Origin of the sequence: Actinoplanes sp. NPDC023936 (genome assembly GCF_040639325.1) — a bacterium.
GTDB lineage: Bacteria > Actinomycetota > Actinomycetes > Mycobacteriales > Micromonosporaceae > Actinoplanes.
The window spans coordinates 13,049-70,556 of record NZ_JBEZZR010000029.1; the positions used below are offsets into that span (position 1 = coordinate 13,049).

A 57,508-nucleotide genomic window follows, 5' to 3' on the forward strand; every position below is an offset into this window, starting at 1 on the left:
GGTTCTCCGGGCTCGTCGCCTTCCGCGAGCCGTAGCCGACGCAGGTTCTCCGGGCTCGTCGCCTTCCGCGAGCCGTAGCCGACGCAGGTTCTCCGGGCTCGTCGCCTTCCGCGAGCCGTAGCCGACGCAGGTTCTCCGCGCTCGTCGCCTTCCCGAGCCGTAGCCGACGCCGGTCATCGGGCCGGATAACCTGCTTGCGCTACGGCTGGGTCGCGCGAGCCGTAGCTGGCGCATGCTATCCGGGCGTGATCGCATGTCTGAGCTACGGCCGGCGGGCGCGAGCCGTAGCGGACGCATGTCATCCGGCCGAATAGCCTGCCTGCGCTACGGCTCGGCCCGCCCGAACCGCACGCTTCGCGACAACCCTGCCTGTGTGTGGGTTTCAGGTGCGGAGCGCGCCCGAATCCCACACGCACCGGCGACCGCCCCGCGGTGCTCGAACGGGAGGGCTCGAACGGGAGGGCTCGAACGGGAGGGCTCGAACGGGCCGCTCGACCGGCGGCGGGTGGTCAGGCGACGACCAGGACCGGGGTGCCGGGGTCGATCTGCTGGAGCAGGGCTTTCTGAGCCGCCGCCGGCATGCGGACGCAGCCGTTCGAGACGCTGCGGCCGAAGGCGCTCTTCCTCGACCAGGCGTGGATCGCGGTGTGCGCGCCGCGCAGTGACGCCGCGAGGTTCTCCTTCTTCTCCGGGACGGTTCCCAGCACCAGCGCGTCGAGCCCCTCGTAGATGGCGCCGTCCGTCGTGGTCGTACCCATCACGAAGGTCCGCCCGAGCGGGGTCGGCGTGGCATCGGAGCCGACCGAGACCGTCCACGACCGCTGCTCGGCGCCCTCGCGCAGCCAGGTGAGCCGGTGCTCGCTGAGGTCGACGACGATGTGGTCGCGCAGCGGCTCCGGTTCCCAGCCCTCCGCGGGCACCCAGCCGATGCGCCGGTTGGACGAGGGGGCGAGCACCGCGACCCAGCCGTTGTCGCGGGCGACGATCGGCGCGACGGTTGGCAGGCCACTGATCTTTTTCGGCAGGTAGGCGCGGGGTTCGCCGCCGGGCGCGTCGTAGAGCGCCATCTTCTTCGCCGGGCGCAACGCCTCGGACGGCACCTCGAGGGTGCTGGCGCCGGGGTCCTCGGGCAGCCCGTCCGGACCGTCCGCATAGCTGATCACGGGCAGATCAGCGGGCGGGTCGGCGGCCGTCGGCGGTGTGGCCGCGACACTGGGCGACGAGGCGGGGGAGGGGGCGCCGGACGGGCTCACCCAGGTGCTGGCGACCGGGTCGGCGTCTCGGCCGCGGGCCAGCGCGACAGCCGCGCCGAGGCCGACGAGCAGCGCGGCCACCAGCAGAACCAGCAGGTACCGGCGGTTCCGGCTCGGCGGCTGCGCAGCATACGGGTCGCTCGGCATCCGACCAGGGTAGCGGTACCGCAGATCACCCGTCCGGGTGCGGCAGTAATCCTGGTAACTCCTACCTGCGCGACGGGGAATGCCGGGGATAGGGTGCAGGCATGCTGCGCAAGCTGGGATTCCTCACGATCGGGCTGTTCGACGAGGCCGATCCGCGCCGGGGCCACGAGTCGACCCTTGAGATCATCGAGCTCGGGGAGCGCCTCGGTTTCGACAGCGCCTGGCTGCGCCACCGGCACCTGCAGTTCGGCATCTCCTCGCCGGTCGCCGTCCTGGCCGCCGCGACCCAGCGGACCAGCCGGATCGAGCTGGGCACCGCTGTCACCCCGCTCGGCTGGGAGAACCCGCTGCGCCTCGCCGAGGACCTGGCCACTGTCGACCTGCTCTCCGGCGGCCGGCTCAATCCGGGGATCAGCGTGGGGCCGCCGATGAACTACGAGACCGTGAAGGACGCGCTCTACCCGGGGATCGACGAGGACTTCAGCTATGCACGGGCGGAGAGGTTCCTCGCGTGTGTCAGCGGTGAGCCGGTCACCGACTTCGCGGGGACGGTCGGCTTCGAGCAGTTCTCGAACCGGGTGCAGCCGCACTCGCCGGGTCTCGCGTCCCGCCTCTGGTACGGCGGTGGCAGCCTGCGGTCCGCGCAGTGGGCCGGTGAGCACGGCATGAACTTCCTGACCAGCAGCGTGGTGAAGGCCGAAGGCGACGAGACGAACTTCGCGGAAATCCAGCTGTCGCACGTCCGCGCGTTCCGGGCGGCGCATCCGGACGGTGACAAGGCGCGGGTGTCACAGGGGCTCGTGGTGATCCCGACCGACAGCGCGACGCCGGAGCAGCGGGCCCGGTACGCCGCCTATGCCGCGAAGCGCTTCCCCCGTACCCGAGCGCCGCAGGGACCGGCCCGGATGATGTTCGCGCCCGACCTGGTCGGGCCCTCCGCCCAGATCGCGGAATCGCTCGAAGCGCACGTCGCGTTCCGGGAGATCGACGAGGTGGCGTTCGCGTTGCCGTTCACCTTCGAGCACGAGGACTACGTGCAGATCTTGACCGATATGGCCCAGAGCCTGGGCCCGGCGCTCGGCTGGAAGCCCGCGAGTTAACGCATCCGGGAGAGGCGCGCCGCCAGGCCGTCCACGAACACGGTGAGGGCGAACTCGAAACTGTCCCGGTCGACCGTGTCGGCGTGCTCGCGCAGCCGGTGCGCGTCCACGAGCGCCGGGTAGCGATCGAGGTAGACCTGCACGTCGTCGACGAAGCCGCGCGAGAACGAGCCCATCGCCGCGCCCACCACCAGGTATTTCGTCGAGGCGCCGATCATCGTGGCCTCGCGGGCCGGCCAGCCGGCGGCGACCAGCCCGCCGTGCACCGCGTCGGCCCGGCGCAGCGAGGCGTCGCGCTGGCCGGGGCCTTGTGCCAGGAACGGCACGATGTTCGGGTGCTCGGCGAGCGCCGCGCGGTAGGAGCGCGCCCATCCGAGCAGGCCTTCCCGCCAGCCGTCCGCGAACGCGCTGGTCTCCACCTTTTCCATGATCTCGCCGGCGACGTCGTCGAGCAGTTGCTCCTTCGTCGGATAGTGGAAGTAGAGCGCCGGCGCGCTCACTCCGAGCGCGGTGGCCAGCTTGCGCATGCTCAGCCCGTCCAGGCCGTCCCGGTCGATGATCTCGAGCGCGGCCGCCCGGATGCCGGCCTGGCTCAGCAGGGGAGTGGTCGGCCGGGGCATATGAGGTCCTTTCGCGAAGCTGCCTAACGGTGTTAAGTTAGCACCCGTCCAGAAACCTGACAGCGTTAGTTTTACTGTATTTCCGGGAGGCGTCGTGGACCTCGGTCTGACCCAGGAGCAGGAACAGTTCCGCGACCTCGCCCGCGACTGGGTGGATCGCGAGATCGTCCCGCACGTCACCGAGTGGGATCGTGCCGAGCAGGTCGATCTGAAGATCGTCGGAAAGCTCGCCGATCTGGGCTTTCTCGGTCTCGGGATCGCCGAGGAGTTCGGCGGCTCGGGCGGCGACTTCCTCTCCTACATCCTGATGATGGAGGAGCTCGGTCGCGGCGACACCTCGGTTCGCGGCATCGTCTCGGTCTCGCTCGGCCTGGTCGCGAAGAGCATCCAGGCCCACGGAACGGACTCGCAGAAACGGCACTGGCTGCCCGGCATGTGCGCCGGGGAGACGCTGGGCTGTTTCGGTCTCACCGAGCCCGGCACCGGCTCCGACGCCGGGTCGCTGACCACCCGGGCGGTGCGCGACGGCGACGACTGGCTGATCACCGGCGAGAAGATCTTCATTACGAACGGCACGTGGGCCGGCGTGGTGCTGGTCTTCGCCCGTACCGGAGGCCCTGGACCGAAAGGGATCACCGCCTTCCTGGTTCCCGCCGACGCGCCGGGCCTGACCCGGCGCGAGATCAAGGGGAAGCTCGGCCTGCGCGGCCAGGCGACGGCCGAGATCAATTTCGATGGGGTACGGGTGAGCGACGCGAACCGCCTCGGCCGGGAGGGCGGCGGCTTCAAGATCGCGATGTCGGCCCTGGACAAGGGGCGGATCGCCGTCGCGTCCGGATCGGTCGGCCTGGCCCGGGGCTGCCTGGAGGCGGCCGTCGCCTACGCGCAGGAGCGCACCCAGTTCGGCAAGCCGATCGCCTCGTACCAGCTGGTCCAGGAGATGCTCGCGGACATGGCCGTGGAGACCGACGCGGCCCGGCTGCTGGTGTGGCGGGCCGCCGACCTGGTCGACCGGGGCCGCACGTTCGGCACCGAGGCGTCGATGGCCAAGCTGTTCGCCACCGAGTCCGCCGTGAAAGCCGCCAACCAGGCCATCCAGGTGTTCGGCGGGTACGGCTACGTCGACGAGTTCCCGGTCGGCAAGGCCATGCGCGACGCCCGCGTCACCACGCTCTACGAAGGCACCAGCCAGATCCAGAAACTGCTCATCGGCCGTGCGCTGACCGGTATCAGCGCGTTCTGAGGGAGATCGTTGTGAGTCGGGTAGCCATCGTCACCGGCGCCGCGCGGGGTATCGGCGCGGCCACCGCGCGGCAGTTCGCATCCGAGGGGGCGGCGGTCGCCGTCCTCGACCTCGACGCCGGTGCCTGCGAGGAGGTGGTCGCCGCCATTCGCGACGGCGGCGGCACGGCCGTGGCGTACGGCTGCGATGTGTCCGACGAGGCCCAGGTCGACTCGGTCGTCGACAAGGTCGCCGCCGAACTGGGCAGCGTCGACGTTCTGGTCAACAACGCCGGGGTCCTGCGCGACAACCTGCTGCACAAGATGTCCTCGTCGGACTGGGACATCGTGATGAGCGTGCACCTGCGCGGCGCGTTCCTGTGCAGCCGGGCGGCGCAGCGCCACATGGTGCCCCAGCGCTCCGGCAAGATCGTCAACACGTCGAGCGTGTCCGCACTGGGCAACCGCGGACAGGCGAACTACGCTGCGGCCAAGGCCGGGATCCAGGGACTGACCCGGACCCTGGCGATGGAGCTCGGCCCGTTCGGGATCAACGTGAACGCGGTGGCGCCCGGTTTCATCGTCACCGAGATGACCGACGCGACAGCGGCCCGGGTCGGTGTCTCCGCCTCCGACATGCAGGCCAAGGCCGCCGAGATCACGCCGCTGCGCCGGGTCGGCCAGCCCTCCGACATCGCCTCCGTCGTTGCCTTCCTGGCCAGCGACGCCGCGTCCTTCATCACCGGTCAGACCATTTACGTCGACGGCGGACGCCGTCTCTAGTAGGGGATCCTTATGCGTCGCACAGTTTTCAACGAGGACCACGAGGCGTTCCGGCAGACGCTGCGGACGTTCATCGAGGCCGAGGTGGCTCCGTACTACGACCAGTGGTTCGTGGCCGGCGAGGTTCCCCGCGAGCTCTACAAGAAGCTCGCCGAGCTGGGCCTCTTCGGCATCGAGGTGCCGGAGGAGTACGGCGGCGCCGGCATCGACTCGTTCAAGTTCGCCGCCATCCAGACCGAGGAGACGACCCGTGCCGGTGTCTCGTTCGGGGCGTCCGGGGCGCACGTCGCGCTCTGCCTGCCGTACCTGATGGATCTCGGCACCGAGGAGCAGAAGCGGCGCTGGCTGCCGGACTTCGTCAGCGGCGACAGCATGTACGCGATCGCCATGACCGAGCCCGGCACCGGCAGCGACCTGGCCGGCATGAGCACGACCGCCAAGCTGTCCGAGGACGGCACGCACTACGTGCTGAACGGCGCGAAGACCTTCATCACCGGTGGCGTGAACGCCGACAAGGTGATCGTCTGCGCCCGGACCTCGCCGGCCAGACCGGACGACCGCCGTTTCGGCATCTCGCTGCTGGTCGTGGACACCAAGGCGCCCGGGTACTCGGTCGGCCGCAAGCTGGACAAGCTGGGCCTGCGCACGTCGGACACCGCCGAGCTCGCCTTCGTCGACGTCAAGGTGCCGGTCGAGGACCTGCTCGGCGAGGAGAACAAGGGCTTCTCGTACCTCGGCAAGAACCTGCCGAAGGAGCGACTCTCGATCGCCTACGGCGCGTACGCCCAGGCCGCGGCGGCCGTCCGGTTCGCCAAGCAGTACGTGCAGGAGCGCAAGGTCTTCGGCCAGCCGGTCGCCACGTTCCAGAACACCAAGTTCGAGCTGGCCGCCTGCCAGGCCGAGGTGGACGCCGCGCAGGCGGTGGCCGACCGGGCCCTGGAGGCGCTCGACGCGGGTGAGCTGACCGCCGCCGAGGCCGCGTCGGCGAAGCTGTTCTGCACCGAGGTGGCGCACCGGGTGATCGACCGCTGCCTGCAGCTGCACGGCGGGTACGGCTTCATCAACGAGTACCCGATCGCCCGCCTCTACGCCGACAACCGGGTCAACCGGATCTACGGCGGCACCTCCGAGGTGATGAAGATGATCATCGCGAAGGACATGGGCCTCTAGCTCATCCCCCCGGCGATAGGCCCCGCTTGGGATGTATCGACGGTCATCACTTTCTGTCTAGGGTCGGGTCGTCCCTCCTCCAGGCAGAAAGGACCTTCGATGCGCCTCGTTCCCCGGGTGCTCCTCGCTGTCGCCGTCGCCGTGGTCGGTCTGTTCGGACCCGCCACGGCGGCGAGCGCCGACGATCCGACCGTCGGCCCGCTGGTCGTCGGCGGCCAGCCCGCCAGCGAGAACTACTCCTTCATGGTCTACGTCTCCGGTTGCACCGGTTCCCTGATCAAGGCCAACTGGGCGGTCACCGCCAAACACTGCCCGACACCCTCTTCGGTACGGGTGGGAAGCGTCAACCGGAGCAGCGGCGGCACTGTCGTCTCCGTCGTCCGGGCCGTCAACCACCCCCGGATCGACGTCAAGCTGCTCCAGCTCGGATCCTCGGTGACCTACGCGCCGGCGCCGATCCCGACGGCGTCCGGCGCGGTCGGCACCGCCACCCGGATCATCGGCTGGGGGCAGACCTGCCCGCAGCGCGGCTGCGGCTCCACCCCGCTCGTCGCCAACGAGCTGAACACGTCGATCGTGGCGGACAGCCGGTGCTCCGGCATCAACGCCGCGTACGAGATCTGCACCAACAACACCAACGGCAACGCCGGCGCCTGCTACGGCGACTCCGGTGGGCCGCAGGTGCGTCAGGTCAGCGGCCGCTGGGCACTGATCGGCGTGACCAGCCGGGCCGGCAACAACAGCTCGGTCTGCGCCACCGCGCCGTCCATCTACGGTGACCTGCCGTCCATCCGTACCTGGGTGAACACGCAGGTCGGCGGGCTTCCCGCCTGAGCCTGCGGCGAACCGGGCCGGTGCGGCAGACCGCGCCGGCCCGGTGCCGATACGCTGCCGTTCATGGCACTCCTGCACAAGGCAACGATCACCCCGTCGAAACTCGAGTTGCTCACCGCCTGGCTGCCCGGCCGGCCCTGGCAGGACGGGCCGATCGGTGCGGACCTGACCCGGGTGGCCGGCGCCCGCTTCGACGACCCGGACGGTGCGGTCGGCATCGAGACCCTGCTGGTCCGCTCCGGCGACGGGCCCGTCCTGCACGTGCCGCTGACCTACCGCGGCGCCCCCCTGGACGGCGCCGAGAAGCACCTGATCGGCACCTGCGAGCACTCGGTCCTCGGCACCCGCTGGGTCTACGACGCCACCGGCGACCCGGTCTACGTCGCCGCGCTGGTCGAGGTGATCCGCTCGGGCGGCGGCGCGGCCGTCGAGGAGATCGAGGTCGACGGCGGTCGGGTCACCCGGGAGACCGACCTCACGCTGACCGGCAGCGGCGCCCAGGTCCCGCCGGCCGGCCCGATCACCGGGCACACCGACGGCGACCCCACTGTGATCACCACGGGCCCGCTCACCCTGCACGTGAACCGGCTCCCGCTGATCGTCGTGGACCCGACCGACGACGGCGTGCTGACCGCGTGCTGGAGCGGTCAGGAGACCCCGGTGGTTCTGGCCCACCTCACCACTCACCCGGCGTGACCAGCCCGTACCCGTAGCCCCGGGGTCTCGCCGATCTTGGCGAATTGCCAGCCGTATGTGTGCAGCTCGCCAAGATCGCTAGCGGGAAGCCCCTGGGCGCGGCGCGGGAGCGGGCGGGGAACGGGCAGGGCGGCTAAAGGGCCTCGTCGGCTTTGCGGGCGGCGATCAGGACCGGGTCCCAGACGGGGGCGTAGGGCGGCGCGTAACCCAGGTCGAGCGCCGTCATCTCGGTCACCGTCATCCGGTTCCACACGGCCACCGCGAACGCGTCGATCCGCTTGGCCGCCTCGGCCTTGCCGACGATCTGGGCGCCGAGCAGCAGGCCGCTGTCCTTCTCCGCGATCACTTTCACGGTCATCGGGACGGCGCCGGGCATGTAGCCGGCCCGGTTCGTCGATTCCACCGTGGCGGTCACGTATCGGAAACCGGCGGCTTCCGCCTCCTTCGAGGACAGCCCGGTGCGGGCCACCTCCAGGTCGCAGATCTTGGTGATGCCGGTGCCGACGATGCCGGGGAACGTGGCGTACCCGCCACCGAGGTTGATCCCGGCGACCCGGCCCTGCTTGTTCGCGTGCGTGCCGAGCGGGACGTGCACCTGGCGGCCGCTCACCCGGTTGAGCACCTGCGTGCAGTCACCGGCCGCCCAGACGCCCTCGACGGTCCCCCTCGGGCCGATCACCCGCTGGCGCAGGTCGGTGGCGAGGCCGCCGGTGACGCCGAGCGGGATGCCGGCCGCCTCGGCGAGCTTGGTGTTCGGGCGGACGCCGAGACCGAGGATCACCACGTCGGCGGGGATCGTCCCGGCGTCGGTGAGCACCGCTCGGATCTGATCCTTCTCGGTCTCGAGGGCCTTGACCGTCACGCCGGTACGCAGCTCGACGCCGAGGTTCTCGACGGACTTCGCGACGAGCGCGCCCATGTCCGGGTCGATGGTGGACATGGGCTGCGGTGACTGTTCGACCAATGTCACCTTGAGGTCGCGCCGGACCAGGGCCTCGGCCATCTCCACGCCGATGTACCCGGCGCCGATCACCACCGCCGTCCGCGGCCGCGTCCGCTCCAGCCACTCCTGCACGGCCGCGCCGTCGCCGAGCGTCTGCACGCCGAAGACGCCCGCGATGTCACCGGCGGCCCAGGACGGACGGGTCGGCACCGCGCCGGCCGCGTAGACCAGTTCGTCGAACCCCTCGGTGAACTCCCGGTCCGCGGTCCGCACCGTCACCCGCCGCGCGGCCAGATCAATTCCGGTCACCTCATGGCCGGTGCGCACGTCGATGCCGCTGTCCTGGAAAGCCGCCGGGTCGCGGGCGATCAGCGCGTCCGGCCCGTCGACCATGCCGCCGACCCAGTACGGGATACCGCACGCCGAGTACGACGTGAAGTCCCCCCGCTCGAACGCGAGGATCTCCAGCTCGCCGGGTCCACGCCGTTTCCGGGCCTGCGACGCCGCCGACATCCCCGCCGCATCACCACCGATGACGATCAGTCGCACCGGTCCATTCTGCCCCGCGCCCGCGAGGCGGTACGCCGCCGGCGCTGTGTTACCGATGGATTTCCGGAAAGCTGCCGGTACCGGTTGCCTCTCGCATCAGCCGGGATCTATGGTGACCCCACCGCAACCAAACCCATCGTCCCCTCGCGCAGCGCCATCGTCGAAGCGCTTCGATGCCGGACGCCGGAAGCCTCAAGCCGACGCCGGAACCCGACACCCCGGCGAACCCCTCGAAGCGCCCTCTCGCCATGCCTTCCCACGACGGAGACCCTCATGCGAAAACGCGGCCTCGCCCTGCTCGCCGCAGCCCTGCTGGCAGTGCCCCTGGCACCCGGCCCCGCCCTGGCAGCCGATCCCCACTACCCCTTCCGCGATCCCGCCCTGCCGCTGGAGACCCGCGTCGACGACCTGGTCGGCCGGCTCACCCTCGACGAGAAGATCTCCCTGCTGCACCAGTACCAGCCCGCCATCCCACGGCTCGGTCTCGGCGTGTTCAAGTCCGGCACCGAGGCGCTGCACGGGGTGGCCTGGTCGAACAGTTACACCCAGAACGGCGCGAAGATCGACGCCACGGCCACCGTCTTCCCGCAGGCGGTCGGCCTGGCCAGCACCTGGGACCCGGAGCTGCTGCAACGGGTCGGCTCGGCGGTCGGCGACGAGCTGCGCGGCTTCCACGCGCAGGACCCGGTCGTCTGGGGACTCAACACCTGGGTGCCGGTCGTCAACCTGCTCCGCGACCCGCGCTGGGGACGCAACGAGGAGGGGTACTCCGAGGACCCGCTGCTGTCCGGCGCGGTAGCCACGGCGTACGGACAGGGCTTGCAAGGCCCCGACCCGGACCACCTCAAGACCGCGCCGACGGTGAAGCACTACGCCGCGTACAACAATGAGACGAAACGCGACGTGACCTCGTCGAACGTGCCGCAGCGGGTGCTCAACGAGTACGACCGGGCGCCCTTCAAGGCAGTTCTGCAGAACGAGGCCGCCACCGGCGTGATGGCTTCCTACAACCTGATCAACGGGCGGCCCGCGACCGTGGACCCGGACCTGGAGACGATCGTCCGGGACTGGTCCGACCGGCGCCTTTACAACGTCAGCGACGCCTGGGCGCCGACCAACCTGACCGGCTCGCAGGCGTATTTCGCGACCCAGGCGGAGGCGGACGCCGCGATCCTCAAGGCCGGCCTGGACAGTTTCACGGTCAACGACACGAACGCCGCGCCGACCGTGACCGCGATCAACGAGGCGCTCCAGCGGGGGCTGCTCACCGAGGCGGAGATCGACGAGTCGGTCGGCAACGCGCTGAGCATCCGTTTCCGGCTCGGCGAGTTCGACCCGGACGGCGGTCCGCACGCGGACATCACCCCGGACGTGATCGACAGCCCGGCGCACCGCGCCCTGGCCCGCGAGACCGCCGCCGAGGCCGCGGTGCTCCTGAAGAACGACGGCGCGCTGCCGATCGAGCCGGGCGGTGACGTCGCGGTGGTCGGCCCACTCGCCGACAAGCTTTACAGCGATTGGTACGGGGGACAGCTCCCGTACGAGGTGACGGTCCTCGACGGCATCCGGGAACGGGCGAAGACCGTCACCACGAGTGCCGGCGCCGACCGGATCGCGTTGAAGGAGGTCACGACCGGCCGTTACCTCACCGCCACCGGCGGCCCGGCCGGCCTCGGAACGACGACGGCCACCACGGCCGCCCAGTTCGACAGCGTGGACTGGGGCGACGGCGTGTCCACGCTGCGCAGCGTCGCCAACGGCAAGCTGCTCGGGTACAGCTGGGGGCCGTTCGTCACCGCGGAGGACGACCCGACCGGCTGGTACGTCCAGCAGCAGTTCAAGGTCGAGGAGCAGCCGGACGGCACGGTCGTGCTGCGTTACGCCGGTTACGAGACGCAGGAGTCCTGGTTCGGCGCGAACACCTATGTCACGGTGGGCGCCGACGGCAACCTCACCCTCGGCGCGGCGGACGCGGCGGGCGCGGCCCGGTTCGGCAAGACGGTGATCAAGGACGGCGTCCGGGAGGCCGCGGACGCGGCGCGGAGGAGCCGGACCGCGGTGGTCGTCGTGGGCACCGACCCGTTCGTCGCCGGCCGCGAGGCACACGACCGCACGTCGCTCGGCCTCGGCGCCCGGCAGGAAGACCTGATCAGAGCGGTCCGCAAGGCCAACCCGAACACCGTGGTGGTGCTGCAGAGCAGTTACCCCCAGTCGGTCACCTGGGCGCAGCGGCACGTGCCCGGCATCCTCTGGACCACCCATGCCGGCGCCGAGACCGGGCACGCGGTCGCCGACGTGCTTTACGGCGCGGTCAACCCGTCGGGCCGGCTCACCCAGACCTGGCCGCGCTCGGAGAGCCAGTTGCCGGCCGACCTCAACCAGTACGACATCATCAAGACCGAGCAGACCTATCTCTACAGCGACGAGAAGCCGCTCTATCCGTTCGGCCACGGTCTCTCGTACACCAAATTCCGGTATGGCACGCCATCGGTGAAGAACGGCCGGGTCAGCGTGACGGTCACCAACACCGGCGCCCGGGCCGGCGACGAGGTCGTTCAGCTTTACACCCATCAGCGGACCTCGCGCGACGTCACGCCGGAGAAGCAGCTGCGCGGTTTCCGGAAGGTGCACCTCGCGCCCGGCCGGTCGACGACGGTCACCCTGGAACTGGACCGGAACGATCTGGCCCGCTGGGACATCACCCGGCAGCGCTGGGTGGTCGAGAACTCGGTGCACGACATCCTCCTCGGCTCGTCGTCGAGCGACATCCGGGCGCGGGCCACGCTCGCGGTGCGGGGCGAGACGATCCCGGCACGATCCCTCACTGATAGGACGCGGGCGGAGACGTTCGACGATTACAGCGGCGTCCGGCTTCTTGACGAGACCAAGGAACGTGGCACTGTCGTGGGCGCGAGCGCGGCCGGCGACTGGATCGCGTTCGAGGACGCCGCGCTCCGCGGCGGGCGGACCCTCACGGTCCGTGCTTCCGGCGCCGGCGCCGTCGAGGTCCGGCTGGGTTCGCCCTCCGGGCGCCTGCTGGGCACGGCCAGGGTGAGTGACACCGGCGGCATGTACCGGTACGCGTCGACGACCGCGCCGCTGACCCCGGTGACCGGCCGTCACGACGTCTACCTGCTGCCCAGCCCGGGCTTGCGGCTCGCAACGTTCAGCATCAACTGACCCCCGACCCCGCGTGTGGATTTCAGGCGCGCTCCGCACCTGAACTCCGCACGCGGGGAGGGTCCAGCGCCTGCGTGTGGAACAGGGGCGCGCTCCGCACCTGAATTCCACACGCGGGGAGGGTCCAGCGCCTGCGTGTGGAACAGGGGCGCGTTTCGCACCTGAATTCCACACGGGGGGAGGGTCCAGCGCCTGCGTGTGGAACAGGGGCGCGCTCCGCACCTGAACTCCACACGCGGGGAGGGTCCAGCGCCTGCGTGTGGAACAGGGGCGCGCTCCGCACCCGAATTCCACACGCGGGGAGGGTCCAGCGCCTGCGTGTGGAACAGGGGCGCGCTCCGCACCTGAACTCCGCACGCGGGGAGGGTCCAGCGCCTGCGTGTGGAACAGGGGCGCGCTCCGCACCCGAACTCCACACGCGGGAATGGGCCGCGCTCCGCACCGGAAGTCCCTGCGCGGGGCGTATCAGTAGGATTCGACGAGGGGAGCGGTCTTGGGTAAAGACCGGGCGACTTGGGGAGGCGCAGTGCCGACGATCAACGACGTCGCCCGGGCAGCCGGGGTCTCGCCCAGCACGGTGTCGTACGTTCTGAGTGGCCGCCGCCCGATCTCGGCCGAGACCCGCGCCCGGGTCCAGGCCGCCATCGCCGAGCTCGGCTTCCACCCGCATGCCGGCGCCCGTGCGCTGGCCAGCAGCAAGACCAACGTGCTCGCGCTGGTAGCGCCGCTGCGGGTGGACGTCAACGTGCCGGTGATCATGCAGTTCGCTACGGCGGTGGTGACAGCGGCCCGCGCGCACAACCACGACGTGCTGCTGCTGACCAAGGACGAGGGCACCGCCGGGCTGGAACGCGTCGCGCACAGCACGATGGTGGACGCGTTGATACTGATGGATCTGGAACGCGACGACCTGCGGATTCCGGCGTTGCGCCGGCTCAAGCAGCCGTCGGTGCTGATCGGGCTGCCCGCCGACCACACCGGGATCGCCTGTGTGGACCTGGACTTCGCGGCGGCGGCCCGGCTGGCGCTGGAGCACCTGGCCGGGCACGGCCACCGGCGGATCGGCCTGGTCGGCCCGTCGCCGGCGGTCTACAAGCGGCAGACGACGTACGCGGACCGGTTCCTGAGCGGGTTCCTGGAGGCGTCGGCGACGCTGGATCTGCGCACTGTCACGCATCCCTGCGAGCCGGGCGCGGCCGGTGTCCGGGACGCGCTGGCCGACATCGACGCCCAGCTGCCGGACCTGACCGCGCTCGTGGTGCACAACGAGGAGGCGCTGCGCCCGCTCCTCGATCTGCTGCACGCGAGCGGCCGCCGGGTCCCGGAGGACATCTCGATCGTGGCGATCTGCCCGCAGGACGTGGCGGTCAGCATGCCGGTCGACCTCACATCGATCGACATCCCCGCTCACGACGTGGGCACGCTGGCCGTGGAGACCGCGATGCGGTTGCTCGACGGCCGCACGGTGGAGTACACACGCCTGCTCGCGCCCCGTCTCGTGGAGCGCCGGAGCTGCCGGGAAATCTCCCCGTCACACCGTTGACATGAATGGCGCTCGTTCCCTAGCGTCTCCCGCAAGGCCGTTGTCGAAGCGTTTCGACGCCTCGCCGTCGAAGCGCTTCGACAGCCTGCCGGAGACCCCGTGCCGGAACCCCGGAAACCCCTGAAACCCCGAAGACCCCCTGAAACCCGAGAACCCAGTCCCCCTGGGAGGACCCGTGTTCAGATCACGAGCCGCTGTCGCCCTGCTGCTCGCAACGTCCCTGACCCTGGCCGCGTGCGGCGGCGGCGGTGACGACGCGGACGAGGGCGCCGACGCGAAGACCCTGACCCTCTGGCACTACGAGGGTCCCACCAGCGCCATGGGGATCGCCTGGAACAAGGCGATCGAGATCTTCAAGTCCAGCCACCCCGGCGTCGAGGTGAAGTTCGAGGAGAAGGGCTTCGAGCAGATCCAGCAGAACGCCCAGATGATCCTCAACTCGGACAGCGCGCCGGACATCATGGAGTACAACAAGGGCAACGCGACCGCCGGCCTGCTCTCCAAGCAGGGCCTGCTCACCGACCTGAGTGAGGAGGCCACCTCGCGCGGGTGGGACAAGAAGCTCAGCCCGAGCCTGCAGACCACCGCCAAGTACGACGAAGACGGCATCATGGGCAGCGGCAACTTCTACGGCGTGCCCAATTACGGCGAGTACGTCATGGTCTATTACAACAAGGACCTGTTCGACAAGTACAAGCTCGCCGTGCCGACCACCCTGGACGAGTTCACCCAGGTGATGGACACGTTCGTTGAGAACAAGATGACCCCGCTCGCGGTCGGCGGCGCCGAGTACCCGGCCCAGCAGATCTTCTACGAGCTGGCGCTGGCCAAGTCGGACCGGGCGTTCGTCGACGACTACCAGCTCTACAAGAACACTGTCGACTTCAAGGGGCCGCAGCTCACCTACGGCGCGCAGACGTTCGCCGACTGGGTGAGCAAGGGGTACATCAGCAAGGACTCGGCCGGGATCAAGGCCGAGGACATGGGTGTCTCGTTCACCCAGGGCAAGTTCCCGATCCTGATCTCGGGCAGCTGGTGGTACGGCCGGTTCGGCGAGGAGATCAAGAACTTCGAGTGGGGCAGCTTCCTCTTCCCTGGCAACACCCTGCACCCGGGTTCGAGCGGCAACCTCTGGGTGGTGCCGGAGAAGAGCAAGGCCAAGGCCCTGGCGTACGACTTCATCGACATCACCATGTCGCCGGAGGTGCAGGCCCTGCTCGGCAACTCGGGCGGTGTCCCGGTCGCGGCCGACCCGTCGCAGATCACCGATCCGAAGAACAGGGAACTGGTCGAGACGTTCAACAAGATCTCGACCGGCGACGGTCTCGCGTTCTACCCGGACTGGCCGGCGCCCGGCTACTACGACGTGCTCGTCGCCGGTGTGCAGGGCCTGATCAACGGCTCGAAGACGCCCGACGCGTTCCTCGACGAGATCGCCAAGCCGTACCAGGAGAACCTGGCTGACCTGGGCAAATGAGTGAGTCGCGGGCGGTGGGTGACCACCGCCCGCCTCGCGGAAGGAACGGCCATGCAACGGAATCGCGGCTACGCGATCTACCTGATCCCCGGCGTGATCGCCTCGCTCGCGGTGATCGTCGTGCCGCTGGTCATGACGGTCTATGTCAGCTTCACCAAGTGGACCGGTGTGGGCAGTCCCCGCTGGGTCGGCTTCGACAACTACACCCGGCTCTTCTCGGACACCCTGTTCTGGCAGTCGTTCGGGCACATCGCGCTGCTCATCCTCGCCATGGCAGTGGTGCCCACGCTGCTCGGGCTCTTCCTCGCGGCGGTGCTCTTCGACTACGTCGCGAAGCACTTCGGTGACCGCTGGGCCGGCGCCCTGCGCTCCGGTTACTACCTGCCGCAGGTGCTGCCGGTCGCGGTGACCGGCATCGTCTGGGGCTGGATCCTGCACCCGGATTACGGCGCCCTCAACAAGATCTTCGAGTCGATCGGCCTGGGCGGGCTCACCCGCAACTGGCTCGGCGACCCGGACTACGCGCTCTACAGCGTGATGGCCGTGATGATCTGGTTCCAGCTCGGCTACCCGATCGTCATGTTCATGTCCGGCCTGTCGCGGATCAACCCGGAGCTCTACGAGGCGGCCGATCTGGACGGCGCGAGCTGGTGGCAGCGCTTCCGCCGGATCACCGTCTACATGATCCGGCCCGAGTTCTACGTCGTCATGATCACGACGACGATCGCGGCCCTGAAGATCTTCGGGCAGGTCTTCGTGCTGACCCGGGGCGGCCCGAGCAACGCGACACTGGTCCCGTCCTACTTCGCCTACAAGAACTTCTTCGAGAAAGCCCAGGTCGGGTACGGGTCGGCGATCTCCACGGTGCTGACCGTGCTGATCATCGTGCTCGCGTTCGTCTTCCTGCGGCTCCAGCACAGGGCGGAGGAGTCGAAGTGACTGTCGTTGCCACGCCGGCTGACACCCGTACCATCGAGAAGGGGTCGCCGAAGGCGGCCAAGCACCGCAACCCGGTGCGATTCGGCGTGCTCGCCGCCCTCGTGGTCCTGCTCCTGCTCATGGTCGGACCGCTCCTCGTGGTGGCGATCAACGCGGTGAAGAGCCCGGCGGAATACGCCGGAAGCGGGCCGCTGTCGATTCCGACCCACCTCTACTGGGACGGCGTCGTCGACTTCTGGAACCGGGTCAATTTCGGTCAGAAGCTCTGGAACAGCTTCATCACCAGCCTGACCGTCGCGGTCCTCGGCGTGGTGCTGAGCATCCTGAACGCCTACGCCCTCGGTATCGGCCGGGTGAAGGGCCGCGTCTGGTTCCTGGTGTTCTTCCTGGTCGCGAACCTGCTGCCGCAGGAGGTCCTGGTCTACCCGCTGTACTACATCGGGAAGGAGATCGGCCTCTACGACAACCTCATCTCGATCATCATCATCTTCACGGTGATCCAGAGCGCGTTCGGAACCTACCTGCTCACCTCGGTCTACTCGGAGTTCCCGCGCGAGCTGCTGGAAGCCGCATCGATCGACGGCGCCGGCCGGTGGCGGACGCTGTGGCGGGTCGTCGTCCCGGTCAGCCGGCCGACCCTCGCGGTGCTCTTCACGTTCTTCTTCATCTGGACGTGGAACGAGTTCTTCCTGCCGCTGATCTTCCTGATCTCCAACGACAACCAGACCGTCCCGGTCGCGCTCGGCGTGCTCCAGGGCGACCGGATGATGGACGCCACCACGACCAGCGCCTCCGCGCTGATCGGCATCCTGCCCGCGATGCTCTTCTTCCTCCTCTTCCAGCGGACCCTCACGCGCGGCATCGCCGCCGGCGCCATCAAATGATCGTTTGCAAAGGACACGCATGAAGTTCACCGACGGCTATTGGCGCAAGCGGGACGGCCTGACCGTGCTGCACCCCGCGCACTACCTGGACAGCTCGGCCGCTCCGGACTCGCTCACCGTCTATGCCGCGGTCAGGCCGGTCCGGCAGCGCGGTGACACCCTGAACGCGCCGCTGATCACTGTCACGCTCACCGCGCCGGCGCCGGACGTCATCCGGGTGACCATCGACCACTTCCAGGGCGGCGTGGAGAAATATCCGAATTTTTCGGTGGAATCGTCTCCGGTCGACCCGGCTGTCGACGCTGTCTCGCTCACCTCGGGCGCCCTGACCGCCCGGTTCCGGGACGGCGAGGAGTGGGGACTCGACTTCCTGGCCGACGGCAAACGGATCACCGGCAGCGGCTGGAAGGGCATGGGCGTCGTCGACACCGCCGACGGCCGTTCCTACGTCCACGAGCAGCTGGACCTCGGCGTGGGGGAGACCGTCTACGGGCTCGGCGAGCGCTTCGGGCCGCTGGTCAAGAACGGTCAGAGCATCGACGTCTGGAACGAGGACGGCGGCACCAGCAGCGAGCAGGCGTACAAGAACGTCCCGTTCTACTTCACCACCGGCGGCTACGGCGTCCTCGTCGACCACCCCGGCAAGGTCTCCTTCGAGGTCGCCTCGGAGATGGTGTCCCGCACCCAGTTCAGCGTCGCCGGGCAGAGCCTGTCGTACCTGGTCATCCACGGGCCGACGCCGGCCGACGTGATCCGCAAGTACACCGCGCTGACCGGCCGCCCCGCGCTGCCGCCGGCCTGGTCGTTCGGGCTCTGGCTGAGCACGTCGTTCACCACCTCGTACGACGAGGACACGGTGAACAAGTTCATCGACGGGATGGCCGAGCGCGACCTGCCGCTGAGCGTGTTCCACTTCGACACGTTCTGGATGCGCGAGTTCTCCTGGTGCGACTTCGAGTGGGACACCCGGACCTTCCCGGACCCGCCGGGCATGCTCAAGCGGCTGGCCGGCCGGGGGCTCAAGGTGTGCCTCTGGATCAACCCGTACATCGCGCAGCGGTCCCCGCTGTTCGCCGAGGCCCGGTCGCGGGGCTTCCTGGTGCGGCGTGCCAACGGTGACGTGTTCCAGTGGGACCTGTGGCAGGCCGGGATGGGCCTGGTCGACTTCACCAATCCGGCGGCGTGCGCGTGGTACGCCGACAAGCTCCGGAATCTCGCTCATATGGGCGTCGACGCCTTCAAATCCGACTTCGGGGAGCGCGTCCCCACCGATGTGGTGTGGCACGACGGCTCCGACCCGGAACGGATGCACAACTACTACACCCAGCTCTACAACAAGGTCGTCTTCGACGTGCTCCGGGAGGTCAAGGGCGAGGGTGAAGCGGTGCTCTTCGCCCGCTCGGCCACGGTCGGCGGCCAGCAGTTCCCGGTGCACTGGGGCGGCGACAACTCCAGCACCTACGAGTCGATGGCGGAGAGCCTGCGCGGCGGCCTTTCGCTGATGTCGTCCGGGTTCGGTTTCTGGAGCCACGACATCGGCGGCTTCGAGGGCATGCCGGATCCGGCGGTGTTCAAGCGGTGGATCGCGTTCGGTCTGCTGTCCTCGCACAGCCGGTTGCACGGCAGCACCTCGTACCGGGTGCCGTGGAACTTCGACGAGGAGTCGTCGGACGTCCTGCGGACCTTCACGCACCTGAAGTACAGCCTCATGCCGTACCTGTTCACCGCGGCCCGCGAGGCGCACGAGACCGGCCTGCCGGTGATGCGCCCGATGGTCCTCGGGTTCCCGGACGACCCGGCCACCGCCTACCTCGACCGTCAATATCTGCTCGGCCCCGACCTGCTGGTCGCCCCGGTCTTCAGCACGTCCGGCGAGGTCCGCTACTACGTCCCGGCCGGCCGCTGGACCAGCCTCCGCACCGGCGAGGTCGTCGAAGGCCCGCGCTGGGTCACCGAGACACACGGGTTCGACAGCGTCCCCCTGCTGGTCCGCCCCGGCGCGGTCATCCCGATCGGCGCCCGCGTCGACCGTCCCGACTACGACTACCGCGACGGCGTGACACTGCGGCTCTTCGAGCCAATTGCCGAGGGTACGGGGTCAGTCGCGGTACCCGGCCCGGAAGGAGCGACCACCACCTTCACCATCACGGGGCAAAGCAGAACACTGACGATCACCCGCTCCGGAGCAGCCCTGCCCTGGAACGTGCAGCTGGGTTCCACGGTCACGGAGATCCCCGCTGACCAGGACACCTGCACCCTCACCACCGAGTGACAGCCCCACGACCGGCGGCGCCCCGAGACGCCGCCGGTCGTCGCGGGGACCGGTGCTCGGGGGAGCCACCGCTCGCCCGGCCCTCGGCCCCGGCCCCTCGGCGCCCCCGGCCCCTCGGCCCCCGGCCCCTCGGCCCTCGGCCCCGGCCCCTCGGCCCTCGGCCCCTCGGCCCCTCGGCCCCCTGGCCCCCGGCCCCCCCGCGAACCGTCCACGATCGGCCGAGTGAGCACGGGTGAGGGCACACGCAACAGGTCCGTGTGTCCTCACCCGTGCCAGGGCAAAGACGTCGGCACACGGACGGCTACCGTCCGACCTGACCCGCGCCGATCCACGTTTGCGTGCGCCCTGATCCGCGCCGGTCCACGCTTGCGTGCGCCCTGATCCGCGCCGGTCCACGCTGCGTGCGACCTGGTCTACGCCGGTCCACGCTGCGTGCGGCCTCGCCCACGCCGATCCGCGCTGCGTGCGTCCTGATCCACGCCTGCGCGGGCTTGCGTGTGTTTCCGCCTGCAGCGACACGCGATTCGCGCGTCGCCACGGATGCCGGCATCCGGGGTGGCGGCGGGGCGGTCCCGCCGTCACGGAGGGGAGTGGTCTGTCGCGCTCGGGTCGGCCCAGAGGGCGTTCAGGCGGGGGACGAGGTCGGGCCGCTGGCGGGCGACGCGGGTGATCAGGTCGTCGAGCGCTTCGCGGCTGCGGACCTCCGGCACGGTGGGGACCGGCAGACCCAGCTCATGCAGGCGGCACAGGGCATCGGCGGCCAGCACGGCGTCGAGAGTGGCGGGGGCCGCGCGGAAGTAGAGCCGGACGAGGCTGGACAGTTCCTCGTCGGCCTCGCGGCTGCCCCGGCCGAGGAACGCGAGCGCACAGCGGCAGATCTCCGGCGCCAGGCTCACCGTCTCCCGGAACGGCGCCAGCACCCGCACGGCCAGCTCCGGTTTCACCTGGCGGTCGACGGTGAGGCGTTCGAGCAGCATGGCGCCGAACCGGGGCTCCTTCTTCGCGGCCCGGGCGGCGTACATCAGGTAGGTGCCTTTCGATGGGCTCACCCACAACCGGTGCAGCAACAGGGCGAGCGACTCGGCGGGTTCGCCGGGCACCCGGTAGAAGCCGCCGACGCTCCCCGGCAGGGTCTCGAACACGGGCGCCATGGCATGGTGCATGACGTCGGCGCCGGGGTCGCACTGCAGGTAGGCGCCGCGGCGCAGGAACTCCTCGCGGTACTCCAGGTATCCGCTGGCGTTGTCGGCCTCGAAGTCGAAGGTCCATTTCAGGTCGATCTCCTGCGGTGCCCACTCGGCCTGGAGAGTCAGCCGCACATCCCGGTCGTCACCGGTGCGCAGACGTTCCAGCAGCAGCGTGAGAACCAGCGTGTTCCATCCGTCGGTGGACAGCTGGGAGCGCCACAGCAGGACCAGGCGGTGCCACGCCTCGACGGGGGCCGACGTCCCGAACAGCTCGCTCGCCCGGGCCTCTCCGGCCGAGGTGAGGATCAGGAGCAGAAGGTTGGCGCGGTACGCGGCGTACCGGGCCGGCTCGCCCAGGGACTGCGGCCGGTACTCGGCGAACCGCGGCCCGGGCGTGGTGTGGTGGACGCCGCGGAACAGGCGGATCAGCAGGTCGGGGAGGGGACCGGGCCGGGCGGGCACCAGCATCTCGGACAGGAAGTCCAGGATCGGCGCGCGGATGCTGAGCGGCTGGAACGAAAGCAGCGCCCGCAGCAGGTCGTCCTCGGCCTGGCCGCCGTCGAACGACAGCGTCGACGCCTGCTCCTTCGCGGCCATGTCGCGCAGCACCTGGACGGTCAGACGGGCTACCAGGAATTCGCCGAAGGTGGCGTGCAGGAACTCGTACGTCTGCAATCGGGTCTCGTCGCGCCCGGCCCGCGCCTGATGGATGAAGAAGAACCGGCCGAGCGTCAGCTCGGCGGCGCTCAGCGCGACACGCAGCCCGGTGTCCGGCGCGGGCCGCGCCGGGCCGCAGATGGGCAGCGCCGTGAGGTCCGCCTCCAGATCGCTCTCGGTCACCCATTGAGCGGCACGGTTGAACATCGCGAACGCGACCACGGACAGGCGGCGCAGCTCGTTCTCGACGGCGGCGGTCAGGTCCCGGTCCGGCAGCCCAGGGCGGAGTTTGGCGATCTCGCGAACGGCGAAGCTGCGGAGCAGTTGCTCGTAGAGTTCGTGGGCGCGCAGGTCGCCGCCCCGGCGCTGCAGGGCGTTGCCGTCCGCGTCGTAGAGGGCCAGCATCAGCAGCAACAGCGGCTGCTCGGCGAGGGCGCGGTGGGCCAGGGCGGTCGCCGCGCTCAGGGGTGTGATCCGCCGGGCGGCGAAGTTGCCGGCGTTGACGGTGTTCCAGATGCTCAGCCAGGTGGTGACCTGCTGGTCGTCGAACGGCTCCAGGCGCAGCGCGACGGTTCCGGCCGGGGGACGGGCCCGGTCGGCGACAGCGGTCCGGCTGGTCACGACGATCGCGACCGGACGGTGCTGTTCGGCCTCGCGACGCTGGAACATGGCGATCCGGTTCAGGTAGTCGGTCTGGCTCACCCCGGCGGCCTGCAGCAGCTCGTCGAAACCGTCCAGCAGGATCACCGGCATGGCGTCGCCGGCGCTGCGGGACAGGGCGGGCCATTCGACGCGTTCTCCGGTGGCCTGGCGTATCCCGTACTCAATCTGGGTTTGCAGGTCTTCGGTGGCCGGGGTGTCCCGCAGCACGACCCGGATCGGCAGGAAGTCGGCGGCCGGCAGGCGGGCGGCGAGCACCTTGGTGAGCACCGACTTGCCGGACCCCGGCTGGCCGAGGACGAGCAGGGGAGCGCGGATCGCGTGTGGATTGGTGAGGTGGCCGATCAGGAAGTCCGGCAGGTCGTCCCGGATCGGGACGCCGTCCCACCAGGACTCGTCGCTGACCCGGGTGGAGGGCTGCACGTCGGCCACCCGGTAGCGGTGCGGGAGATAGGCGTCCTCCAGCCAGGGCACGTCGAGTCCCTCGGGTATGTCGCCGGACTCCACCACCGGCCGGCGCAGCTCCGCTCTTCTCGATGGCGGTGACGACCTTGCTGTCCGTGCCGCCGAGCAGCCGGACGGCGTCCAGATAACTGAGGGACCGCGACATCGCTCCATTCTGGCGGCGTTCTGCTAAGTTACCCGCAGGTAACTTCAAGGGAGGGTCAACCATGACCACGCTGGAGCGACACGGCGACGTCTTCGTCCTCGACCTCGGGGGCAGCGAGAACCGATTCCACCCCGACTGGATCGCCGCGGTGAACGGCCATCTCGACGAGGTGACGAAGGCGGACAGCCCGGCGGCGCTTGTCACCACCGCGACCGGCAAGTTCTTCTCGAACGGCCTCGACCTGGACTGGCTCGGCGCCAGCGGCGCGGACTTCGGTGACTACGTGGCCGACGTGCACGCGCTCTTCGCCCGGGTGCTCGCGCTGCCGGTGATCACCGTGGCGGCGCTGCAGGGACACACGTTCGCGGCCGGCGCGATGCTGTCGCTGGCCCACGACTTCCGGGTGATGCGCGCCGACCGTGGTTTCTGGTGCCTGCCGGAGGTGGACATCGAGATCCCGTTCAGCCGGGGCATGTCGGCGCTGATCCAGGCCCGGCTCACGCCGCAGACCGCGCACGAGGCGATGACCACGGGCCGTCGGTACGGCGGCGCCGACGCCCAGGCGGCCGGCATCGTGGACCGGGCGGTCGGTGAGGAGGCGGTCCGGGCCACGGCGATCGAGATCGCCACGGCCAACGCGGCGAAGGCCGGTCAGACCCTTTCCACGATCAAGGAGCGGATGTACGCGTCAGCGCTGGCCACCCTCCGCGACCGGGAGAACGCCCTCACCTGAGCGGCCAGCGCCGACGGCCGACCGGGAGACCCGCTCACCTGAGCGGTCAGCGCTGGTAGGCGTCGGGGACGCCGTCCGCGTCGTCGTCGGCCGCCTCCTGCTCGCACAACCGGCGGTAGTGCCGGTTGCGCACGCGCAGGAGGACGGCCGCCAGCAGCACCGCGAGCAGCGAACCGGCGAGCACCCCGATCTTCGCTTCCTCGTCGAGCGGCGTGCCGGAGCCGTAGGCGAGCTCGCTCACCAGCAGCGACACGGTGAAGCCGACGCCGCCGAGCAGGCCCAGCCCGAGCACGTCCCACCAGCTCAGCCCCTCGGCCAGTTGGGCCCGGGTGAAGCGCTGCACCAGCCAGGTCGAGCCGAGGATGCCGAGCGGCTTGCCGATCACCAGGCCGAGGACCGCGGCGAGCGTGACGGCCGCGCCCAGGCCGGCCCCGCCGCCGACCGTGACGCCGGCCGCGAAGAACGCGAAGATCGGGACGGCGAACCCGGCCGAGATCGGCCGCCACCGGTGCTCGAAGCGGTGTGCCAGGTCGACGCCGCCCCGGCCGCGCACCGGCACGGTGAAGGCGAGCAGCACGCCGGCGACGGTGGCGTGCACCCCGGACGCGTGCACCAGCACCCAGGCGGCCAGGGCGAGCGGCATGACCAGCCACCAGCGGGTCACCCCGCGCTGCACGAGCACGCCGAACGCGGCGATCACCACGAACGCCAGCAGCAGCGGCAGCGGGTGCAGCCCGGCGGTGTAGACGATCGCGATGATCAGGATGGCGAACAGGTCGTCGACGACGGCGAGGGTGAGCAGGAACGTGCGCAGCGCGCCGGGCAGGTGGGTGCCGATCACCCCGAGCGCGGCCAGCGCGAACGCGATGTCGGTGGCGGTCGGCACCGCCCAGCCTTCCATGCCGTCGCCGCCGCGGGCGCCGATCACCGCGAGATAGATCAGCGCGGGCACGATCATGCCGCCGATCGCGGCCGCCACCGGCAGCGCGGCCCGGCGCGGATCCCGCAGGTCACCGGCGACGAACTCGTGCTTCAACTCCAGCCCGGCGACGAAGAAGAAGATCGCCAGCAGCCCGTCCGCGGCCCAGGCGGCCAGGGAAAGATTGAGGTGCAAAGCCTCCGGGCCGACCCGGAACGCCGCCAGATCCTGGTAGAAGTCTTTCCATGGGGAGTTCGCCCAGGCCAGAGCCAGCACGGTCGCGCCGAGCAGCAGCACGCCACCGACGGTCTCGGCACGCAGGACCTCGGCGATGCGGCGAGCCTCGGCCCAGGTGCCGAGCGAGAGCAGGCGGTTCGGTGCCGGCATGGGAAGACCTCCATCGGGTACGGCGGAGCGCATTGCCGACCAGGCTTCCCGGCACACCTGGCTCTTACTTTACGAGACAGTCATCTTGCCGCCGACGCTTCCGGTCCGAGTCGGTGGGTAACGTGCCCTTCAGAGGAGGGACCAAAGACCCATGCTGAGTAGATCTTGGACAGATACGTTGATCGTGACAAGTCAGGACTCTGGCGACATCATTCGAGAGGAATGACCGTGACCGCCGTTTCGGAGAACCGAGCCAGCGCGCTCGACCATGACGAACTCGTGCGCAAGCTGGCGGCACCTGACGATAGCGAGGTCGCGGGCCTCGACGCCTGGTGGCGGGCGAACAACTATCTGACCATCGGTCAGATCTATCTTCAGGGCAATCCGCTGCTGAAGGAGCCGCTCGCCACCGAGCACATCAAGCCCCGCCTGCTCGGGCACTGGGGGACCAGCCCCGGGCTCTCGTTCATCTACGCCCACGTCTCCCGTCTGATCAAGATGACCGGTCAGCAGGCGATCTACCTCGCCGGACCGGGCCACGGCGGGCCCGCCCTGGTCGCCGCCGGCTACCTGGAAGGCACGTACTCCGAGGTCTACCCGAAGGTGGGCCAGGACGAGGCCGGCCTGCTGCGCCTGTTCCGCCAGTTCTCCAGCCCCGGTGGCATCCCCTCGCACGTGTCGGTGACCACCCCCGGCTCGATCCACGAGGGCGGCGAGCTCGGTTACGTGCTCGTCCACGCGTTCGGCTCGGTGATGGACAACCCCGACCTGCTCAGCATCGCCGTGGTCGGCGACGGCGAGGCCGAGACCGGTCCGCTCGAGGGCTCCTGGAAGGGCATCTCGTTCATCAACCCGGCGCACGACGGCGCGGTGCTGCCGATCCTGCACCTCAACGGTGCCAAGATCGCCGGCCCCACCGTGCTGGCCCGCAAGGACCCGGCCGAGGTCCGCAAACTTCTTGAGGGCCATGGGTACGAGGTCATCGAGGTGGGCGGGGACGACCTGCCCGGCATGCACCACCGGTTCGCGCAGGCGCTCGCCGAGGCCTGGGGCAAGATCCGCGCGATCCAGAACGCGGCACGTGGCGGCGACTGGGACGGCAAGCGCCCGCACTGGCCGCTGATCATCATGCGCACGCCGAAGGGCTGGACCGGACCCGAGAAGATCGACGGCATCACCGTGACCGGCACCTGGCGGTCGCACCAGGTTCCGCTCTCCGGTGTGCGGGACAACGCGGATCACCTCCGGGAACTGGAGACGTGGCTCCGCTCGTACCGTCCGGAGGAGCTTTTCGATTCCTCCGGCGCACCGGTGCAGCTGATCAAGGATCTGGCGCCCGACGGCGACCTGCGGATGAGCGCCAGCCCGCACGCGAACGGCGGCGTGCTCACCCGTGACCTGGACCTGCCGGACTTCCGCGACTACGCGGTCGACGTGAAACGGCCGGCACAGGGCCGCGCCGAGTCGACCCGCAAGCTCGGCGAGATGATGCGCGACATCTACACGCGCAACGGCGACCGGTTCCGGCTGTTCTGCCCGGACGAGACGAACAGCAACCGGCTCGGCGCGGTCTTCGAGGTCTCCGACCGTGGTTTCATGGAGTCGGTCACCGGTGACGACGTGAAGATCAGCAACGAGGGCCGGGTCATGGAGGTGCTCTCCGAGCACAACTGCCACGGCTGGCTGGAGGGCTACAACCTCACCGGGCGGCACGGCATGTTCGCCACGTACGAGGCGTTCGCCATGGTCAGCGCCTCCCAGACGATCCAGCACGGCAAGTGGCTGCAGGAGGCCTCGCACCTGCCCTGGCGGGCCAAGGTGCCGAGCCTGAACATCCTGCTCACCTCCACGGCCTGGCGCAACGACCACAACGGCTTCTCGCACCAAGGCCCCGGCCTGATCCAGAACGTGCTGACCCAGCGCGGCGACGTGGCCCGGGTCTACCTGCCGCCGGACGCGAACACGCTGCTCTCGGTCGCCGACCACTGCTTCCGGTCCCGCTCGTACATCAACCTGATCGTGATCGACAAGCAGCCCCAGTTGCAGTGGCTCGACATGGACGCGGCGATCGAGCACTGCCGCCGGGGCGCCGGGGTCTGGGAATGGGCCGGCACCGACGACGGCACCAGCGACCCGGACATCGTCCTGGCCTGCGCCGGCGACGTCGTGACGATGGAGACCGTCGCGGCCGCGCAGATCCTCAAGGAGAGGCTGCCCCGGCTCAACGTTCGTGTGGTCAACGTGGTCGACCTGATGACGCTGTCCCGGCCCAAGGATCACCCGCACGGGATGAGCGAAACGCTCTTCCGGGAGCTCTTCACCGATCACGTCGACGTGGTGTTCTCGTTCCACGGATACCCGGGCGCCATTCACCAGCTGGTGCACGGCCGGCCGGACGCCGACCGGTTCCGGGTGCGCGGCTTCATCGAGCAGGGCACCACGACCACCCCGTTCGACATGACCGTCCGCAACCGCGCGTCCCGCTACCACCTGGTGATGGACGCGATCAACAACGCCCGGCGCCTGCCGACCGGGGCCACCGAGCTCAAGGCCTGGTGCGAGTCGCAGTTGGAGCGCCACGATCGGTACGTCGTGGAGCACCTGGAGGACATGCCCGAGGTGCGTGACTGGTCGCTCGAGGACTGGGCCGAGAGCTGATCCGTTGATCTTGTGAAGTGGGATATTCCACTCCGGAGTGCGCGACTCTGCGCGTTTCCGGGGTGGAATTCTCACATTCACGCGCGTAAGCGCACCTGCTCTCCTATGAATCTTTTGCAATGACGTGTCTCACCCTTTTAATCAACGGCCGGGTTACGCGAAAGTGAGGGGAGCACAACACCCGTCGCTCGACGATGAGGAAGGGGACCCCTCTATGGCCGCCACGCTGAGCCCTTGGCCGACGACCCGGCAGGGCGCGAAGGACCACGCGGTTATCACACTGCAGTTCCTGTTGCTGGCCCACGGTCACACCGTCACGGTGGACGGTGTATTCGGCGCGCAGACCGGTGACGCGGTACGCGCCTTCCAGTGGGCGAAGAGCCTTCCCGACAACGGTGTGGTCTGCCCGGCGACGTGGGAGGCACTGATCGTCGAGGTGCGGCCGGGCGCGCAGGGAAGCGCGGTCCGCGGGTTGCAGCGGGAATTCGCGACCGAGGTGGACGGGGTCTACGGCCCGGAGACCGAGAAGGCGGTCCGGGAGTTCCAGCAGAGCGCGGCGATTCCCGCTGACGGGGTGGTCGGGGCCAGGACGTGGCGGGCGTTGGTCACCGGAGTGAACACCGCCGGACTCCAGCAGGCCGCCTGACCCGCCGCCCTCCTCACCGGAGTTTCCCACGGCGGTGGCGCGGCGCGGCGGGCGGTGACGGTTCGGTGGCGGGCTACCGGTCGGGGCGGCGCGACGCCAGCGCCGCCACCGGGTCGAAGCCGAACGGCAGCTCCAACCGGTGCGACTCCATCAGCGCGCGATCCGACAGCAGCTCCACCGTCGGGCCGTCGGCCACCAGGCGGCCGTCGTCGAGGATCACCGAGCGGGGGCACAGCTCCAGCGCGTACGGCAGGTCGTGGGTCACCATCAGCACCGTGACCGGCAGCGATTCCAGGATCTCGGCCAGTTCGCGGCGGCTGGCCGGGTCGAGGTTGGACGACGGCTCGTCGAGGACCAGGATCTCGGGGCGCATCGCGAGGACCGTGGCGACCGCGACGCGGCGGCGCTGGCCGAACGACAGGTGGTGCGGCACCTGGTCGCGGTGCGCGGACATGCCCACCGCCGCCAGGGCCTCGTCGACACGATCGTCGAGTTCGGTACCCCGTACCCCCATGTTCGCCGGACCGAAAGCGACGTCCTCCGCGACCGTGGGCATGAAGAGCTGATCGTCCGGATCCTGGAAGACGACGCCGACCCGGCGGCGGATCTCGGCGATCGCGGCGCGGTCGCCGGGCGTGACCGGCAGTCCGGAGACCTCCACGCGCCCGGCCCCGCCGTGCAGGATGCCGTTGAGGTGCAGGACCAGCGTGGTCTTGCCGGCGCCGTTCGGCCCGAGCAGCGCGACCCGCTCGCCCGGCGCCAGGGTCAGATCAACCCCGCGCAGCGCTTCGCGCCCATCAGGGTACGAGAAATGCAGTCCCGTGATCCGCAGAGCGTCCATGTCGATCATGTTAGGACCAGGCCGGCGACGGCGATTCCGGCGGCGGCGACGGGGAGGGTGGCGCTGACCGCCCACTCTCGCAAAACCGCGGGCGCTCCGGTGGTCTGCGGCAGGCGGCCGGTGTACCCGCGCGACAGCATCGCCAGATAGACCCGTTCGCCGCGCTCGTAGGAGCGCAGGAACAGCGCGCCGACGCCGACCGCGAACGCCTTGGCCTGCCAGAGGAAGCGCGGGTCGTAGCCGCGGGAGAGCCGGGCGATCCGCATCCGGCGCGCGTCGTCGGCGAGCACGTCGATGTAGCGCAGCATGAACGTCATGATCTGGGTGAAGATCGGCGGGGTGCGCAGCCGGTCCAGGCCGATGACCAGGTCGCGCATCGTGGTGGTGGCGGCGAGCAGCAGGGAGGCGAGGACGCCGAGGGTGCCCTTCGCGAAGATGTTCCACGCGCCGTAGAGGCCGTCGACCGAGAGCGACAGGCCGTGCCAGTCGACCCGCTCGCCGTGCCCGGCCAGCGGCAGCGCGATCGCGAGCAGCACGAACGGCAGTTCGATGGTGGCACGCTTGGCGAGCCAGAGGGCGGGCACCCGGGCCAGGACCGCGACCGCGGCGATCAGCAGCGCGTAACCGCCGAACGCCGCGAACTCGGTGCGCGGGGTGACCACCACGACCACGGTGAACAGGACCACCGCGACGATCTTGACTTCGGGTGAGAGGCGGTGGAGCGGGCTGTCCCGGTCGAGGTGGAGGGTGCCGTTCATCGATGCGCGGGCCGGCGCCGGAGCAGCCAGAACAGGCCGCCGCCGATCCCGAAGGTGATCAGCACGCCGAGCACGCCGGACAGGCCGGTCGACAGGTATTCGTTGTCGATGCCCTTGATGCCGTAGTCGGCGAGCGGGCTGTCGCCGAGCTGGTGCTCGCCCTCTTTCTGGGCCATGCAGGTGCCGCCGGTGATCTCGTCGTCGGCGTTGAACGTGCAGCCCTCGCGGGCCGCGTAGTCCAGGCCGTCCGGGCTGCCGGAGGCGAAGCTGGACACGACGCCGGCCAGGAGCAGGGCGACGAGCAGGCCGCTGATCACGAAGACCTTCTTGCTCATGCCTTCACCACCTGGGGGGACGCGGTGCGGAAGTGCCGGAGGGCGTGGACGAGGTCGGGGCGGACCCGGGCGACGGTCACCACCGTGGTCGCGGCGATCAGGCCCTCACCGATGCCGATCAGCACGTGCACACCGGCCATCGTGCCGGCGATCGCGCCGATCGACAGCTCGGTGGTGCCGCCCAGCGCGTACTCCAGGACGAAGCCCATCGAGGCGACGACGACGCCGACGACCGAGGCGATGAACGCGGTGGCGCCGAGCCCGCGGGGATTGCGTGGCAGCACCCGCAGCAGCGCGGCGACCAGCACGTACGCCGCCGCGGTGCCGATCAGTGCCATGTTCGTGATGTTCAGCCCGATGGCGGTCAGGCCACCGTCCGCGAAGAGCAGGCACTGCACGATCAGCACTGTCGCGACGCAGAGCGCGCCGACCCACGGGCCGACCAGGATGACGGCGAGGGTGCCCCCGAGCAGGTGGCCGGAGACGCCCGGCAGCACCTGGAAGTTGAGCATCTGCACGGCGAAGATGAACGCCGCGACCAGGCCTGCCATCGGCGCGAGCCGGTCGTCCAGGTCGGTCTTCGCCCTCGTGACGCAGAGCGCCAGGCCCGCGACGGCGACGACTAGGAAGATCGCTGAGACGGGACCGTTGATGATCCCGTTGGCGATGTGCATCGCCTGTGTGTCCATGCCGGAAGCATATTGGGCGAACTCTGCTGTTGCATATCCCTGGCAACTAGCCGGGTGGTGATCCTCACTCCGCGATCACGTCGCGGACGTCGCGGCGCGGCGAGGGGTGGCCGGGACGTCCGTACCCGATCCGGATCGCCATCTGCGGGAAGCCGGTCCGCCCGAGGGAGCGGCGCAACTGGTCGCGCGCCGGAATCACCTCGATCGGCTGGGAGATCAGCGACGCGGCCAGCCCGGCGTCGGTGACCGTGAGCAGCACGTTCTGCAGCGCCTGCCCGGCGACCACCTGGTCCAGTTTCCGGTCGCTCGGCGTGCCGAGGATGCCGATCAGCGGCTCCGGCTCGTAGTCGCGGCCCGGTCCGCGCCGGCGCTGCGCGAACGCCCGCTGCGGGATCAGGTCCTGCGGCTCGCCGACAGCGGCGCCGACCGCCACCGGCATGCCGTCCAGCGCCTCCGCGGTGTCGGTCCAGGTGATCAGCTCGGCCTGGTAGCGGTCGTCGCGGCGCAGCACCCGGTCGGCGCTGTGCGCGATCTCCGAGAAGCCGGTCAGCGCGGTCATCCCGACCAGCAGGTCCAGCCAGGCGTTCTCCGACTGGGCCGCCTCGATCAGCCGGATCCGCACGTCGGCGGGGACCGGGTCGGGCCAGAACGGGTCCCGGTTGCTGTGCCGGTGCTCGATCGCGGCGTGCCGGTCGCGCTCGGCGTAGGTGGGCGGGCGCTGCCGGCCCGGTGTCAGCCGGGCGATCACCGCGGGATCGTCCGGCGGCAGGAGGCGTACCTCCGCCGGGGTGCCCGCCCAGGCCAGGGCCAGGCGGGCGTTCAGGGTGGCGGCCCCGCAGGCCAGCCGCAGCGCCCAGCCGCTGCGGTCGGCCACCTCCAGCTGCCGGGTCTCGTCGGCGAGCACCTCGATCGCGCCGGCACGCAGGCGGAACGCCCACGGCTGCGTGTTGTGCATCGAGGGGGCCATGATCGCGGCTGCGGCTGCCCGCCGCAGGTCCGAGTCGTCGTAGCGCGTCATCCTCCTACGGTCGCGCGCCGGGCCGCCCGTCGTTAAGGGGCAAAGGTCCCGAGCGGGACGCGCCAGGTGACCAGAGTCCCCCCGCCACCGGGTCGCGGGCCGGCCTCGAAGGCGCCGCCGAGATCGTGGGCCCGCTCGCCCATGTTCACCACGCCGCCCCGGGCCAGCGCCGGGTCCATGCCGACCCCGTCGTCCTCCACCTGCAGGATCAGCTCGCCGTCGGCGACCCGCACCGACACCCGCACGTCGGTGGCGCCGGCGTGCCGGGCCACGTTCGACAGGGCCTCCCGCAGCACCGCGGTCAGCTCCGGCACCACGTCGTCCGGCACCGCGCTCTCCACCGGCCCGGACGTCTCCAGGCTGGGCCGGAACCCGAGCGTGGCGGCCGCGTCGTCGACCGTGTCGCGCAGATCGTTGCGCAGCGTGGCGCCGATCGGCGCGCGCAGCTCGAAGATCGAGCGGCGGATGTCGCGGATCGTGGCGTCCAGGTCGTCGACGGCCGCGTTGATCCGCTTGGCGACGTCCGCGCGGACCGACGGCCCGGCGGCGGCCTGCAGCTGCATGCCGGTCGCGAACAGCCGCTGGATCACCACGTCGTGCAGGTCGCGGGCGATCCGCTCACGGTCCTCCAGGACGGCGAGCAGCTCGCGTTCCTCCTGGGCGCGGGCGCGTTCCAGGGCCAGGGCGGCCTGGCCGGCGAAGGTGGAGAGGACGACCGCGTCCTCGGCGTCCGCCTGGCTGACGATCAGCACGCCCTGCGGCATGTCCCGCCCGGCGAGCGGCGCGGCGAGGGCCGGGCCGGCCGGCACCGGGCCGGGCCACTCGGCGGCGGCCCGCAGATCGTCGAGAAGACCGCCGGGGAAGCTGTCGAAGTCGCCGGCCAGCACCTGCCCGGCCAGGCTCGCGCACGCCGGGTCGGCGCCGTCGGCCACCTCGATGGTGAACCGGGCGTTCTCCTCGTCGTAGAGCAGGACCAGGACGAGCTCGGCGCCGGCGACCTCGCGGGCCCGGCGGGCGATCAGGCGCAGCGCCTCGGTGCGCCGGACCGTGCCGAGCAGCACTCCGGTGATCTCGGCGGCCGCCTCCAGCCAGCGCTGCCGGCGCTGGGCCACCTCGTAGAGCCGGGCGTTGTCGATCGCGACGCTGGCCGCGGCGGCGAGCGCCACCACGATCTCCTCGTCGTCGTCGCTGAACTCGGCGGCCCCGCGCTTCTCGGCGAGGTAGAGGTTGCCGAAGATCCGCTCACGGGTCCGGACGGGCACGCCGAGGAAGCTGTGCATCGGGGGGTGATTCGGCGGGAAACCGTACGAATTGGGGTGTTTGGTGATGTCCGGTAGCCGGACCGGGCGCGGGTCGGTGATCAGCAGGCCGAGGACGCCACGCCCGTGCGGCAGGTCGCCGATCTTCGCGTGCGCCTCGGGCGGGATGCCGTGCGTGACGAAGTCGGAGAGGTGGTCCCGGTCGGGCGCGAGCACGCCGAGAGCGCCGTAGCGGGCGTCGGCGAGCGCGCAGGCCGCCTCGACGATCCGCTGCAGCGTGCTGCTCAGGTCGAGGTCGGTGCCGATGCCGACGACCGCGTCGAGCAGGGCACGCAGCCGCTCCCGGCTGGTCACGATGTCGCCGACCCGGTTCTGCATCTCCTGCAGCAACGCGTCGAGGCGGACCCGGGAGAGCGGGCTCAGGCCGAGCGAGGGGGTCGAGGCGTCGGACACGGACCGAGGCTACCGCCGCGTGCCCATCGGCGGCGCGGGACCTATGGCCCTAGGTGCTCGGGCCACCCGGGCGATAGAAATAAGACATGATCCGAGTCTTCCTCCTCGACGACCACGAAGTCGTCCGCCGCGGCCTCGTCGACCTGCTCCAGGCGGGCGGCGACATCGAGGTGATCGGCGAGTCCGGTTCCGCGCGTGAGGCGGCCGCGCGGATCCCGGCGCTCCGCCCCGACGTGGCGGTTCTCGACGCTCGGCTGCCGGACGGCAACGGCATCGACGTCTGCCGCGACGTCCGGGCCGTCGACTCGTCGATCAAGGGACTGATCCTGACCTCGTACGAGGACGACGAGGCCCTGTTCGCCGCGATCATGGCGGGCGCCTCCGGTTACGTGCTGAAGCAGATCCGCGGCACCGACCTGGTCGACGCGGTGCGCCGGGTGGCGGCCGGGCAGTCGCTGCTCGACCCGCAGGTCACCCAGCGGGTCCTGGAACGGATCCGCAACGGCGTGGAGCAGCCGCGCGAGCTGGCGTCGCTGACCGACCAGGAACGCCGGATCCTGGAGCACGTGGCGGAGGGCCTGACCAACCGGGAGATCGCGACGCGGATGTTCCTGGCCGAGAAGACCGTGAAGAACTACGTGTCGAGCCTGCTGGCGAAACTGGGCCTGGAACGGCGCACCCAGGCCGCCGTGCTCGCCACCAAGCTGCTCGGAGACCACAGCCACTAGGTTTCGCACGCGGTGTCCCCGGGGTACTCTCCGCCCGCACATCGGCGACTCCCGGGGTTCTCTGTATGAGTGTGTTGACCGCCCATCTCGACGTTCCGCTGGACCATCGCGCTCCCGGCGCGGCCCGGCGGGCGGTGACAGCGGTCCTCTCCAGCTGGGGCTTCCACGACCCGGACTGGATGGACGAGGCCTCGGTCGTGGTGAGTGAGCTGGTCACCAACGCGGTCCGGCACGGCGGCGGATGCGTCGAGCTGCAGGTGGAGGCACACGAGATGACCGTCGTCGTCTCGGTGGCGGACGGTTCGTCGGTGGTGCCCCGGCGTCGCGACCCGGACGGGGTCGGCGGCCGGGGCATCGCGCTGATCGAGGCGCTCTCCGCCGGCTGGTCGGTGGAGAACTACAAGGGCGGCAAGCGGGTACGGGTCGAGCTGAAGCCGCCGGTCACACCCTGAACCGGTTGGCCGCGTCGCGCAACCGGTCGGCGAGCAGCTGCACGTCCTCCGCGGTCCGCGCGGCCAGCCCGACCGCCTCCCGGCTGGACGCGGTGCTGTGCGCGACGCTGGCGATGTTGTTCGCGATGTCGGTGACGCCGGCCGCCGCCTCGCCGACGCCCCGGTTCATCTCGGCGGTGGTGGCGCTCTGCTCCTCGACCGCGGACGCGATGGTGGTCTGGAACTCGCTGATCTGCTCGATGATCCGGCTGATCTCGTCGATCGCGGTGACGGCCTGCCCGGTGTCGTTCTGGATCGCCTCGACCCGGCGTGAGATGTCCTCGGTGGCCCGGGCGGTCTCCTGAGCGAGATCCTTCACCTCGGACGCGACGACGGCGAAGCCCTTGCCCATCTCACCGGCGCGGGCCGCCTCGATGGTGGCGTTCAGGGCGAGCAGGTTGGTCTGCTCGGCGATCGCGGTGATCGTCTTGATCACGTCGCCGATTTGGGCGGACGACTCGCCGAGCCGGTTGATCGTGGAGCTGGTGGCGGAGGCCGCGCCGACCGCCTCGGAGGCGACCCGCGCCGCGTCGGCGGCGTTGCGGGAGATCTCGCCGATCGCCGAACCCATCTCGGTGGAGCCGGCGGCGACCGTGTTGACGTTGCCGGAGACCCCGGCGGCACTGGTGGCGGCGAGCCCGGCCTGCTGGTCGGCCTCCGCGATGGCCGCGTCGATCCGCGTGCTGACCTGGCGCATCGTCTGGGAGGCGGCGGTCAGCTGGGCGCCGTTCTCGAGGATCTCCACGACGGTGGCCCGGACACCGGCGACCGCCTCGTCCACGGCCCGGCCCATCTCGGCCATCTCGTCGTCGCCGGTGGTGTCGGCGCGGACCGTGAGGTCACCGGAAGCCATCCCGCGCAGAGCCGCGACCAGGCGGGTCACCGGCCCGACGACGCTGCGGGTCACCGCGATGGAGAGGATGATCGCGGCCAGGACGGCAAGAACGAAGACCACGATCATCGTGGTACGGACGAACGACGCCTCGTCCTGCTCGTCCGTCGCCGCGTCGTCAGTCCGCGCGGTGATCGACGCGATCAGGGTGTCGGTGCCCTCAACGATCTTGTAGTACGCGTCGTACCCGCTGCCCAGGATGAGCGCGTTGGCCTCGTCGATGTCGCCGGCGTCGAAGAGCGCGACGACCTCGTCGTCGGCCGTCAGATAGTCGTCCCACATGCCGCTGAGGTCGTCGAAGATCGCCCGCTCGTCGCCGGTCATCGCGGCCGTGTCGGTCGCGGCGAGCACCTCCTTCAGCGCGGCGACCGAGGTCAGGAAGCCGGCCCGGTTGGCGCTGGTGCTCTCGACGGCCTCCTGCGGGCCGAGCTTGTACGCGTCCCAGGCGTAGGCGATCTGCCACCCGGAGACGTCCGCGTTGTAGAACTTCTGCTGGTAGACCTGGTCCGTGAGCCGCTGCAGCCGGTGCAGCTCCTCGGTGGAGTCCTGCTGCCGGGTCATCCCGACCGCGCCGATGGCGACGGCGACACCGAGCAGCACCAGCACCAGCGTGAAGGCGATGCCGAGCCGCCCGGCCAGCCGAAGCCGTCGCAAGATCCCCATGCCGTCCATCTCCTGCCTCGAACCGGCCGTCGACAGCCCATTCGGCAGGCTCCGGGCGGGACTGAGACGCACCGGGATCAGGCGGGCAGAACCATCCGGACCGTCGTTCCCCGGCCGGTGCCGGGCGATGTGATCGCGAACGAGCCGTCGTGGGCCCGCACGATCCGGTCGACGATGCTGAGTCCCAGCCCGACCCCGGAGACGGCCTGCTCCTGGGCGTGCCGGCCGCGGTAGAACCGGGCCGCCACGTGCGGCAGCTCGTCGGCGGGGATGCCGGCGCCCTGGTCGGCGACCTCGAGACCGGTGTCGAGCACCCGGACCGTCACCGTCGTGCCGGCCGGGCTGAACAGGACCGCGTTGCGGATCAGCTGCTCGGCGGCCTGGCTGAGACGGGTGAAGTCGCCGGAGACCCGTACCCTCCGGTCCGTTGTCTCGATCACGATGCGCACGTCGCGCTGCGTGGCCTCGGCCCGGCAGGCGGCCGCGCCCGCCTCGGCGACCGCGATCAGGTCGGTGCCGCCGCGCAGCAGCGGCAGGGGAGTGGCCTCGGGACGGGTGCCGGCCAGCAGGTGGTCGACCATCCGGATCAGGCGCTCGCCGTTGCGCCGGATCGGCTCGATCATCTTGCGGTACGGCTCCAGCTCCTCGTTGTCGACGAGCAGTTCGAGATAGCCCTGGATCGTGGTGACCGGGGTGCGCAACTCGTGCGAGACGCTCGCGACGAAGTCCTCCTCGCGGCTGACCGCCCGGGACAGCTCGTCGCCGACCTCGGCCAGCAGCGACCGGGCACGAATCGCGGCGAGGTGCCCGGCGGCCTGCCCGGCCATCGTGGTGAGCAGCTCGAGCCGCTGGTCGCCGAGGGTCCGGGGCTGGTCGTCGAGCACGCAGACGGTGCCCAGCACGTGCCCGTCCTCGTCGCGCAGCGGGACGCCGGCGTAGAACCGGATGTGCGGCGCGCCGGTGACGTTCGACCAGGTGCGGTAGACCGGGTGCTCCCGCGCGTCCGGCACGATCATGGCCACGCCGCTGCTGACCACCTCACCGCAGAACGAGGTGGCGAGCGACTCGTGACCGTCCGGCATGCCGGTGTTGCCGGCGAACCACTGGCGGTCCCGGCCGATCAGCGTGACCATGGACATCGGGGTCTCGAAGAGGGCGCTGGCGAGCCGGGTCAGCTCATCGAGCACCACCGGGCGAGGGGCGTCGAGCAGACGGTAGCTGTCTACCGCCGTCAGTCGGGCGTCGTCGCCGGGTGTGCTCACGTGGTCATCCGTTTCTCCAGGCCGCGGTGGCGGCGCTCCGTCGGGACGTGGCCGGAAGTTCGGCTGTCCGGGACCCGGGCTTGAGGAGTTCGGGACGAACACTTAGTGGATCTTCACGGGTGGCGACAGGTCCTGCGCAGGGAAACTGCGCGCCGGCGTCCAGGCGTTCCCGGCTACCCGGCCCGGCGCTTCGCGTAACCGTCCGCCACCTCGGTGACCGCCCGCTGCGCCGCCGTGACCTCCGTGCGCAGGCGCCGCGCGGTGCTCGCCGGTTCCGGCCGCACCCCGGCGCGGGCGTCCTGCTCGACGCCGGCGCAGAGCGCCGACAGGCCGGCCGCGCCGACGTTCGCGGCCGAGCCCTTCAACGCGTGCGCCAGGTCCCGGAGCTGACCGAGGTCGTCCGCGGCGAGCAGGTCGATCAGCTGACCGGCGAGCTCCGGCGCCCGCGCCGCGAACGCGCGCAGCAGCCGGATCAGCAGATCGAGCTCGTCCGGGCCGGGCTCGCCGCCGGTGACGTCGTCCAGGCGGGCCCGGACCGCCGCCACCCGGGCGTCGTGATCCGCAGGGCGCGATGCTCCCATCCGTCAATGGTGCGCCGCGCCCCGGATCTACGCCGGGTTTCAGGCCCCCCAGCTCGCCTGCGTGCCGCCGGCGCGGTCGGTGGCGGCCTTCTGCGCGTACCCGGAGGCCAGGAAGGCCCGCACCGGATCGCGCGGCAGGCCCCGCTCCTCGCGCCGATCCGCCAGGATCGTGCGGACGTCGGTCTCGTAGGCGTCCATCAGGATCGCGTTCGCGCCCAGCACGTCGCCGTCCCGCTGCGCCGCCGCGAGCGCCTCCTGGTCGATGAGCAGCGCCTTGGCGAGCGCCTGCTCGACGTTGAGCACCGAGCGGATCTGGCCGGGGATCTTCTCCTCGATGTTGTGGCACTGGTCGAGCATGAAGTTGACCTTGGACTCCGGCCGGTGCGCGCCCGCCGCCACGATCTCCGACATGATCCGGAAGAGCTGGAACGGGTCGGCCGCGCCCACGATCAGGTCGTCGTCGGCGTAGAAGCGGGAGTTGAAGTCGAACGCGCCCAGCCGGCCCTGCCGCAGCAGCTGCATGACGATGAACTCGATGTTCGTGCCCGGCGCGTGGTGACCGGTGTCGAGCACGACCGTGGCCTGCTCGCCGAGGGCCAGGCAGTGCAGCAGCGAGGTGCCCCAGTCCGGGATGTCCATGCTGTAGAACGCCGGCTCGAACAGCTTGTACTCCAGCAGCATCCGCTGGTTCGGATCCATCGCGTCGTAGATGGCGCGCAGCGACTCGGCGAGCCGCTCCTGCCGGCCGCGCAGCGAGTCCTGACCGGGATAGTTCAGGCCGTCCGGCAGCCACACCTTCAGGTCGGTGGAGCCGGTCTGCCGCATCACGTCCAGGCACTGGAGGTGGTGGTCGACGGCCTTGCGGCGCACCGCCGGGTCCGGGTTGCAGAGCGACCCGAGCCGGTAGTCGTCCTCCTGGAACAGGTTCGAGTTGATCGCGCCGATCGTGACCCCGTGGTCCTCCGCGTGCTTGCGCAGGTCGGACCAGTCGTCGACCAGGTCCCACGGGATGTGCAGGGAGACCCGCGGCGCGAGCCCGGTGAGGCGGTTCACCTCCGCGGCGTCCGCGATCTTCTCGTACGGGTTCCGCGGCACGCCCTTCGTCGTGAAGACCTTGAAGCGGGTGCCCGAGTTGCCGTACGCCCAGCTGGGCACCTCGACCGTGAAGTCGTTCAGCTCGTCGAGGTTCATTGCGCGCCTCCATATTTCCGGTTGGTGAGCCCGTTCAGCAGTGCCGCGAAGACGAGGACCGCGCCCAGGGCGAGGAGCTGGTACTGCGAGCCCTCGTTGCCGACGAAGGCGAGCAGGATGCCGGCGTTGAGCCAGACGATGAGCAGGGTGGCCAGCACCACGCCGGCGACCCGGCCGATGCCGCCGGTGATCGCCACGCCGCCGAGGACGGCGATGGTGATCGCGGGCAGCGCCATGCCGTTGCCGGAGACGCCCGCGTCGGGGCGGGCCGAGGCGAACTGGGCCACTGTCACGACGGCGACCAGACCGGAGATCAGGCCCGCGTAGACGTACGCCTTGAAGCGGGTGTCCCGGACCGGCAGGCCGGCCCAGCGGGCGGCCACGTCGTTGGTGCCGATGCCGTAGAGCCGGCGGCCGTACGCGGTCCGCGCCAGCAGCAGCCACACCGCCACCACGGTGGGCAGCAGGAACGTGAAGATGCCCAGCGGCACGTCCGGGATGTACTGCCCGATGATCGGCAGCTCGACCGACCTGGTCAGCGAGAAGAGCTGCTGGATCGGCTCGGTGCTGATCGGCTGCTGATTGTTGATCACGATGGCGATCGACTTGTACGCGTAGAACGTGGCAAGCGTCGCGATCAGCGCCGGGAACCCGATGTAGGAGACCAGGAAGCCGTTGACCGCGCCGAGCAGCGCCCCGAACCCGGCCGTCGCGATGATCGCCAGCCAGAGCGGCCAGCCCCACTCGCCGTACGCGAAGCCGAAGATCATGCCGGCCAGGCTCACGATGGCGCCGACGCTCAGGTCGATGCCGCCGCGTCCGGAGAGGATCACCAGCATCTCGGCGAGGCCGAGCATCGCGAGCGGGACCGCGCTGATCAGCGAGGCCGACATGTAGTCGAAGTCGTAGGGCGCGGTCAGGTAGCCGCCGGCGTCGTTGATGAAGAACGTGACGACGACGATGACGATGAGTACCGCGAGCAGCGGGATCCGTTGGGTAAGGAAAATTCGCGCTAAATCAGGCTTCTTCCGCTGCGCTTTCACCGGTGGAGCCTCGGTGATTGTCATCGGGACGACCTCCTGGCCCGTGCGCGCAGCAGGTCGGCGCCGACCGCCACGATGATGAAGATGCCGACGAACAGGTCGGAGAGCTGCGAGCGCCAGCCCAGCTGGGTCACCCCGGACGACACGGTCTGCACCAGCAGCGCGCCGAGCAGGGTGCCGAGAACCGAGCCCCGGCCGCCCATGATCGAGGTGCCGCCGATGACCACCGCGGCGATCACCGCCAGCTCCTTGCCGGAGCCGACCGACTGGTCCAGCGTGGACGTGCCCTGGGCGATCACGAAACAGGACGCCAGGCCGACCAGCAGACCGGTGATCACGTAGGCGAGCAGCACCCGGCGCTGGACGCGGACACCGGCGAGCCGGGCCGCCTGGGCGTCGCCGCCGATCGCGTAGAAGTGCCGGCCGCCCGCGGTGTGCCGCAGGTACCACCAGCACGCCGCGGTGATCAGGATGGTGACCAGGAACGCGTGCGGGATGCCGAGGGTACGGCCGTCCTCGCCGCGCCCGAAGAAGGCCAGCGTGGCGGGGATCCCGTTGACCGTCCCGGAGCCGAAGATCTGCAGGCCGAGGAACATGAAGATGTTCGCCGTGCCGAACGTGATGATGATGGCGTGCACCCGGCCGTAGGCGATCAGCACGCCGTTGACCAGGCCGAGCACCCCGCCGGCGAGCAGCGAGATCAGCACCGCGACGCCGAGGCTGACGCCCGAGCCGACGAGCGCCTTCGCCGTGATCACCGAGCAGACCATGATGGCGCCGCCGACCGAGACGTCGATGCCGCCCGTGATGATCACGATGGTCATGCCGACGCCGACCAGCGCGATCGGCGCAGTCGCCACCAGCAGCGGCTGGATCGACCCGGCGGTCAGGAACGCGGGGGTGCTGACCGCGAGGGCCACCCAGAGCACCGCGATCACGCCGACCAGGACGATCTCCTGGCCGGTGACCGGGTTCGTCAGAACCCGGGGCTTGGTCCTCTCCTTCAAGAGGCTCATTCGCTTCCTCCCGCGGCCGCCGCCAGCAGGTCGACCTGCTTGGCGTCCGGACCGAACTCCTCCGTCGTGGTGCCGCCGCGGACCACCTGGATGCGGTCGGCGATGCGCAGCGCCTCCGGCAGGTCCGAGGTCACCACGAGGACCGCGGTGCCCTCCTCGGCGAGCTCGGTGATCAGCCGGTGGATCTCCTCCTTGGCGCCGACGTCGACGCCCTGGGTCGGCTCGGCGAGGATCAGCACCTTCGGGCGCTCCACCAGCTGCCGGGCCAGCACCACCTTCTGCGCGTTGCCGCCGGACATCGCGCTGATCGGCTGCCGCTCGTGCGGGGTGCGCACGGCGAGCCGCTTGATCATGTCGAGCGCGACGACCTTCTCCCGGCCCCGGTCGACGAAGATGCCGAGCTTGGACAGCAGCTTGAGGTGGCCGGCCGAGATGTTGAACGCGATCGACTGGAAGCCGAACATGCCCTCGACCTTGCGGTTGGCGGGCAGCAGGGCGATGCCCAGCTTCTGCGCGTGCTCCGGGCTTCTCGGCTTCTGCTCGGATCCATTGATCTTGATGATGCCGCTGGTGGCCGGCTCGATGCCGTAGCAGCTCGCCGCGATCTCGGAGACCCCGCTGCCGACCAGGCCGTAGAGCGCGACGATCTCGCCTGCTCGGACGCTGACGTCGACGTCGCGGAACTTGCCGGTCCGGGTGAGGCCGTGCAGCTCCAGCACGGCCGGTCCCTCCGGGACCTCCCGGTGCGGGCGTTCGTCGGAGAGCTCCTCGCCCACCATCAGGTGGGCGATCTGGCGCACGCTCAATTCGCCGATCGGGTACGTCCCGATGGTCCGCCCGTCCCGCATGACAGTCACCTCGTCGGCGATGCGGAACAACTCGTCCAGCCGGTGCGAGATGTAGATGACGCTCACCCCGGAGGCGGTCAGCCGCCGGACCACGGTGAACAGCGTCTCGATCTCGGCGTCGGTGAGGATCGCCGACGGCTCGTCGAGGATCAGCACCTTCGCGTCGCCGGAGAGCGCCTTCGCGATCGACACCTGCTGCTGCTCGGCGATCGAGAGGTCGCCGACCGTGGCCGTCGCGTACTTCGCCGGCAGGCCGAGCAGTTCGAGCAGCTCGACCACCTTGGTGTTCTGCGCGGACCAGTCGACCTTCCCGCGGCTCTTGATTTCTTTGCCGAGGAAGATGTTCTCGGCGACGGTCAGCTCGGGGAAGAGCTGCGGCTCCTGGTAGACGGTCGCGATGCCGAGGGCGATCGCGTCCGTCGTGGAGCCGATCCGCACCGGGCTGCCGTCCCACTCGATCTCGCCGGTGTCGGACTGCTCGGCCCCGGCGACGATCTTGATCATCGTGGACTTGCCGGCGCCGTTCTCACCGACGAGCGCGTGCACCTGGCCGGCCCGTACGGTGAGATCAGCGTGCTGGATGGCCCGGACCGCGCCGAACCGCTTGGAAACAGCGGTCAGGCGCAGCCGAGGCGTCTCGTTCTCCTGGGTCATCGGCTCAGTAGTTGAACTGGTCGACGTTCTTGTCGGTGATCTCGAGGGCGGGGCCCAGCAGCAGCATCTTGCTCGCCTCGTCGTAGGTCACCGCGGAAAGCTCGCTGGAGACGTTGTTCGTCGCCGCGAGCGGCTTGCCCTGCGCGATCTGGGCGCCGGCCCACGCGGTCAGGTAACCCAGGTTTTCCACGTCCCAGAGGATCGCGGCGGTCGACGACTTGTCGGTCAGGTACGGCTTCATCGCCTGCGGCGTGCCGAGGCCGACAGTGAAGACCTTGCCGATCTTGCCGGCGTCCTTGACCGCCTGCGCCACACCCGGCGCGGACGAGGTGCACTCGCCGACCAGGCCGGTCAGGTCCGGGTGCGCGTTCATCAGGTCGGTCGCCATCTGCGTCGCCTTCGCCTGGTCCTCACCGGCGTAGACGATGTCGACGATCTCGGCCTCCGGGTACTTCTCCTTCGTGTACGCCTTCTGCACCTCGATCCAGGAGTTCAGGTTCTCGGCGGTCTGGCCGCAGGAGACGATCGCGTACTTGCCCTTGCCGCCCATCGCGGTCAGCAGCGAGTCGGTGAGGCCCTGGCCGATGCCCTCGGCGGTCGCCTGGTTCACGAACACCTCGCGCACGCTGCTCGGCGCGTCGGTGTCGGCGGTCGCCACGTGGATGCCGGCGTCCTTGGCCTGCTGCAGCAGCGGCGCCATGCTGTCCGGGTCGTTCGGGGCGACGATCAGCGCGTCGACCTTCTGCTGGATGTAGGAGCGGACGATGTCGGCCTGCGCGGCCGCGTCCGCCTGGGTCGGACCCTGGTAGAGCCACTCGACGTTGCCGAGCGCGGCGGCCGCTTCCTTGCCGCCGGCGTTCATCGCCTCGAAGTAGGGGACACCCTGAAGCTTCGGGACGAAGGCCACCTTGTATGTCTTGTCGCCACTCGCGTCGCCGCTGGCGGCAGTGTCGTCGTTCTTTTTGGTGCACCCGGTGAGAGCCAGTGCGGCAGTCGCGGTGAGCGCGACGGCGGCAGTGAACCGAGGACGCATGACGCCTCCAATGAAGGACATTCTTGAAACGTTCTAGCTGGGGTGTGACTCACGTTACGATCCTGTTAGAGCTGGGTCAAGAGTTGAGTGCGGATGCGCTTGGAACCTGTGATGCGCCCGTGATGAGCCGAGCTCGGAGGATCGGTGAGACGTTTCAAAGAATGGGGTTCCGCCCCCGGCGGCCGGGCGGGGCCGCGGTGGCCCGCGCCCCGCAGCGCGCCTCGTCCCGGGCAGCACTGAGCCCCAGCCGGTCTTGCTTCGGCTGGGGCTCACGAGACGTTGCGGCTCAGCGTGCCTTCCGGATCAGCACCACACCGGCTGCCGCGGCAGCGACCGCGGCACCGAGGAGAGCGTACCGTTGCGGTTCCGCACCGACCCGCCGCGGAACCGATCCGATCGCCGCCCGCGCCTGCTCGGCCGCCTCGGCGACGCCCTCGGCCACGTGCGTGCTGGTCTCGGCGGCCCCCTGGCGTACCCGGCCGGGCACGTCCGCCTTCGCGGCCAGGGCCGCGGCGGTCTCACTCATCTCGGTCCGGGTCCGTGCGATCTCTTCCTTCAATTCCCGGGTACGGCGGGAAGCGTCCCCCTCGTCGCCAGAAGCTGATGTGGGGGAGTCTTCGGCCGGGTCCCGCTTGCTGTCCGCGTTGCTGTCCGCCTTGCCGTCCGCGTTGCCGTCCGCCTTGCTGTCCGCCGCTTCCGGGAGCGGAGTGGATCCGGTCGTCCCGATCTTGGCGGGTTCCGCGGGCTTCCCGGTCGTGGTCGCCGACGCCGGCGTTCCGCCCTTGGCAGCCCCGGCCGCGGGCTCAGGCTTCGCGGTCGCCCCGGTGGCCGACGGTGCCGGCGCGGCGCTCGATGGTGTCGGCGTGGCAGTCGCTGCGGCGGTCGGCGGGGCCGGCTTGGTCGTCTCGTCGGCGTCCGGTCCGGGTTTGTCAGTCGAGCCGATGATGGCCGTACCCTTGGCAGTTGTGCTGGTGGCCGACGGCGCCGGCTTGCGGCCGGTGCCCGGTGGGGCCTCTCCGCGGGCTGGCTTGGCCGGCCCCGGCCCGGTCCGATTCTGATTAGGCGGCGGCGCCGGCTTGGGCCCGCCCGGCTTGGAACTGTGCTGCTTCGCGTTCCGCCCCTGCGCCGGGCGCGCCGTAGCGTTCACGCTCCCCGACCCCGCCGGCCGCGGCGACGGCTTGCCGCTCGCGGCGGGCGGGTTGGCCGACGCGCCGTGCGTGGGCGTCGGCGTACCCGGACTGTGCTGTCGCGAACCGGGCTTGTCGTCGGTCATGAGTGCCTCCCGTGACGGGCCGCGGTCATCAGCGCGTCGACATCCCGGCGACCGCTCTCCATCGCCTGCTCGGGCGCGGGCGGCACGGCCTGCTGCACCTCTTTCTTCCCGATGAGCGCGGCGATCCCGGCTCCGGCGAACAGCACCACCGTCACGATCAGGGCGGCCGCCCACACCGGCATGACCAGGGCGAGCGCGGCGCCGATGGTGACGAACAGGGCACCGAGGCCGTACGTCGCGATCACCCCGGCCCCGCCGAGCAGTCCCGCGCCCTTGCCGGCTTTCTTGCCCTTCTCGACCATCTCGATGCGGGCGAGTGCCAGCTCGTCCCGGACCAGCGTGGTCACCTGTTCGCTGAGCCGGCTGACCAGTTCAGCGGTAGACGCCTGTTCGGTTCGTGCGTCTGTGTGGGTCATCGTCCCCTCCGTCCTGCACGTTTCTCCCGGCAGTTGACGTACCCCTGCGAATCCCGACTAATCGCCCCGTCCCTGGTCGGAGCGCTGCGGCGCTTATGGCGGGTCGAGTTTCAACCTAGATTCCTAGGACGCCTAGGCTGTGGTTGACCTGGCATCGCACGGCGTCTGAGCGGTCGGCGGGGCGGGTGGGTCAGCTGGTCGGGGACCACGTCCGGATGGTGGAACGTTCGCTGGTGCCGCGAAACGGTCCGGTGGAGTGTTCGGCGGCTTCGGGGTTCGTGGATCGTGGAGATGTTGATGCCGGCTGGCGCTGAGTGTTCACAAAACGGACGCCCGAGAGAAGATTAGGGCCAGGTCGCCCCGTGTTGTCACCCTGCGTGCTGGGGTCCGAGGTAAACGTCGCGCTTTTCGGTAATCCGCGGACGCTCCAGGCCCCACAGAATCACGCGGACCCCATAGCGCAGCACCGTCGCCGGGATTCACCGTGACACGCAGCAGTATCGGGCCATGCCGGGGGGCGGGTTTCGAGTCGTGATCCAGCGGATCTCCCGCGTCTCGGCAGGTAGAGGAGTTCCGCGATCAGCCGGCGCGGTCGGGCGCGGGATTTCGAGCTGCCGCGCGGAGTGCCAGCGGGACCAGCGGGACCGGCGGGACGGGCGTGGCCAGAGGGACCGGCGGGACCGGCGGGACCGGCGGGACGGCGGGACGGGCGTGGCCAGAGGGACGAGGCAGACCGGCGGGACCGGCGTGGCCAGAGGGACAAGGCAGACCCGCGAGACCAGCCGGGCAAGCGGGATCAACCGGACCGCGGGACCAGCCGGACCAGCTGGCGCTCAGGGTTCGCGAGACCGGCAAGGGCGACACCGGCGGCCCAGCTGGGCGGGGCGGTTTGGGCTTGGACGGGGCGGACGGCAGAATGAGCAACGCAGCAGGGCAGCAACCTAGAATCCTAGGATGCCAAACCGGCTGTGTGCGGGGGCGGCTGCCGCTGAGAGTCCGGTGACGATCCAGGAAACCGGTTCGGAAAGAATCAGCCCGCGCCGGTGGTGACGATCTCGGGTCGGTGCCGAGCGGGCGATCAGCCGTAACCGGGCCGAGCGCGAGCGGGATGTGCACTGGGCGGGAATGCGCAGCCGCGTAAGCGGGCAGGACCGCTGAGGCGGAAACAGGCGTGAACAGGGCGGGAGCAGCCGGGTACAGGGCGGGAACGGCCGGGACAGCCGGGAACGGGCGGAAGCGGGCACGATGCCCGGTGGAACTAGCGGGCCGGGGACGGTCTGGGCGGGCGGGGCCATGGATGGCCCGCGACACGCGGGCCGGGGCGGCCTACGTTGGGGACGCTCGCGGAAAGGGTAAGACGGAACCTATGCCCGATGCGCCGACGATCCTTGCCGGACGGTACCGGCTGGGCGAATTGCTGGGTCGTGGCGGTATGGGCGCGGTGCGCCTGGCCCGCGACGAGACGCTGGAACGCGATGTCGCGATCAAGGAGATCGACCAGCCGCCCGGTGAAGAGGGCGGCGCCGCTGCGCGGCGGACCCTGCGGGAGGCGCGCGCGGCGGCCCGGCTCAGCCATCCGGCCGTGGTGCAGGTGTACGACGTTCTGCAGCTGGACGGCCGCACCTGGATCGTCATGGAGTACGTGCCGTCCCGCTCGCTGAAGCAGGTGATCAGCGAGGACGGCCCGCTGGATCCGGGACGGGCCGCGCGGATCGGGCTGGAACTGCTCGGGGCGCTGCGGGCCGCGCACCGCAACGGCGTGGAGCACCGGGACGTGAAGCCGGCGAACGTGCTGCTCGCCGACGACGGGCGGGTGCTGCTGACCGACTTCGGCATCGCGGCCATGGACGACGACTCGGTGATCAGCCGGTCCGACGTGGTGGTGGGTTCGCCGCAATTCATGGCGCCGGAACGCGCCCGGCTCGGTGTCAGCGGTCCGGAGGCCGACCTGTGGTCGCTGGGCGCGACGCTGTACGCGGCGGTGGAGGGCCACTCGCCGTACGAGCGGTCGTCGACGATGGCCACGCTGACCGCGCTCGCCACCGAGGAGCCGGAGCCGCCGGCGCATGCGGGTCCGCTGCGGCCGGTGCTCGACGGGTTGCTCCGCAAGGATCCGAAGCAGCGGATCGGGATCGAGGAGGCCGAGCGGCTCATCCGGGCGACAGCGGAGGAGACGGGCGCTCTACCCGTACCCGATGAGGGGGAGGAGCGACCGGCGACGGCCTCGCGCATACCCGCTCAGCGCACCGCGCCCCTGCCCGGTGAGGTTCCGGATGACGCGCGGCCGCGCCGTCCGCGGATGCTGGCGGCGTTTGCCGGTGTCGTGCTGGTGGTGCTGGCCGGGCTGGCGTTCGTGCTGACCCGGCCGGACGGGGAGAACGCGGCGCAGCAGGAGCCGCTGCCGACCACCACGACCACGACCGCGGCGAGTGCGCCGGCCGCGAATCCGCCGGCTGCGACCACCGCGACGTCTGCGCCGACGCCCAGTAAAGCGTCCCCCTCACCGTCGGCGGCGGCGAGCAGCGCGGCGGGTGGGCGTCCGCAGCTGCCCGCGGGCTGGAAGAACTACACGGATTCGACGGGATTCTCGGTGTACGTCCCGGAGGGCTGGAAGAGGTCGGAACGCGGGACGATGGTGTACTTCCGCGGGGACGGCCGGGTTCTCGGCATCGACCAGACCGACCAGCCGAAGTCGAACCCGGTGAAGGACTGGCAGAGCCAGTCGGAGTACCGGGTGTCGCGCGGCGACTTCCCGAACTACGACGAGATCAAGATCGAGTCGGTGAAGTACTTCCGCAAGGCGGCGGACTGGGAGTTCACGTTCAGCCGGAGCGGGACGCGGGTGCACGTCAACAACCGGGGCACGGTCGTGGCGGACGACAAGGCGTACGGCTTCTACTGGGAGACCAGGGACTCGGAGTGGGACGGGGCACGCAAGGACCTGCAGCTGGTCTTCGACAGCTTCGTCCCGGCGAAATGACCGGCGAAGTGAGTCAGATGCCGAAGAGGCGACCGGTGTCGATGGCGATGGGGAAGGGTTCCTCCAGCACCAGCTCCTCGCCGTACTCGGTCACCGAATGCTCGACGTACCGGTCACCGTCCAGCCGGAGCAGGCGCGCCGTGAGGAACTCGTAGTCGGTCATGTCCGGCTCGATCAGCAGGTACCACTTGATCTTCGCGGAGGCATAGAGCTCCATTTTCAGCACGCGGTCGTTCGATGCGTTGCCGGGGGAGGTGATCTCGCAGATCAGAAGGACGTCCGACGCGGCGGTCACCGTGGCGACCCGGGGGCCGTCGGCGATGATCAGGTCGGGGCGCATGATCGTGCCGGGTGCGATGCGGACATCTATATCCAGCCTGACCCAGAGTTTCCGGGCCCTGGCCGCAGGTAGCAGTGCGACGGCGAGGCTGAGACTGACGTCCTGATGCGGGCCGACGGGGCTGGGGCTCACGAGGAGCCTCCCCTCGTGGAGTTCGACGCGTTCGGTGGTCTCGTCGAGCGCGAAGAACTCTTCCTCGGTCCAGGTGCCCGGGGTGTGGGGGAGCATGTCCATGCCCATGGGGAGAGTGTCGCACGCGCTCATGCTGGTTGGCCTCTCTAGAAGTCGAGCAGCTCGGTGGTGCTGATGGAGAGCGGGAAGGGTTCGTCAGCGGTCAGGGTCTCGCCGTGCTCGGCGACGGCGTGCTCCACGTAGGCCTCGCGTTCGAGCCTCAGCAACCGCAGGCGCAGTGACTCGAAGCTCGCCGGATCCGGTTCGACCACGAGGAAGAACTCGACCTCTGCCGCGGCGAAGTAGTGCTCTCTCAGGGCTTGACCGGCGGGGCCGGTCCCTCGCGAGTTGATCTCGCCGAGCAGGACGACATCCGCGGCCTCCACCACGGTGGTGACGCGAGCGCCCCGGGAGACGACGAAGTCGGGGATCACCACTCGGTTCTCGGCCAGGCGCACCGCGACCGCCTGACGGGCGCGCAGGCCGGCGCTGCGCGCGTCCGGCAGCACGGCGGCGGCGAGGCGATGCGAGATGTCCTGGTGTGGCGGAGCCGGTGCGGGCGACACGAGAAGACCCCCTGTGAAGAGCTCGATCCGGAAAGCGGTCACTCCGAGCGCGAAGTAGTCTTCCTCAGTCCACGAGCCTGGGTGGTTCAGGATCCGGTCCAAGAGGTCGCCTGCGCTCATGCCCACGACCGTCCCACGACTAGATGGCGTGAGTCAACGGGGGATTCCCGGGGTGGCGGCGTGCGCGGCGCGCGCCAGCTGGGCGGACACCTCCTCGTGGCCCGCCGCGACCAGGCCGACCGTCACCCTCAGGTGGGGCTCCGCGCCGGGGCCGACCGCGAAAGCCGTGCCCGCCGCCGCGCCGATTCCCGCGCTGGCGAGGCTCAGCAGCGCGGCCTGTTCGTCCTGGACCGGCAGCCAGATGTTCAGGCCCTCGCCGGGCGGGAGCGTGAGGCCGTGCGCGGCCAGACCGGAGGTGATCAGGCGGCGTCGGCGGGCGTACTCGTCGCGGGCGGCGCGGACCGCCCGGACCGAGGCCGGGTCGGTGAGCAGGGAGAGCAGCAGGTGCTGCAGCAGGCGGCTGGTCCAGCCCTGGCCGAGCAGCCGGCGTTCCAGGATCGGGTCGAGGATCGTGGCCGGGCCGCTGACCGCCGCGAGCCGCAGGTCCGGGCCGTGTGACTTGGAGAAGCTGCGCACGTGGACGACCTGGCGGGGCAGGTGCTCGCCGAGGGAGCAGAGCGGCCCGGAGGCCAGGTCTCCCGCTGAGTCGTCCTCCACGACGTACACCTGGGGGTGGTCGGCGAGGACCGCGGCGAGCGCGCCGGCCCGCGCGGGTGACCACGACGCGCCGGTGGGGTTGAGGGCGCGCGGTTGCAGGAAGACGGCGGCCGGGCGGCGGGCGAGGGCCGCGCCGAGCTGGTCCGGAAGCATGCCGCACGCGTCGGTGCCGACGCCGATCACCGGCACGCCGAGCACCTCGAGGAGGTCCAGCAGGGGCGGGAAGCACGGGTTCTCCACCACCGCGAGGTCACCGAGGCGCAGCAGGGCGGAGGCGACCTGGTCGACGGCGTCCATCGCGCCGTCGAAGATGGCAAGACGATCCGGAGGGTACGGCCACCGCTCCCGTAGCAGCGCTCCCAGTTCCGGCAGCACCGGCTCGTCGAGATAGCTGGTCGGCGCGGGGGAGAGCCCGTGCAGGGCCGGGATCGGCGGCAGCAGCGCCGGATCGGGCACCCCGGTGGAGAGGTCGAGGCCGAACCCGGAGGTGCCGCGCAGCGCCGCGCGGTAGCGGCCGGGCCCGCCGGTGCCGGCCGTGGCGACGACCGTGCCGCGCCTGCCGTCCGTCCGGATGGTGCCGGCGCGGCGCAGCAGCTGCCAGGCCGCGCTGACCGTGCTGGGGGAGAGGTGCAGCTCGGCGGCGACCGTGCGGACCGGCGGGAGTTTGACGCCGGGGGCGAGGGCGCCGTCGCCGACGGCTCGGCTGACCGCTTCGGCGAGGCCGCGGGCGCTGAGCTCGAGAAGACGTTCCATCACCGCGTTGAGCACTTTGTGACAGTACATTTCAAGCATTGTTCGGTCCAGGGTCGTCACATAATCTCTGGCCCATGAGTCACATTGCGCACTGGATCTCCGGCAGCCCGCACCAGGGCGAGTCCGGACGGGTCGGCCCGGTCTTCAACCCCGCTACCGGCGAGCAGATCGCCACGGTGGATCTCGCCAGCGCCCACGAGGTGGACGCCGCCGTCGCGGTGGCCAAGGCGGCCGCCAGGGATTGGCGCGCGGCGTCGTTGTCCAAGCGCAGCGCGGTGCTGTTCCGCTTCCGGGAGCTGCTGGCGGAGAAATCCGGCGAACTGGCGCAGATCGTGACGCGCGAGCACGGCAAGGTCCTCGCCGACGCCGCCGGGGAGATCGCCCGCGGCCTGGAGAACGTCGAGTTCGCGACCGGCATCCCGAACCTGATGAAGGGCAGCTTCTCGGAGCAGGCCGCGACCGGCGTGGACGTGTACTCGATCCGCCAGCCGCTCGGCGTGGTCGCCGGCATCACCCCGTTCAACTTCCCGGCGATGGTGCCGCTCTGGATGTGCGCCACCGCGATCGCCGCCGGCAACGCGTTCGTGCTCAAGCCGAGCGAGAAGGACCCGTCCGCGGCGCTCTTCCTGGCCCGGCTGTGGAAGGAGGCCGGCCTGCCGGACGGCGTCTTCAACGTCGTGCACGGCGACAAGGAGGCGGTCGACGCGATCCTGGTGAACCCGGACGTCGCAGCGGTCAGCTTCGTCGGCTCCACCCCGATCGCGAAGTACATCTACGAGACCGGCACCGCGCAGGGCAAGCGCGTGCAGGCCCTCGGCGGCGCGAAGAACCACATGATCGTGCTGCCGGACGCCGAGCTGGACGCGGCGGCGGACGCGGCGATCAGCGCGGGGTACGGCGCGGCCGGTGAGCGGTGCATGGCGATCTCGGTGGTGGTGGCCGTGGGTGACATCGCGGACCCGCTGGTCGAGGCGATCGCGGCCCGGATCCCCAAGGTGCGCATCGGCGACGGGGCTGACGCGGACTCGGACATGGGCCCGCTGATCAGCGCGCAGCACCGGGACAAGGTCGCCGGCTACGTCGCGGCGGGCGAGGAACAGGGCGCCACCGTCGTGGCCGACGGCCGCAACTCCGGGAATCTCCCGGAGAAGGGCTTCTTCCTCGGCGCGACCCTGCTCGACAACGTGACCCCGGAGATGACGGTCTACACCGACGAGATCTTCGGCCCGGTGCTGAGCGTCGTCCGGGTGGACACCTACGCCGAGGCCGTCCAGCTGGTCAACGACAACGAGTACGGCAACGGCACCGCGATCTTCACGCGGGACGGCGGCGCGGCCCGGCAGTTCCAGTTCGACGTCAACGCCGGCATGGTCGGCGTGAACGTGCCGATCCCGGTGCCGGTCGCCTACTACTCGTTCGGCGGCTGGAAGGCGTCGCTCTTCGGCGACACCCACATGTACGGCCCGGACGGCATCCACTTCTTCACCCGGAGCAAGGTCGTCACGTCCCGCTGGCCCGACCCGGGGACTTCGTCGATCGACCTCGGTTTCCCGCAGACTCGATAAGGATCATCACGTGAGTGACTCGCAGGTTCGCGCGGATGACCGCGCCCACGTCTTCCACTCCTGGTCCGCTCAGGGTCTGATCGACCCGCTGCCGATCAAGGGAGCGCTCGGTAGCTACTTCTGGGACTACAATGACCGGAAATATCTGGACTTCTCCTCACAGCTTGTCAACGTCAACATCGGGCATCAGCACCCGCGGTTGATCAAAGCCATTCAAGAACAGGCCGCGAAGCTCTGCACGATCCAGCCCGCCTTCGCCAACGACAAGCGCGGCGAGGCGGCCCGGATGATCGCCGAGGTGGCGCCCGACGGCCTGAACAAGGTGTTCTTCACCAACGGCGGCGCCGAGGCCAACGAGAACGCGATCCGGATGGCCCGCCTGCACACCGGCCGGCACAAGGTGCTCTCCACCTACCGCAGCTACCACGGCTCGACCGCGACCGCGATCACCGCGACCGGCGATCCGCGGCGCTGGCCGAACGAGCCGGTCGCGATCGGGGTCGTGCACTTCTGGGGCCCGTACCCGTACCGGTCGCCGTTCTTCTCCGAGAACGAGCAGCAGGAGTCCGAGCGCGCTCTCCAGCATCTCCGCGACACGATCGTCTTCGAGGGCCCCGGCACGATCGCCGCGATCCTGATCGAGACGGTGGTCGGCACGAACGGCATCCTGGTGCCGCCGCCCGGCTACCTGGCCGGCGTCCGGGCGATCTGCGACGAGTTCGGCATCGTCTTCATCGCCGACGAGGTGATGGCGGGCTTCGGCCGGTGCGGCGAGTGGTTCGCGGTCGACAGGTGGGGCGTCACCCCGGACCTGATCACGTTCGCCAAGGGCGTGAACTCCGGGTACCTGCCGCTCGGCGGCGTGATCATCTCGGACGAGATCGCCGAGACGTTCCGGGAGCGGCCGTTCCCCGGCGGCCTGACCTACTCCGGTCACCCGCTGGCCGCGGCGTCTGCGGTGGCGAGCATGGAGATCTTCAAGGAGGAGGGGGTCATCGAGCACGCCCGGATGCTGGGCGAGGACGTGATCGGCCCCGAACTTTCCAAGATCGCGGCCCAGCACCCCAGTGTCGGCGAGGTCCGCGGTCTGGGCGTGTTCTGGGCGGTGGAGCTCGTTAAAAATGAGGACAAGACCCCTCTTGTCCCGTTTAATGCGGGCGGAAAAGACGCGGCGCCCATGAATGCCGTCGCCGCCGCGTGCAAGGAGAAGGGACTCTGGCCCTTCGTCCACTTCAACCGGATCCACGTGGTGCCGCCGTGCACGACCAGCGTGGACGAGGTCCGGGAGGGCCTCGCGATCCTGGATGAGGCGCTGACCGTCGCGGACGGCTACACCACCGCCTGAACCCCGGATACCGCCGCCTGAACCCCGGATACCACCGTCTGAACCCCGGATTACGTCGTCTGAACCGGGGCCAAAGTTCTGATTCCGTTTCAGGCTTGGAAATTGCTTCGGATTCCCTTGCCCCTCAACGCACCGGTGTGGAATGGTCTCGCCAGTCGGAGGCGAGATCCCCGGCACACCATGAACCGGAAGGCTCCATCTTTCGTGAGTACCGTGCTGCGCAACTTCGTCGGCGGGTCCTACCGCGACACCGCCGACGGGATCACCACGCCGGTCATCGACCCCAGCACCGGGGAGGCCTACGCGCAGGCGCCGGTCTCCTCGGGCCTGGACGTCGAGAGGGCGGTGGCCTCCGCCGCCGAGGGCTTCGAGGTGTGGCGGGACAGCACGCCCGCCGAGCGGCAGCGGGCGCTGCTGCGGATCGCCGACGCTGTCGAGGCGCGCGCCGAGGAGATTATCGCGGCCGAGTGCCGCAACACCGGCAAGCCGGTCGCGGCGACCCGCCAGGAGGAGATGGCGCCGATCCTGGACGAGCTGCGCTTCTTCGCCGGCGCGGCGCGCATCCTGGAGGGCAAGTCGGCGGGTGAGTACCTGCGCGACCACACCTCGTTCGTGCGGCGTGAGCCGATCGGCGTGGTCGCCCAGATCGCCCCGTGGAACTACCCGATGGTGATGGCCGTCTGGAAGTTCGCGCCGGCGATCGCGGCCGGCAACGCGGTGGTGCTCAAGCCGTCGGACACCACGCCGGTGAGCACGCTGCTGCTCGCCGAGATCGCCGCCGAGTTCCTGCCGCCGGGCGTGCTCAACGTGGTCTGCGGCGATCGGGACACCGGCCGCGCGCTCGTCGCGCACCCCACCCCGCAGCTGGTGTCGATCACCGGTTCCACCCGGGCCGGCATGGAGGTCGCCGCGTCGGCCGCGCCCGACCTGAAGAAGGTGCACCTCGAGCTCGGCGGCAAGGCGCCGGTCGTGGTCTTCGACGACGTCGACATCGAGGCCACCGCGGCCGCGATCGCCGGCGCCGGCTTCTTCAACGCCGGGCAGGACTGCACGGCGGCGACCCGGGTGCTGGTGCACGAGCGGATCGCCGCCGACTTCACCGCCGCGCTCGCGGCCGCGGCGAAGGCCACGAAGGTGGGCGCGCCGTCGGACCCCGACGCGTACTTCGGGCCGGTCAACAACGCGAGCCAGCTGGACCGGGTCACCGGTTTCCTGGGCCGTGCCCCGGAGCACGCAGCGGTGGTGGCCGGCGGCCACCGGATCGGTGACCGTGGGTACTTCCTCGAGCCGACCGTCGTGACCGGACTGCGGCAGCAGGATGAGATGATCCAGGACGAGATCTTCGGACCGGTCATCACGGTGCAGAGTTTCACGGACGAACAGCAGGCGGTCCGCTGGGCCAACGACGTCCGGTTCGGTCTCAGTGCCAGTGTCTGGACCCAGAACCACGGCCGGGCGATGCGGGTCTCCCGTCGGCTCGACTTCGGCGCGGTGTGGATCAACACGCACCTGCCGTTCGTCTCCGAGATGCCGCACGGCGGCTACGGTCACTCCGGTTACGGCAAGGACCTTTCCATGTACGGCTTCGAGGAGTACACCCGGATCAAGCACGTCATGAGCTTCAACGGCTGATCCGGTAAGACCGCAAATAAAAAAACGCCCCGCTTGAGGTGATAGATGACCACTTCTCCCCCGCACCACGCCACGAGTGTGCCGTCCGGAAACGGGCAGCGCACCGGGCACCCGGCGATCGAGTTCGCCGGCGTGCGCAAGGACTACCTGTCGCACGGTGAGGCGGTGCCGGCCGTCAAGAGCCTGGACCTGGCGATCGGACAGGGGGAGTTCTTCTCGCTGCTCGGCCCCTCCGGCTGCGGCAAGACCACCACCATGCGGATGATCGCGGGCTTCGAGGAGCCCACCGCCGGCAAGGTGTTCCTGGACGGACAGGACGTCACCGGGGTCGCGCCGAACAAGCGCGACGTCAACATGGTCTTCCAGTCGTACGCGCTCTTCCCGCACCTGAACGTGCTGCAGAACGTGGCGTTCGGGCTGGAGCGCAAGAAGGTGGCGAAGAGCGAGATCCGCCGGCGGGTCGGCGAGATCCTCGAGATCGTCTCGCTGACCGGCATGGAGAAGCGGCAGCCCAAGGAGATGTCCGGCGGCCAGCAGCAGCGGGTGGCGCTGGCCCGGGCGCTGGTGAACCACCCGCGGGCGCTGCTGCTCGACGAGCCGCTCGGCGCGCTGGACCTGAAGCTGCGCCAGCAGATGCAGGTGGAGCTCAAGCGGATCCAGCGCGAGGTCGGCATCACCTTCGTCTACGTCACCCACGACCAGGGCGAGGCGCTGACCATGTCGGACCGGATCGCGGTCATGAACGGCGGCCTGATCGAGCAGCTGGGCAACCCGCGGGCCATCTACGAGCGCCCGGCGAGCCGGTTCGTGGCCGGTTTCATCGGCACCTCCAACCTGCTCGACGGCCAGGTCAGCTGGGTCGAGAACGGCCTCGGGGTGATCGACCTGGGGTCGGGGGAGCGGGTCCTGGCGCCACTGCCGGCGAGCTTCCAGGCCGGCCGGAGCATCGAGGTCTCGGTGCGCCCGGAGAAGATCGACCTGCACCGCTCGGCGCCGCACGCGCCCGGCCTCAGCGTCGTCTCCGGCACGGTCTCCGAGGTCGTCTATCACGGCACATCGACGAACTACACAGTGGCGGCCACCACTGGATCAGACTTCGTGGTGTTCGATCAGAATGCACACGATGCCGAGGACGTCGCCTCGCGCGGCGAGCGCGTCTTCCTCACCTGGGCCCCGCAGCACTCGTACCCGATCGGAGTCTGAAGTTGTTCCCCACCACTAAGCCGGACCCCTCCGTCCTCCGGGGCATGACGCAGCGGCGGTTCGGCCGCCGCGACGCGCTGCGCCTCGGCGGGATGTCGGCGATGGGCGCTTTCCTCGCCGCGTGTGGCGTCGAGGGGCAGGGCAAGCCGCAGGCCAGCGTCGCCCCCGACGCGGTCGCCAAGTTCTGGGACGGCAAGGTCAAGAACGGCACGCTCGATTTCGCGAACTGGCCGCTCTACATGGACCCGAAGAAGCCGGAACTCAAGAAGTTCACCGCGAAGACCGGCATCAAGATCAACTCGTACGACGAGGTCATCCAGGAGATGGGGCCCTGGTTCGCCAAGGTCCAGCCGCAGCTGTCCGCCGGGCAGTCGATCGGCTACGACCTCATGGTGATCACCAACTCGATTCAGTTCGGCCAGTTCCGCGACGCCGGCTTCCTGGCGCCGCTGGACCACTCGAAGCTGCCGAACTACGTGGCGAACGCGGCGAAGTCGTACTCCCAGTCCTCCTACGACATGGGCAACGTCTTCAGCATCCCGTGGGCGTCCGGCATCACCGGCATCGCCTACGACGAGAAGAAGACCGGCCGGCCGATCACCAAGCTCGCCGACCTGTGGGACCCGGCGTTCAAGGGCAAGGTCGGCATGTTCCGCGACCTGCAGGAGCTCGGCAACTTCGGGCTGCTCGCGGCCGGGCTCAAGCCGGCCGACTCGGGCGAGGC

General features: G+C 70.1%; 47 protein-coding genes (1 of these 47 only partly in view). 23 read left to right on the forward strand and 24 right to left on the reverse strand.

Annotation, left to right across the window (positions count from 1 at the left end):
* Positions 1-509: 509 nt before the first annotated feature.
* On the reverse strand, positions 510-1,400 hold the full coding sequence (locus AB0F72_RS29715) for a L,D-transpeptidase family protein (RefSeq protein ID WP_360437751.1): 891 nt from the start codon (positions 1,398-1,400) through the stop codon (positions 510-512).
* 101 nt (positions 1,401-1,501) lie between these two features.
* Between AB0F72_RS29715 and AB0F72_RS29720 the strand changes: the two genes are divergently transcribed.
* Positions 1,502-2,500, forward strand: coding sequence for an LLM class flavin-dependent oxidoreductase (locus tag AB0F72_RS29720; RefSeq protein WP_360437755.1), 999 nt, complete (start codon positions 1,502-1,504; stop codon positions 2,498-2,500).
* On the opposite strand, the gene AB0F72_RS29725 is transcribed toward AB0F72_RS29720, so the two are convergent.
* Positions 2,497-3,120: a TetR family transcriptional regulator gene (locus tag AB0F72_RS29725; RefSeq protein WP_360437758.1), complete on the reverse strand. Its 624-nt coding sequence runs from the start codon at positions 3,118-3,120 to the stop codon at positions 2,497-2,499. The two genes, AB0F72_RS29720 and AB0F72_RS29725, sit on opposite strands and share 4 nt — an antisense overlap.
* A 94-nt stretch (positions 3,121-3,214) precedes the next feature.
* On the opposite strand from AB0F72_RS29725, the gene AB0F72_RS29730 reads away from it, so the two are divergent.
* The 5 genes from AB0F72_RS29730 to AB0F72_RS29750 all read left to right on the forward strand — a co-directional run bounded on the left by AB0F72_RS29730 (position 3,215) and on the right by AB0F72_RS29750 (position 7,824).
* Positions 3,215-4,363 carry an acyl-CoA dehydrogenase family protein gene (locus AB0F72_RS29730; protein WP_360437761.1) on the forward strand — a complete coding sequence of 383 codons (1,149 nt, stop codon included), beginning with the start codon at positions 3,215-3,217 and terminating at the stop codon, positions 4,361-4,363.
* Positions 4,364-4,368: 5 nt separating this feature from the next.
* Complete coding sequence (fabG, locus tag AB0F72_RS29735) at positions 4,369-5,124, forward strand: 3-oxoacyl-ACP reductase FabG (RefSeq protein WP_360437999.1); 756 nt, start codon at positions 4,369-4,371, stop codon at positions 5,122-5,124.
* A gap of 12 nt (positions 5,125-5,136) precedes the next feature.
* A complete protein-coding gene (locus tag AB0F72_RS29740) occupies positions 5,137-6,294 on the forward strand; it encodes an acyl-CoA dehydrogenase family protein (RefSeq protein WP_360437764.1) in 1,158 nt (385 codons plus the stop codon).
* A gap of 99 nt (positions 6,295-6,393) precedes the next feature.
* Entirely contained in the window at positions 6,394-7,128 is a 735-nt protein-coding gene (locus AB0F72_RS29745) for a trypsin-like serine protease (protein ID WP_360437767.1), read from the forward strand.
* Between the two features lie 63 nt (positions 7,129-7,191).
* Positions 7,192-7,824 (forward strand): hypothetical protein, encoded by a 633-nt coding sequence (locus AB0F72_RS29750; RefSeq protein WP_360437770.1) that lies wholly within the window; start codon positions 7,192-7,194, stop codon positions 7,822-7,824.
* A gap of 133 nt (positions 7,825-7,957) precedes the next feature.
* Here AB0F72_RS29750 and AB0F72_RS29755 read toward each other — a convergent pair whose 3' ends face one another.
* The gene (locus AB0F72_RS29755) at positions 7,958-9,316 is read right to left on the reverse strand and encodes an FAD-dependent oxidoreductase (protein ID WP_360437773.1); all 1,359 of its coding nucleotides are present in this window, start codon (positions 9,314-9,316) and stop codon (positions 7,958-7,960) included.
* Positions 9,317-9,589: 273 nt separating this feature from the next.
* On the opposite strand from AB0F72_RS29755, the gene AB0F72_RS29760 reads away from it, so the two are divergent.
* The 6 genes from AB0F72_RS29760 to yicI all read left to right on the forward strand — a co-directional run bounded on the left by AB0F72_RS29760 (position 9,590) and on the right by yicI (position 19,611).
* Positions 9,590-12,496 (forward strand): glycoside hydrolase family 3 C-terminal domain-containing protein, encoded by a 2,907-nt coding sequence (locus AB0F72_RS29760; protein WP_360437776.1) that lies wholly within the window; start codon positions 9,590-9,592, stop codon positions 12,494-12,496.
* Between the two features lie 526 nt (positions 12,497-13,022).
* Positions 13,023-14,039 carry a LacI family DNA-binding transcriptional regulator gene (locus AB0F72_RS29765; RefSeq protein ID WP_360437779.1) on the forward strand — a complete coding sequence of 339 codons (1,017 nt, stop codon included), beginning with the start codon at positions 13,023-13,025 and terminating at the stop codon, positions 14,037-14,039.
* Positions 14,040-14,214: 175 nt separating this feature from the next.
* Positions 14,215-15,516, forward strand: coding sequence for an extracellular solute-binding protein (locus AB0F72_RS29770; protein WP_360437782.1), 1,302 nt, complete (start codon positions 14,215-14,217; stop codon positions 15,514-15,516).
* Between the two features lie 51 nt (positions 15,517-15,567).
* Positions 15,568-16,455 (forward strand): sugar ABC transporter permease, encoded by an 888-nt coding sequence (locus AB0F72_RS29775; RefSeq protein WP_360437785.1) that lies wholly within the window; start codon positions 15,568-15,570, stop codon positions 16,453-16,455.
* On the forward strand, positions 16,452-17,339 hold the full coding sequence (locus tag AB0F72_RS29780; RefSeq protein WP_360437788.1) for a carbohydrate ABC transporter permease: 888 nt from the start codon (positions 16,452-16,454) through the stop codon (positions 17,337-17,339). The genes AB0F72_RS29775 and AB0F72_RS29780 overlap by 4 nt, the downstream gene beginning before the upstream one ends.
* 19 nt (positions 17,340-17,358) lie before the next feature.
* Positions 17,359-19,611: an alpha-xylosidase gene (yicI, locus tag AB0F72_RS29785; RefSeq protein WP_360437791.1), complete on the forward strand. Its 2,253-nt coding sequence runs from the start codon at positions 17,359-17,361 to the stop codon at positions 19,609-19,611.
* Between the two features lie 578 nt (positions 19,612-20,189).
* Here the strand turns inward: yicI and AB0F72_RS29790 are convergent.
* Positions 20,190-22,625 carry a hypothetical protein gene (locus AB0F72_RS29790; protein ID WP_360437794.1) on the reverse strand — a complete coding sequence of 812 codons (2,436 nt, stop codon included), beginning with the start codon at positions 22,623-22,625 and terminating at the stop codon, positions 20,190-20,192.
* A gap of 161 nt (positions 22,626-22,786) precedes the next feature.
* Here AB0F72_RS29790 and AB0F72_RS29795 point away from each other — a divergent pair, with 161 nt between their 5' ends.
* Entirely contained in the window at positions 22,787-23,458 is a 672-nt protein-coding gene (locus tag AB0F72_RS29795) for an enoyl-CoA hydratase-related protein (RefSeq protein WP_360437797.1), read from the forward strand.
* Between the two features lie 46 nt (positions 23,459-23,504).
* Here the strand turns inward: AB0F72_RS29795 and nhaA are convergent, their stop codons facing one another.
* Positions 23,505-24,764: a Na+/H+ antiporter NhaA gene (nhaA, locus tag AB0F72_RS29800; RefSeq protein ID WP_360437800.1), complete on the reverse strand. Its 1,260-nt coding sequence runs from the start codon at positions 24,762-24,764 to the stop codon at positions 23,505-23,507.
* Positions 24,765-24,986: 222 nt separating this feature from the next.
* On the opposite strand from nhaA, the gene AB0F72_RS29805 reads away from it, so the two are divergent.
* Positions 24,987-27,422 (forward strand): phosphoketolase family protein, encoded by a 2,436-nt coding sequence (locus AB0F72_RS29805; protein WP_360437803.1) that lies wholly within the window; start codon positions 24,987-24,989, stop codon positions 27,420-27,422.
* Positions 27,423-27,636: 214 nt separating this feature from the next.
* Entirely contained in the window at positions 27,637-28,068 is a 432-nt protein-coding gene (locus AB0F72_RS29810) for a peptidoglycan-binding protein (protein WP_360437806.1), read from the forward strand.
* A gap of 73 nt (positions 28,069-28,141) precedes the next feature.
* Here the strand turns inward: AB0F72_RS29810 and AB0F72_RS29815 are convergent, their stop codons facing one another.
* The 6 genes from AB0F72_RS29815 to AB0F72_RS29840 all read right to left on the reverse strand — a co-directional run bounded on the left by AB0F72_RS29815 (position 28,142) and on the right by AB0F72_RS29840 (position 33,346).
* Complete coding sequence (locus tag AB0F72_RS29815) at positions 28,142-28,918, reverse strand: ABC transporter ATP-binding protein (protein ID WP_360437809.1); 777 nt, start codon at positions 28,916-28,918, stop codon at positions 28,142-28,144.
* Positions 28,915-29,667, reverse strand: coding sequence for a cobalt ECF transporter T component CbiQ (gene cbiQ, locus AB0F72_RS29820; RefSeq protein ID WP_360437812.1), 753 nt, complete (start codon positions 29,665-29,667; stop codon positions 28,915-28,917). Before cbiQ ends, AB0F72_RS29815 begins: the two co-directional genes overlap by 4 nt.
* Entirely contained in the window at positions 29,664-30,002 is a 339-nt protein-coding gene (locus AB0F72_RS29825; protein WP_360437814.1) for a PDGLE domain-containing protein, read from the reverse strand. The genes cbiQ and AB0F72_RS29825 overlap by 4 nt, the downstream gene beginning before the upstream one ends.
* Complete coding sequence (locus AB0F72_RS29830; protein WP_360437817.1) at positions 29,999-30,691, reverse strand: energy-coupling factor ABC transporter permease; 693 nt, start codon at positions 30,689-30,691, stop codon at positions 29,999-30,001. Before AB0F72_RS29830 ends, AB0F72_RS29825 begins: the two co-directional genes overlap by 4 nt.
* Before the next feature lie 64 nt (positions 30,692-30,755).
* Positions 30,756-31,709, reverse strand: coding sequence for a nitroreductase family protein (locus AB0F72_RS29835; protein ID WP_360437819.1), 954 nt, complete (start codon positions 31,707-31,709; stop codon positions 30,756-30,758).
* Positions 31,710-31,741: 32 nt separating this feature from the next.
* The gene (locus AB0F72_RS29840; RefSeq protein WP_360438002.1) at positions 31,742-33,346 is read right to left on the reverse strand and encodes a GAF domain-containing protein; all 1,605 of its coding nucleotides are present in this window, start codon (positions 33,344-33,346) and stop codon (positions 31,742-31,744) included.
* A gap of 161 nt (positions 33,347-33,507) precedes the next feature.
* Here AB0F72_RS29840 and AB0F72_RS29845 point away from each other — a divergent pair, with 161 nt between their 5' ends.
* Both AB0F72_RS29845 and AB0F72_RS29850 read left to right on the forward strand, forming a co-directional pair.
* The gene (locus tag AB0F72_RS29845; protein ID WP_360437822.1) at positions 33,508-34,149 is read left to right on the forward strand and encodes a response regulator transcription factor; all 642 of its coding nucleotides are present in this window, start codon (positions 33,508-33,510) and stop codon (positions 34,147-34,149) included.
* A 65-nt stretch (positions 34,150-34,214) separates the two neighbouring features.
* Complete coding sequence (locus AB0F72_RS29850; RefSeq protein ID WP_360437825.1) at positions 34,215-34,601, forward strand: ATP-binding protein; 387 nt, start codon at positions 34,215-34,217, stop codon at positions 34,599-34,601.
* Here AB0F72_RS29850 and AB0F72_RS29855 read toward each other — a convergent pair.
* From AB0F72_RS29855 to AB0F72_RS29900, 10 genes are all read right to left on the reverse strand, one after another.
* A complete protein-coding gene (locus AB0F72_RS29855; protein ID WP_360437828.1) occupies positions 34,591-36,195 on the reverse strand; it encodes a methyl-accepting chemotaxis protein in 1,605 nt (534 codons plus the stop codon). The genes AB0F72_RS29850 and AB0F72_RS29855 overlap by 11 nt on opposite strands.
* Positions 36,196-36,272: 77 nt before the next feature.
* On the reverse strand, positions 36,273-37,457 hold the full coding sequence (locus AB0F72_RS29860) for a GAF domain-containing sensor histidine kinase (protein WP_360437831.1): 1,185 nt from the start codon (positions 37,455-37,457) through the stop codon (positions 36,273-36,275).
* A 173-nt stretch (positions 37,458-37,630) separates the two neighbouring features.
* Positions 37,631-38,038, reverse strand: a complete 408-nt coding sequence (locus AB0F72_RS29865) for an Hpt domain-containing protein (protein WP_360437834.1) — start codon at positions 38,036-38,038, stop codon at positions 37,631-37,633.
* Between the two features lie 39 nt (positions 38,039-38,077).
* Positions 38,078-39,229, reverse strand: coding sequence for an L-rhamnose isomerase (gene rhaI, locus AB0F72_RS29870; RefSeq protein WP_360437837.1), 1,152 nt, complete (start codon positions 39,227-39,229; stop codon positions 38,078-38,080).
* Positions 39,226-40,296, reverse strand: a complete 1,071-nt coding sequence (locus AB0F72_RS29875) for an ABC transporter permease (RefSeq protein WP_360437840.1) — start codon at positions 40,294-40,296, stop codon at positions 39,226-39,228. Before AB0F72_RS29875 ends, rhaI begins: the two co-directional genes overlap by 4 nt.
* Positions 40,293-41,288, reverse strand: coding sequence for an ABC transporter permease (locus tag AB0F72_RS29880; protein ID WP_360437843.1), 996 nt, complete (start codon positions 41,286-41,288; stop codon positions 40,293-40,295). Before AB0F72_RS29880 ends, AB0F72_RS29875 begins: the two co-directional genes overlap by 4 nt.
* Complete coding sequence (locus AB0F72_RS29885; protein WP_360437846.1) at positions 41,285-42,790, reverse strand: sugar ABC transporter ATP-binding protein; 1,506 nt, start codon at positions 42,788-42,790, stop codon at positions 41,285-41,287. Before AB0F72_RS29885 ends, AB0F72_RS29880 begins: the two co-directional genes overlap by 4 nt.
* Positions 42,791-42,794: 4 nt before the next feature.
* Entirely contained in the window at positions 42,795-43,823 is a 1,029-nt protein-coding gene (locus tag AB0F72_RS29890; RefSeq protein ID WP_360437849.1) for an autoinducer 2 ABC transporter substrate-binding protein, read from the reverse strand.
* A 286-nt stretch (positions 43,824-44,109) separates the two neighbouring features.
* Positions 44,110-45,096, reverse strand: a complete 987-nt coding sequence (locus tag AB0F72_RS29895; RefSeq protein ID WP_360437852.1) for a DUF3618 domain-containing protein — start codon at positions 45,094-45,096, stop codon at positions 44,110-44,112.
* Positions 45,093-45,512: a phage holin family protein gene (locus AB0F72_RS29900; RefSeq protein WP_360437855.1), complete on the reverse strand. Its 420-nt coding sequence runs from the start codon at positions 45,510-45,512 to the stop codon at positions 45,093-45,095. The genes AB0F72_RS29895 and AB0F72_RS29900 overlap by 4 nt, the downstream gene beginning before the upstream one ends.
* 1,366 nt (positions 45,513-46,878) lie before the next feature.
* Here AB0F72_RS29900 and AB0F72_RS29905 point away from each other — a divergent pair.
* Positions 46,879-48,492, forward strand: a complete 1,614-nt coding sequence (locus AB0F72_RS29905) for a serine/threonine-protein kinase (RefSeq protein ID WP_360437858.1) — start codon at positions 46,879-46,881, stop codon at positions 48,490-48,492.
* Between the two features lie 13 nt (positions 48,493-48,505).
* On the opposite strand, the gene AB0F72_RS29910 is transcribed toward AB0F72_RS29905, so the two are convergent.
* From AB0F72_RS29910 to AB0F72_RS29920, 3 genes are read right to left on the reverse strand one after another with little or no spacing between them, the layout of a single operon-like run.
* A complete protein-coding gene (locus tag AB0F72_RS29910; RefSeq protein WP_360437861.1) occupies positions 48,506-49,096 on the reverse strand; it encodes a Uma2 family endonuclease in 591 nt (196 codons plus the stop codon).
* 14 nt (positions 49,097-49,110) lie between these two features.
* A complete protein-coding gene (locus tag AB0F72_RS29915) occupies positions 49,111-49,689 on the reverse strand; it encodes a Uma2 family endonuclease (RefSeq protein WP_360437864.1) in 579 nt (192 codons plus the stop codon).
* Positions 49,690-49,722: 33 nt separating this feature from the next.
* Complete coding sequence (locus tag AB0F72_RS29920; RefSeq protein WP_360437867.1) at positions 49,723-51,069, reverse strand: aminotransferase class I/II-fold pyridoxal phosphate-dependent enzyme; 1,347 nt, start codon at positions 51,067-51,069, stop codon at positions 49,723-49,725.
* 44 nt (positions 51,070-51,113) lie between these two features.
* On the opposite strand from AB0F72_RS29920, the gene AB0F72_RS29925 reads away from it, so the two are divergent.
* From AB0F72_RS29925 to AB0F72_RS29945, 5 genes are all read left to right on the forward strand, one after another.
* Positions 51,114-52,604, forward strand: a complete 1,491-nt coding sequence (locus AB0F72_RS29925) for a CoA-acylating methylmalonate-semialdehyde dehydrogenase (protein WP_360437870.1) — start codon at positions 51,114-51,116, stop codon at positions 52,602-52,604.
* A gap of 10 nt (positions 52,605-52,614) precedes the next feature.
* Positions 52,615-53,949: an aspartate aminotransferase family protein gene (locus AB0F72_RS29930; RefSeq protein ID WP_360437873.1), complete on the forward strand. Its 1,335-nt coding sequence runs from the start codon at positions 52,615-52,617 to the stop codon at positions 53,947-53,949.
* 180 nt (positions 53,950-54,129) lie between these two features.
* A complete protein-coding gene (locus tag AB0F72_RS29935; RefSeq protein WP_360437876.1) occupies positions 54,130-55,581 on the forward strand; it encodes a gamma-aminobutyraldehyde dehydrogenase in 1,452 nt (483 codons plus the stop codon).
* 45 nt (positions 55,582-55,626) lie between these two features.
* Complete coding sequence (locus AB0F72_RS29940; RefSeq protein WP_360437879.1) at positions 55,627-56,784, forward strand: ABC transporter ATP-binding protein; 1,158 nt, start codon at positions 55,627-55,629, stop codon at positions 56,782-56,784.
* 44 nt (positions 56,785-56,828) lie between these two features.
* Positions 56,829-57,508: the 5' portion of a spermidine/putrescine ABC transporter substrate-binding protein gene (locus AB0F72_RS29945; RefSeq protein WP_360437883.1), read on the forward strand. Its footprint extends 532 nt past the window's final position; only the first 680 of its 1,212 coding nucleotides appear in the window; its start codon is at positions 56,829-56,831; its stop codon lies beyond the right edge, outside the window.

What these genes read in the sequence shown, in the direction of transcription:
- AB0F72_RS29805 (WP_360437803.1), top strand. Translation starts at nt 24,987, where the DNA reads ATGACCGTGACCGCCGTTTCGGAGAACCGAGCCAGCGCGCTCGACCAT.
- cbiQ (WP_360437812.1), bottom strand. Translation starts at nt 29,667, where the DNA reads ATGAACGGCACCCTCCACCTCGACCGGGACAGCCCGCTCCACCGCCTC.
- AB0F72_RS29715 (WP_360437751.1), bottom strand. Translation starts at nt 1,400, where the DNA reads ATGCCGAGCGACCCGTATGCTGCGCAGCCGCCGAGCCGGAACCGCCGG.
- AB0F72_RS29850 (WP_360437825.1), top strand. Translation starts at nt 34,215, where the DNA reads ATGAGTGTGTTGACCGCCCATCTCGACGTTCCGCTGGACCATCGCGCT.
- AB0F72_RS29855 (WP_360437828.1), bottom strand. Translation starts at nt 36,195, where the DNA reads ATGGGGATCTTGCGACGGCTTCGGCTGGCCGGGCGGCTCGGCATCGCC.
- AB0F72_RS29840 (WP_360438002.1), bottom strand. Translation starts at nt 33,346, where the DNA reads ATGCAGAACCGGGTCGGCGACATCGTGACCAGCCGGGAGCGGCTGCGT.
- AB0F72_RS29895 (WP_360437852.1), bottom strand. Translation starts at nt 45,096, where the DNA reads ATGACCGACGACAAGCCCGGTTCGCGACAGCACAGTCCGGGTACGCCG.
- AB0F72_RS29865 (WP_360437834.1), bottom strand. Translation starts at nt 38,038, where the DNA reads ATGGGAGCATCGCGCCCTGCGGATCACGACGCCCGGGTGGCGGCGGTC.
- AB0F72_RS29875 (WP_360437840.1), bottom strand. Translation starts at nt 40,296, where the DNA reads ATGACAATCACCGAGGCTCCACCGGTGAAAGCGCAGCGGAAGAAGCCT.
- AB0F72_RS29925 (WP_360437870.1), top strand. Translation starts at nt 51,114, where the DNA reads ATGAGTCACATTGCGCACTGGATCTCCGGCAGCCCGCACCAGGGCGAG.
- AB0F72_RS29760 (WP_360437776.1), top strand. Translation starts at nt 9,590, where the DNA reads ATGCGAAAACGCGGCCTCGCCCTGCTCGCCGCAGCCCTGCTGGCAGTG.
- yicI (WP_360437791.1), top strand. Translation starts at nt 17,359, where the DNA reads ATGAAGTTCACCGACGGCTATTGGCGCAAGCGGGACGGCCTGACCGTG.
- AB0F72_RS29935 (WP_360437876.1), top strand. Translation starts at nt 54,130, where the DNA reads ATGAACCGGAAGGCTCCATCTTTCGTGAGTACCGTGCTGCGCAACTTC.
- AB0F72_RS29890 (WP_360437849.1), bottom strand. Translation starts at nt 43,823, where the DNA reads ATGCGTCCTCGGTTCACTGCCGCCGTCGCGCTCACCGCGACTGCCGCA.
- AB0F72_RS29750 (WP_360437770.1), top strand. Translation starts at nt 7,192, where the DNA reads ATGGCACTCCTGCACAAGGCAACGATCACCCCGTCGAAACTCGAGTTG.
- AB0F72_RS29900 (WP_360437855.1), bottom strand. Translation starts at nt 45,512, where the DNA reads ATGACCCACACAGACGCACGAACCGAACAGGCGTCTACCGCTGAACTG.
- AB0F72_RS29905 (WP_360437858.1), top strand. Translation starts at nt 46,879, where the DNA reads ATGCCCGATGCGCCGACGATCCTTGCCGGACGGTACCGGCTGGGCGAA.
- AB0F72_RS29920 (WP_360437867.1), bottom strand. Translation starts at nt 51,069, where the DNA reads ATGTACTGTCACAAAGTGCTCAACGCGGTGATGGAACGTCTTCTCGAG.
- AB0F72_RS29795 (WP_360437797.1), top strand. Translation starts at nt 22,787, where the DNA reads ATGACCACGCTGGAGCGACACGGCGACGTCTTCGTCCTCGACCTCGGG.
- AB0F72_RS29835 (WP_360437819.1), bottom strand. Translation starts at nt 31,709, where the DNA reads ATGACGCGCTACGACGACTCGGACCTGCGGCGGGCAGCCGCAGCCGCG.
- rhaI (WP_360437837.1), bottom strand. Translation starts at nt 39,229, where the DNA reads ATGAACCTCGACGAGCTGAACGACTTCACGGTCGAGGTGCCCAGCTGG.
- AB0F72_RS29880 (WP_360437843.1), bottom strand. Translation starts at nt 41,288, where the DNA reads ATGAGCCTCTTGAAGGAGAGGACCAAGCCCCGGGTTCTGACGAACCCG.
- AB0F72_RS29915 (WP_360437864.1), bottom strand. Translation starts at nt 49,689, where the DNA reads ATGAGCGCAGGCGACCTCTTGGACCGGATCCTGAACCACCCAGGCTCG.
- AB0F72_RS29810 (WP_360437806.1), top strand. Translation starts at nt 27,637, where the DNA reads ATGGCCGCCACGCTGAGCCCTTGGCCGACGACCCGGCAGGGCGCGAAG.
- AB0F72_RS29720 (WP_360437755.1), top strand. Translation starts at nt 1,502, where the DNA reads ATGCTGCGCAAGCTGGGATTCCTCACGATCGGGCTGTTCGACGAGGCC.
- AB0F72_RS29815 (WP_360437809.1), bottom strand. Translation starts at nt 28,918, where the DNA reads ATGATCGACATGGACGCTCTGCGGATCACGGGACTGCATTTCTCGTAC.
- AB0F72_RS29740 (WP_360437764.1), top strand. Translation starts at nt 5,137, where the DNA reads ATGCGTCGCACAGTTTTCAACGAGGACCACGAGGCGTTCCGGCAGACG.
- AB0F72_RS29830 (WP_360437817.1), bottom strand. Translation starts at nt 30,691, where the DNA reads ATGGACACACAGGCGATGCACATCGCCAACGGGATCATCAACGGTCCC.
- AB0F72_RS29940 (WP_360437879.1), top strand. Translation starts at nt 55,627, where the DNA reads ATGACCACTTCTCCCCCGCACCACGCCACGAGTGTGCCGTCCGGAAAC.
- AB0F72_RS29725 (WP_360437758.1), bottom strand. Translation starts at nt 3,120, where the DNA reads ATGCCCCGGCCGACCACTCCCCTGCTGAGCCAGGCCGGCATCCGGGCG.
- AB0F72_RS29775 (WP_360437785.1), top strand. Translation starts at nt 15,568, where the DNA reads ATGCAACGGAATCGCGGCTACGCGATCTACCTGATCCCCGGCGTGATC.
- AB0F72_RS29885 (WP_360437846.1), bottom strand. Translation starts at nt 42,790, where the DNA reads ATGACCCAGGAGAACGAGACGCCTCGGCTGCGCCTGACCGCTGTTTCC.
- AB0F72_RS29845 (WP_360437822.1), top strand. Translation starts at nt 33,508, where the DNA reads ATGATCCGAGTCTTCCTCCTCGACGACCACGAAGTCGTCCGCCGCGGC.
- nhaA (WP_360437800.1), bottom strand. Translation starts at nt 24,764, where the DNA reads ATGCCGGCACCGAACCGCCTGCTCTCGCTCGGCACCTGGGCCGAGGCT.
- AB0F72_RS29910 (WP_360437861.1), bottom strand. Translation starts at nt 49,096, where the DNA reads ATGAGCGCGTGCGACACTCTCCCCATGGGCATGGACATGCTCCCCCAC.
- AB0F72_RS29825 (WP_360437814.1), bottom strand. Translation starts at nt 30,002, where the DNA reads ATGAGCAAGAAGGTCTTCGTGATCAGCGGCCTGCTCGTCGCCCTGCTC.
- AB0F72_RS29745 (WP_360437767.1), top strand. Translation starts at nt 6,394, where the DNA reads ATGCGCCTCGTTCCCCGGGTGCTCCTCGCTGTCGCCGTCGCCGTGGTC.